Source organism: Streptomyces sp. NPDC087901 (assembly GCF_044742205.1).
Lineage (GTDB): Bacteria > Actinomycetota > Actinomycetes > Streptomycetales > Streptomycetaceae > Streptomyces.
On the sequence record NZ_JBIUUC010000007.1, the window covers coordinates 169,056 to 225,326 of the forward strand.

Consider the following 56,271-nt stretch of genomic DNA (forward strand, 5'->3'; position numbering starts at 1 on the left):
CGGCGCAGAACTCCGGGTCGGCCAGCGCTGTGGCGATCGGCTCGGCCTCTGCGCTGTTGGTGCCCGCCGCGGGCAGGCGCTGCGCCTGCACTGCGATCAGCGTCCCGCTGTCCTCGGCGAACAAGGCGGCGCCGGACATGCCGAGCCAGGGGTCCGGCATGCCTCGCGCCGGTTCGCGGGGTGGGGTGGTGGTGAACGTGAGATCCAGCAGTCCGGACTTCATGTTCGAGCCGAGCTGGACGAATCCGGTGACCTGTTTGCTCTCACGTCGTCGCAACCCCTCCCGGCCCTCCGCCTCGGGCCGCAGAGCGAAGGCGGGGAACCCGACCGAGGCGAACGGGACGCTGCCCGCACCGTCCGGCAGCCGCCCGAAGACGGCGGCCGGAACCCGGTCCGGCACAGGCTCGTCGAGGTGGAGCAGCGCAAGATCCTGCGTCGGGCTCCGCCACAGCCGCGTGGCGGGGTACTGGTCGTCACGTCCCCCGAGGAGGACGGAGCAGACGACGTCCTCCGCCTCGTCGCCGACAAGGTGGTCCGCTGTGAGAACGAGACGGGACGCGATGCGGTAACCGGACCCGTACTCGGCCTTGTCGCTGCGTCTGACCAGGACCTCGGCCACCCGGGCCTTGTCGACAGGACTCATTCAGCGCTCAGTTCGTCGCCAGGAGACCCGAAACATCGTCACTGGTCCGGACCAGCTCGCCCGTGTCCGTCTCAGCTGTCAGGCTGATCTTGACCGTGTGGGTCTGCGCCGACTTCGCACTGCCCTTGCCGCCGAGCGAGACCACCCAGAACCGCACTCCCGCGCTGGCCTCGGCGGACTTCTCCACGGCGACCTGGAGCTCAAGGTCAATGGAGTCGATACGGAACTTGACGTCCTGGCTGTGCGCTTCGAGCCGCGCGCGGTTGATCTCCGACCGCAGGGATGCGAGCAGGTCGGCGAGTTCGATGTCCATGGGGCCCCCGAGACGAACGAGCGGAAGACGAAGTGTTGCAGAAAGCCGGTGTGGTGTCCCCGGCTTGTGCGATCCGTTCCGTTCCGGTCCGGCTCCCGTTCGATCCGCTCGCTGCGGCGGAGAACCCCTGAGATTCGGCCGCGTGCCGAAGCCAACGAGGACGGAACCGTGCCCCACCGCAGACGTGTTGTGGGTGAATGACGGCAGGGTCATGCCGCCTGGAGGATTTCGCAGGAGCAGTGGCGGAATTCCAGGCCGAGTTCGCGGTCCACGGCTGCGCTCGAACGCGTGGCGGCTTCGGCGACCTTCTCCCAGGAGCCGTACTTCATGTAGAGCTGGTCCGCTGTCGGGCCGAGCGGGTTGCCGTACTTCTTCTGGTTGCGTGCCTCCAGCTCCGCGACCTGTTCCGGGGTCATGCCGGCGCGGACGACGTCCTTGGCGTCGTTGCGCATCTGGACCAGAGTGCGGGCGATGTCCTCCTCCGAGCGCCCTTCTGCGCGCATGGCGCACTCCGTGCGTTCCATGTCCTCAAGAAGGTCGTGGTAGCGCATCCGCTGGTCGCGGGCGGTCTCGCGCTCCGCCGGAGTCTCGCTACGGATCAGGCACACGACCGGCTCCGGGCTGGTGCAGTCGCCGTGGTCCGGGGCCGCCTGGGAGACAGGGGCGACGACGACCGAACCGCAGCCGGCGAACGCCCGGCACGGCTGCGCCACGTGCGCGGCGGCGGAGGCGGACTGAAGGGGAAGGAGGACGGCTTGGGCGACCAGCAACGTGGGAACCACGCGGCGGGCCAGCGAACGCACACTGATCAGTGACATGCGCTCATCGTTCGGCAGGCCACGACGAGACCGAGGCATGGCGAGGCCGAAGTACTCCTGGCGGGCGGCCGACTCCACTCCGCCGAGTGAAGCGAGGACCAGCGACCCCGGGGGAGATGCGCTGCCACGGCGCAACCCGTCCGGAACCGCGGACCTCCGGCACGGCACCGCAAGGGCGCGGTGCCGATCGGAGCCGCGGACCTCCGGCACGGCACCGCAAGGGCGCGGTGCCGATCGGAGCCGCGGACCTCCGGCACGGCACCGCAAGGGCACGGTGCCGACCGGTGGACAGGGGGGCGGGGGACCGACTCGTCCCGTTCAGATGACTCCGAGGAGTCCGTTGCCGCCGAGGAGGGTGCTGTCCTTCTGCGGGAAGCCGACGGACGAGGCGGTGATCATGATGCTGCCCTTGCCGGTGGGCCCGACGGCGGCGCCCGGGAGGACCCAGACGGCGCCGGTGGCGTTGTTCTCCTCTGCGGCGCTGACGAAGAGTTCCGGCCTGCCGTCCTTGTTGATGTCGCCGACGGCCACGGTGGTGCCGAACGAGTCATCGGCCTCGTCGGCTCCGGGGATGCCGGCGGAGTCCTGGGTGAAGGCGTAGGCGCCGCCGCCCAGGGCCCCGGTGCGGCGGCCGGGGATGACCGTCACCTGCCCGGCGTTCCGCTGGAGCGTGTCCTCCTGCGGCGCGCCGACCACGATGTCCGCCAGCCCGTCACGGTTCAGGTCGGCCACCGCGAGGGCGCCGCCGAAGTTGTCCCCCTTCTCGCTCGCACCGGGAACACCTGAGGTGTTCTGGGTCAGCTGCACCGGCTTTCCGTCCCGCGCGATGCCGTGCGCCGAGCCGTACCAGAGGAGCACCCGGCCCCCGAGCGCACCGTTGGCTCCGGCGTTGTCCGGCTCGTCCGGGTCTCCGACCACGAGATCGGCGTACCCGTCGCCGTTGACGTCCCCGGTGGCCGCGATCAGGCCGTTGCCCGTCTGCTGCGCGCCGCCGTAGGCAGGGTCGACGTACACCTCGCCGCCGCTCAGCCCGCTCATCCGGACGGTGACGGCCACCTCGTCCGGGGAGCCGTCGTGGCCGAAATCGCCCAGCGCGACGCTTCCCACGGAAGCGGTGTCCCGGTTCTCCACGGCCTGGCCGTAGGTGCCGCTGCGGCTGAAGGGCCCGGTGAAGCGCATCGCCCCCTCGTACCCGGCGACGAGCACCTCGGTCTTCGCGCCGGGGCCGGTGCTGAGCGCTGCGACGTCGAGGCCGTAGTACCTGCCGACCGTGGTCGCCGGCAGGTACGTGCCGGCTGTCAGCCCCTTCGTGCCGCCCCACAGGACCGTCACCGTGCCGGCGTCCTGGCCCTGCGTGGTGTCCTCGTACGGGGCGGAGACCACCAGGTCCGCATAGCCGTCCCGGTTCAGGTCCGCCGTCGCGGACGCGGCACCGAAGCCGTCGTTCGCCTCGGCCGCACCCGGTACCCCCGCGGTGTTCTGCGTGATGGTCGCCCGCCGGGACGTCGACAGCCCCGACTTCGATCCGTAGAGCACGACCACGGCACCGGCTCCCTGCTTACCGGCCACGGTCGCCCCGGGCGCGGGCAGCACGGCGTCGCGGTACCCGTCACCGTTGAAGTCACCAGGCACCGCCCCGTGCACGGCCGCCGCAGGCGTCGCCGACAGCAGCGGAGCGCCCAAGACGACGGCGACCAGAAGCGCCCCTGTTCTCCAACCGCCTGGCAGGCCCTGTCTGTTCAGCATGATCGGGATCCCCTCCCCCTCGACGCACCTGGCGTGCGCCGCAGTGAGGGCATCGTACGAGGAGCCACGATGGGCTGCCCCGGGCGGCCGTACCGGTGCCGAAGCCGCCCGCTGACCTACGGACTACGTGGCCTGTCGGCCGTGGATGTCAGACGGGGCGGGGAGCGATGCTCACCGCCCGGTAGTCGTATCCGTCCTGCTTGAAGCCGGGTGCTTCCCAGGTGAGATCGACCTGTTGCCCTGGTGACAGTGTGCGAAAGCCGGGCGCCTGAATGTCGGCGTAGTGGCCGAAGCACCCTCCGGGAGTCTCGGGCGAGTCGAGGACACCCCAACCCTCCTCGTCACTCCACTCACGCACGGTCGCAGTCACGACCGCGGCGACCTTACGGGTCGCTCTCTGACGACTCATTCAACTCTCCCCTCATCTCATGCTTTCCCCGTCGCTACACAGGATTTGAACCTGTGGCCTCATCCTTATCAGGTCGATCAATGGGCACCCTGTACTACCGCGGATCCTGACCCGCACTGCGCCAACCTGCGGTCTGAGGCCGACAGGGTTCGCCAAGGATCGGACGTGTTGGTGTCAGCTGCTGATGTCATCGCCGGACGGCGCTCTGGACGCGCTCTCGCTCGTCTCTTCTGCCCGTGATCGTGCAAAGGGCCAGTTCGAGAGGATCAAGCCTCCGAACTGGCCCTTGGTGCTGTGCCCTCGGCAGGATTCGAACCTGCGACACCCGCTTTAGGAGAGCGGTGCTCTATCCCCTGAGCTACGAAGGCGGGGATCCGTCGGAAAACGTGTCCGAAAGTCTGCCGGGACGGGCGGACGCTCAGGTTTGCTCAGCGACAGGTCGCGGCGGCGGCCCGTGAGGGCGCAGCCACCGCGGTCAGTGTAGCGGGTGGTGCCTGATCCGAGGGCGGGGAGATGTGCGTACCGGCTCGGGCCGCGAGCGTGTGGATGATCTTGGTGTGGGGGGTGGCTCGGGCCGAAGCGGGAGTGCCGGGCCTCGCTGTCCTGGCAGCAGGCCTTCAGGCGGCTTCGGCGGCTTCGGCGGCCAGGGCGGCCGCCCGTTCCGGATCCCCGCCGGCGCGGGCGAGCAGGGCGTCGGCGTTCCACGTCAACCCGTCGTGTCCGGCGGTGCTGAGCACCAGCGTCAGGTTCGTCTCGAAGCGCGACGTGTACAGCGCCCAGTCCGCCGCCGGCAGCAGGGCGTGGACCGCCTCCAGCAGGGCCCACGCCGCGGCGTCGCGCTGCTCCCTTGCGGCCGGGTCGCAGGCCTGGAGGGCTTCCTGGACACCGGGATCCGCCGGGTCGTACGAGCGCAGCGACGGCAGCAGTCGCGGATCGGCCAGTACCGCTGCCGCGTTGAACGTCTGCACGTATGCGGTCGGCTCTTCGAGCAGCGCGGCGAGCAGCGGAACAGCACGCGGATCCCGGCGTACGGCCAGACCGCGTACGGCCTCCTCGCGCGTCTCGGGGTCCTCGTCGTCGAGGCGGCGCCACAGGGCCGACCTGATGTCCGGTCCGTCCACCTCGGCCAGCTGCCCCAGCGCAAAGGTGGCCCGCTCGCGCACAAATGCCTCGCGGTCGCGGGTCAGCGGGATCAGGGCCGCCAGTGCGGGGTCGTCCGGCTGCCCGGACATGGCCGCGGGCAGCTCGCCCGCGGCCTCGGCGCGGAGGTCGGGGTCCCCATGGCCTGCCTGAGCGATGAGGGCAGCGATCCCGTCCGCGTTCATGCCCTCATTCTCCGGCAGTCCTGTTGGCTTCCGGGGCGGCGGACGGATTCCCCGGAACCGCATCAAGGCGCGGGCGTCAGCGACGCGGCCTCCCAGCCGAACCCGTCCGGGTCGGTGAATGCGCCGGTGCCGCCCACGAGCGCGAGCCGGTGTGCGCCGGTGCCGTCGACAGGCACGCCGACGTCCTTGGCGAGCGCGCGGCGCCCGTACAGGGCCAGCTTGACGGGGCTGCCCTGGGTGTCGAACTCGACGTACTTGCTGCCGAAACTCTTGGCCACGGTCAGCCCGCGCTCGACGTAGAAGCGCTTGCTGGCGGTCACGCTCGCAGTGCCCAGCAGGAGCACCATCTGGTCGATCTGCCCGGTGGCCGGGGCGGTGTCCTTCTTCGCCGATGTGGCGATCTTCCAGATCGTTCCGTCCGGGGCCTGTACGACGCCGCCGTAGCCCCAGAACGACTTGGTGGCGGGCTTCAGCGACGTGGCGCCGGCGTCGAGGGCGGCGTCGACGAGGCCGCGGACGTCGGCCGGCTGGGGCACCGTGAGCGACAGCGAGAACCCGCGGAATCCGCTGGTGGGCGCATCCGAGGAGCGCAGGCCTACCCGGGTGCCCAGGCCGAGGGCGGTGTAGAAGGTGTGGGCGGCCGCGGTGTCGGCCACCTCGAGGGTGAGGGCTTCGATGGAGGTCATGTGCTTCACGTTATTTGCGGGCCTGCCGCGGGTGCTTCTTGATTCCTGACCGGTTCGGCGACCGAGTCGCTGGGCCACCGGGCCGTTGGGCGACCGAGTCGCTGGGCCACCGGGCCGTTGGGCGACCGAGTCGCTGGGCCACCGGGCCGTTGGGCGACCGGGCAGTCGGGGTGCCCGGCAGTCGGGGCGCCGGGCAGCCGCTCGGCGCTTGCCGCTTCTTCGGCGGTCAGCCGGTGACGGTGAACGCGAGCGAGGTCAGAGTGCGTTCGCTGCGTGCTTTGAGCTGCTGGGCGGTGCTGTGCAACCGGTGCGCCTCGGCCAGCGGGAGCGAGATCGCGATGGTCGAGGGGATGGCGCCGACGGTGATGGGCACGGCGGCGCAGACCACGCCCATCGCGTACTCCTCGGTCTCCTGCACGGGCTCGCCCCTGCGGGCACGGGCCAGTCTGCTGAGGACGGTTTCGGGCTCCGCCACCGTGTTCCGGGCCAGGGGAAAGGGCGGATGGCGGTCCAGGTGTTTCCGGCGGGAGGCCTCGTCGAGCTGGCCCAGGAGGCACTGGCCGATGGCGTGGGCGTGGGCCGATGCGCCGAAGGGCGCGCTCTCTTCGACCTTCGCGTGGGAGGGCCCGTCCACGGCGTGCGTGAGCCGTATCTCGCCGTCCACGTAGAGCGCGTGGTAGACGGCGGCGTCCAGGTCGTGGGCCACCTCGGTCAGCCAGCGCGAGGGGTCCGAGCCGGCTTCGGCCGGGCGGACGAGGTTGAGCGTGGCGTCCCCGGGCACGTACAGGCCCTGGTCCCGACGCAGGTAGCCCTCGTGCACAAGGGTGCGCAGCAGGTGGTACGTCGTGCTCAGCGGCAGTTGGGCACGGCGGGCCAGTTGCTTCGCTGTGGCACCGTGCGGATGGTCCGCCGCCGCTTCCAGGAGCCGCAGGGCACGCTGCACGGAGCCGATCAGGGTGGGGGAGGCTGCGGGGGGCGGCGGCACGGACGCTCCGGATTGTCGCTCGGTATCGGAGATGGACACCGCGTCCTCGGAAACCTGCGGAAACCTGCGGACACCTGTGCTTGCGCCTCGGTGCGCGTCTTGCGACCACTGCTCACCCCGGGGTTCTTTCGCATTTTGTCCTGGATCGGGCCGTTGAGGGAAGTTGGCCTGTACCTGGAGTCCGCGCGGCTTCGGGTGCGACCGTTCGCGCTGTGACGTGAGTCACTCGTGCTTGATCGGTACTTGAAGGGCGGCCGATCGGGATTGCCGTCAATGTGTTGCGTCATACGGGGCGTGCCGCCCGATGCCGTACTCAGAAAGGTTGTCCGTGCCGCATTCCGATCCGACCCCAGCCGTATCTCCCTCCTCCGGGCCCGCCGCGGCGAAGGGCGACGTACCGGCGGCGGCTCGTGTGCATGCCGCGCTGACGGGTCCCGGCGGTCCGTTCGCTGTCGTGCGGGAGGAGGACGGGCCGCAGGCGGGCTCGCTCGTGTACGCGGACGGGCCCAGGACGCTCCGTGAGTTCGTGGAGACCACATGGGCGTTCGGGGACCAGCCGTTCCTGATCACGGAGGGGCGCAGCTGTTCGTACGGCGAGTTCTTCGCCGCCGCGTCCGCTCTGGCATGCCGGCTGAGTGAGGGGTACGGGCTCCGCCCGGGCGACCGTGCGGTGGTCGCGATGCGCAACCGGCCGGAGTGGCAGATCGCGTTCTGGGCCGCCCAGCTGGCCGGGCTGGTCGCCGTCCCGCTGAACGCCCGGTGGACGGAGGAGGAGTTCACCCACGCGTTCGACGACTGCGGGCCACGGGTGCTGCTGGTCGACGGGGAGCGGCTGCCGCCGGTCGCGGAATGGGCCCGGAGGGCCGGGGTGCGCGTGATCGTCTTCGGCGGTGACGGCGGCGGTGACGGCGGCGATGACGACGGCGGTGACGGTGACGGCGGCGATGACGGCGACAACGGCCACCGCCCCGCTCACGAGGTCCGCGCCGGGGGGCTTGCCGAGGGCGGCAGCCGGTACGCGGAGGGCGTCGAGCGGTACGAGGACCTGCCGGCGCCCGATCCGTTCGCCGCGCCGCCCGAGGTCGAGATCCGGCCCGAGGACGACGCGACGATCATCTACACCCCGGGCATCACCGGCAGGCCCAAGGGTGCCGTCGCCACGCAACTCGCCCAGGCGGGTGCCGCGCGCAACCCGCGCTTCCACGCGGCCGCCTCCGCGCTCGGCCGGGGAGTCATCCCGGGGCAGGGACCCGCGCCCGTCACGCTGCTGACGTTCCCGTTCTCCCACGTGGCCGCCTTCGCGGGCCTCTGTGCCGCGATGTCGGTGGGCGGCGTCGTCGTTCTGATGCGCGAGTGGGACGCGGAGGAGGCGCTGCGGCTGATCCGGGAGCACCACGTCACGCAGTTCTCCGGGGCGCCGACGAGCGCCTTGCAGCTGCTTGCCGCGGCTGCCCGGACGGGAGACGGGCTGGAGAGCCTCCAGGTGCTCGACACCGGTGGGGCCGCGGCACCACGGGACCTGGTCGCGCAGTTGACCGCCCGCTACGGGGAGCGGATCGAGCCGCGCAACGGCTACGGGCTGACCGAGACCGGCGGCGGCGTCATGGTGGACTTCGGCGCCGAGTGCCGGCTCCACCCGGGCAGCGTGGGGCGGCCGACGCCGAGTACCGAGGTGCGGATCGCCGGCCCGGCGGGCGAGGCGCTGCCCGACGGGGAGACCGGCGAGCTGTGGCTCCGTGGGCAGGCACTGTTCCGTGGCTACTGGCAGGACGAGGAGGCCACGGCGCAGGCGTTCACCGGCGGCTGGTTCCGTACCGGAGACCTGGCGGTGGTCCGGGAGGGCCGGGTCGATGCCGTCGACCGGAGCGAGGACATGGCCGGTCGCGGTAGCGAGAACGTGTGCTGAGCCGAGGTCGAGCCGCTGCTGGACCACCACCCCGACCGGGTCACCTGGGCCGCCCGATTACCCGGGCCACCCCGACCGCCCCCACATGGGCGCCGCGATCCTCCGACTCTGCGCCCGTGCCGGCAGCCGCGCGAAGCGCGCGTGGTCAGAGGCGAGTGATGCGTACGCGGTAGTAGCCCTTGGTGTCCTTGTCGAGCACCGAGATGCGGACCCCGTTGGCCCGGTCGGTGAAGGTCTGGCCGGGCTGGAACGGGGCGTCGGAGAGTTCGGCGTGCACATTGGGCAGCCGGGTGCAGCCGCTGCTGTCCCTGGTGCTGTCGGTGACGGACACGGGGCCCTGGCCGGTGTCGACGTCCGAGCTCACCTTGTAGATCAGTACGCCCGGCCGGCACACGTCCTGGTCGTTTCCGGCCTGGGTCCGTACCTCCACCGCGTAGCCGGATTCCGCGGTCAGCGGTACGAACGCCAGCTTCGTGCCGCCGTGGGTGGCCAGCGGTTCCAGGACGTGGTCGCTGGTGCCGGGCTGGGAGGCGCAGCTGATCTGGTTGTTGTCCAGCCAGCCGAGCTTCCATTTGTGCCAGCCCAGCAGGTCGTTGTTGGCGCCCCAGTCCTCCGACATGATGTCCCAGTGCCCGACCGAGCCCCCGCCCTCCATCGTGTAGAGGTCGGGCAGGCCGAAGATATGGCCGTTCTCGTGCGGCAGGACTCGGTAGCCGGTCTGGGGGTACGAGCCCGAGCCGTCGTCCTGGCGGCTGTAGACGAAGGACGTGTTGGAGAGCGGGACGCCGTCCGCGTACGGGGCGTCGTCGTTGCCCGAGAAGGTCACGGACAGCACGGTGTCCAGGGCGGAGGGCCCGGCGTTCGGAGTGACCAGGATGTTGATCAGGTCGTATGCGGTGAAGTCCACCTTCGGGTCGGCGGCGGCGACGATGTCCTGGACGAGGTGGCGGTAGCCCGGTTCGTACGGTGATCCGCGTTCGATCCCGTACCCCGAGAACGGCAGCGGCATCCGCAGCCAGGACTTCACCGGCGCTTCGGGCACATAGGTGAGCCGTCCGTAGGAACTGGTGCGGAACCAGTCCGTGGTCTGGGGGAAGAACTCCGCCAGCCGGTCCATGGCCGGTTCCTTCCCCGGCGCGTCAGGGAAGTCGATCATCAGGTTCAGTGCGTGCACCTGGCCGGTGGAACGGGCGTAGCCCGGCTGCGTGGGCATGCCCTCCGACATCTGTACCCCCATGGTCGCCGATATCCGGCACGGGCCGAGACCGGCCGACCGGGCGGTGGTCAGCGGTCCGGCGGAGGCCCGGCTGGGCAGGGGGAGGGTGCTGCTGGCCGAGGCCAGTGCCGCGATGACCAGGGCCGTTGCCGCGCCGAGGGCTACCGGGTGACGGTGCTTGCGTATCCGGTGGCGGGGCTTCTGCATAGAGGCGCCTTCGGGTCCGCGGCAGTCGGCCGACCCCGACTGCGCTCTGTCGATCAGCCTCGGCCGGGCGGTGCGGCGCCGCGCGTTGGGTGCGCCGATCGGTGGGTTTTTTTCCCAGTCCGAAGAGTGTGACGCGGGTCACAATGGAGTCGGAAATAACCGGGGATCATTTCCCCGTTTGCATCGGTGTCCCTGCGAAACGGGGAAGCGGTCCCCGGTTAACCGGATGGGTCGCCGGAGTTACCAACGCAGGAACGGCACGAGCTCGGGCGGGCACAAGCCCCAGGCAGGTACCCGCCGGAGCAGCAGAACCCGTAGTCGGACGACCGTCCGGAAGATCATCCGGAGGTCATCAAGCCGGAAGACCAGCCGGAAGACCAGCCGGAAGACCAGCCGGAGACCAGGAAGAGAAGGAGCGCCGCCGTGGACACCGTCGCCCGCACCGCAGCCGGAACCGCGCAGCCGCGTACGCCCCGCCCGCGGGCCGACGCGCTGCGCAACCGGGAGCGGATCGTGACGGCCGCGCGCGAGATGTTCGTCGAGTTCGGGCCGGACGTGCCGCTCGACGAGGTCGCCCGCCGCGCGGGCGTCGGCAACGCCACCCTCTACCGGAACTTCCCCGACCGGGCCGCACTGACCCATGAGGTCGTCCTCGCGGTCACCTCCCGAACCACCGACCGTGCCGAGGAGGCCGCGAGGGAGGAGCCCGACGCCTTCGTCGCGCTCAGCCGCTTCGTGCACGCGGCGGCCGACGAACGGATCGGGGCGCTGTGCCCCATGCTGGCCGGCGGCTTCGACAAGGACCATCCCGAACTGCTCGCCGAGCTCCGGCGCCTCGAAGAGGCCGTCGAGGGGCTCGTCGCGCGCGCCATGTCCGTGGGGCGCCTGCGTACCGACATCGCCGTCGGAGACGTACTGGTCGCCCTCTCCCAGCTCACCCGGCCGCTGCCCGGCATCGCCTGCCCGAACATCGACCGGTTCACCCACCGCCACATCCAGCTGTTCCTGGACGGACTGGAGGCCCCGGCCCGGTCCGTACTCCCCGGGACGGCGGCGACCTTGGAGGACCTGCGGCGGCGGACCTGACCAGCGCACCGGGCTCCTGAACCGGACGCCCGGCCGCGTGTCCGCCACGCCTCGACCACCTTCTCCCTGACCAGAGCCCGACCCTCGCTTCCGTTCGGCCCTCACCGAACGCACGGTTAACGACCTCGCGCGCTCTCGCGCGCCCTTAGGTGGCTACTCCCATGTCAAAAACAGCTGATATCCGACTCCCGGACCCCAGTCGCTGGAAGGCGCTGGCGTTCATCGCACTCGCGCAGTTGATGGTCGTGCTCGACGCCACCATCGTGAACATCGCGCTCCCGCACGCCCAGACCGACCTCGGCATCACCGATGCCAACAAGCAGTGGGTCATCACGGCCTACGCCCTCGCCTTCGGCGGACTGCTGCTCTTCGGTGGCCGGATCGCCGACCTCTGGGGCCGTAAGCGCACCTTCGTCGTCGGTCTGATCGGCTTCGCGCTGGCCTCCGCACTCGGCGGCGCTGCGCAGAACCAGGGCATGCTGTTCGGCTCCCGTGCGCTCCAGGGCGTGTTCGGCGCGCTGCTCGCCCCGGCGGCCCTCTCGCTGCTCGCGGTGATGTTCACCGATGCCAAGGAGCGCGCCAAGGCGTTCGGCATCTACGGTGCGATCGCCGGTGGCGGTGGCGCCGTCGGTCTGATCCTCGGCGGTCTGCTCACCCAGACGCTGAACTGGCGCTGGACGTTCTTCGTCAACATCCCGTTCGCGATCGTCGCCGCGGCCGGTGCGTACTTCGTGATCCGCGAGCCGGCCGGCAGCCGTAACCGTTCCTCGCTCGACATCCCCGGCGTCGTCCTGTCCGCGCTGGGTCTGGTCTCGCTGGTGTACGGATTCACCCGCGCCGAGTCCAGCGGCTGGTCGGACTCGCTGACCATCGGGACGTTCGTCGCCTCCGGCGTGCTGCTGCTGGCGTTCGTCCTGACCGAGTCCAAGGTCAAGTCCCCGCTGCTCCCGCTGCGCGTCGTGATGGACCGCAACCGCGGTGGCGTCTACCTCTCGCTGGGTCTGGCCATCATCGCGATGTTCGGCCTGTTCCTGTTCCTCACGTACTACCTGCAGGTCGTCAAGGGCTACTCGCCGATCAGGACCGGCTTCGCCTTCATGCCGATGATCGTGGGCATGATCGCCGGCTCGACGCAGATCGGCGCCCGGCTGATGACGCGGGTCCCGGCCCGCATGCTGATGGCTCCCGGCTTCCTGACCGCCGGTGTCGGCATGCTGCTGCTCACGCAGCTGGAGATCGACTCGTCCTACGCGGCGGTCATCCTGCCGGGGCAGCTCCTGCTGGGTCTCGGCATGGGTACGGCGTTCATGCCCGCCATGTCGCTGGCCACGCACGGCATCGAGCCGCGTGACGCGGGTGTCGCCTCCGCGATGGTCAACACCTCGCAGCAGGTCGGTGGTGCGATCGGTACGGCGCTGCTCAACACCATCGCCGCCTCGGCCGCCACGGCGTACGCCACCTCGCACGCCGCGCTCGGTGCCACCGACCCGGAGCTGCTGAAGCTCCAGTCGATGGTGCACGGCTTCACCGGCGCCATCTGGTGGGCCGTCGGCATCCTGGTGGTGGCCGCCGCGATCGCGGGGACCTTCATCAACGCCGGCCGTCCGTCGGTCACCACGACGTCCGGGGGCACCGGTTCCGGTGACGCCGCGGGTGTCGAGGACGAGTTCAAGGTGCCGGTCGTCGCGCACTGACCGCTCGCGCGCGGCGTGCCGTGACACGGTGTGAAGCGAACTCTGCCCCGGTTCCGTTCGACGGAACCGGGGCAGAGGTGCGTGCTTGCGGGGGCGTGGCGCGGTCAGCGGAGCCAGGGGAGGTCGGCGTCGGTGCCCTCCGGCTGGAGGCCGGTCGCCATGACCTGCATGATCTCGCCGAGCGTGTGCACCTGCTCGGGGGTGAGCCGGTCGAACATCGCCTGACGTACGGCGCTGACGTGGCCCGGGGCCGAGCGGCGGAGCATCTCGTAGCCCTCCTCGGTGAGGACCGCGTTCTGGCCGCGCTTGTCGGACGGACAGTCCTCGCGGCGCACCCAGCCGCTCTTCTCCAGCCGGGCGACGGCGTGCGAGAGGCGGGACCGGGTGATCTTGGCGTCCTTGGCCAGTTCGGTCATCCGCATCTGGTGGCGGGGCGCCTGGGAGAGCTGGACGAGCAGTCCGTAATAGATGTGCGGCATGCCGGCATCGCGCTGCAACTGGCGGTCGAGGTGATCCTCCAGGAGCGTGGTGGCGTGCAGATACGCACGCCAGACGCTCTGTTCTTCTTCGCTGAGCCAGCGCGGCCCACCGGTGGATGCCGTGGTCATGTACTCCACTGTACGACCTTTTCTTGAAAGTTGAACTAGATAGAGCTAAGGTCTCCAAGGGTAGGAACTTGAAGATTAAAGAACTGTTCCTGTTGAAGGCCCCGTAGAAGACTTACCTTGAGCAGCAGTGGATGGGGAGTGTCATGACAGTCACCGCGGAGCGCATGCCCGCCCTCTATCTCTCCCACGGCGCACCGCCGCTGGCCGACGACCCGGTCTGGCCCGGCGAGCTCGCGGCCTGGTCCGCCGGGCTGCCCCGGCCCACCGCCGTCCTCATGGTCTCCGCCCATTGGGAGGAGGCACCGCTCGCGCTCGGCGCCACCGAGATGATCCCGCTGGTCTACGACTTCTGGGGCTTCCCTGAGCACTACTACCAGGTGCGGTACGCCGCGCCGGGTGCCCCGAAGCTGGCCGAGAGCGTCCGGAAGCTGCTGCGTGGCGCCGGTACGCCGGTCCAGGACATCCCGGACCGGGGCCTCGACCACGGGGCCTATGTCCCGCTGGTGGAGATGTTCCCGGCGGCCGACATTCCGGTGCTGCAGATCTCCATGCCCACCCTGGACCCGCAGAAGCTGATGGACATCGGGCGCAAGCTCGCGCCGCTGCGCGACGAGGGCGTCCTGATCGTCGGCAGCGGCTTCTTCACCCACAACCTGGCCGCGCTGCGCCATGCGGGTGGCGGCGTGCCCGGCTGGTCGGCGGAGTTCGACGACTGGGGACACCGCGCGCTCCAGGCGCGGGACATCGACGCGCTGCTGGACTTCGAGCACAAGTCCCCGGCCGGCCGGCTGGCCCATCCGCGCACCGAGCACTTCGCCCCGCTCTTCGTCACGCTCGGGGCCGCGGAGCAGGAGCTCGACCAGGGGCGCAGCGTGATCGAAGGCTTCTGGATGGGTCTGGCCAAGCGCTCGGTGCAGTTCGGCTGAGGCGAAGGGACGGGCCTGCCGCCCCGGGCCGGCCCCGGGGCGGAGACCCGGGGCCGAGGTCAGAACGCCGGCGGGTTCAGCTCGACCGAGCGGAGCGCGGCGGCCCGTGCGGTCGCGTCGCCGGTGTCCAGTGCGGTGTCGGTGAACTTGATGGTGTGGTCGTCGCCGTGGGCTGCCGCCCGCGCGAAGACCTTCTCGGCGGACAGCCTGCCCGGTAACCGGCTGAGGTCCCGGACGGGGCGGGCTGCGGCCCTAGGTCTGCGGCCCCAGGTGTTTCTCGTACCAGGCCACGTCCCAGTACCGGTCGAACTTCCGGCCGACCTCCGAGTACGTACCGATGTGGCGGAAGCCGAAGCGTTCGTGCAGCCGGACCGAGGACTCGTTGGGCTGGGTGATGCCCGCGTACGCGCGACGCAGGTCCTCGCCGGCGAGGGCCTCGAAGAGCGCCGCGTAGAGGAGGGTGCCGATGCCTCGGCCCGTGGCGCCGGGGGAGCAGTAGGCGCTCACCTCGACGGACGTGGAGTACGCCGCCTTGGGGCGGAACGCGCTGCTGGTGGCGTAGCCCAGGATCCGAGGGCCTCCGCTCGGTTCGTCGACATTACGGACATCCTGAGCAACCAGAAGCCGGTGCGGGCCGTCTTCAGGGTGAGAGCGCAACCAGGGGAGGCGCTGCTCGGGAGTGAACGGGGCTGTGTCGAATGTGAGGGCGGTCTCACGTACGTAATGGTTGTAGATGTCCGTGAGAGGCCCCAGATCGCCCTCGTTCCCTGGTCTGACCTGCACTTCTGTGTCCGGCTGTGTCATGTGCCCTCCCTGGTGGCGCGACAGGGTACTGCATGATCTCGAAAATGAATGCCGGTCATGGGAATTCTGTCCGGATTCCAGTCGTTGTTTCCATCGGATGCAGGGCACCCGAAAAGGTGTCGCGACCTACTTAGCAAGGGAGCACGCATGGCAACCCGTGCCGTCGCCCGTCGTTCGTCCGCCACCGGCGGGACCAAGCGGGCAGGCAGTGTTCGCGCCGTGGGCGGGGAGATCGCCGATCGCGACCTGGTCGGCATGTACCTGGACGAGATCGCGCGCACGCCGCTGCTCGATGCCGCCAAGGAGGTCGAGCTGTCGCAGACCCTGGAAGCGGGCGTCTTCGCGCAGCAGGTCCTCGACGGTGCGGTGGAGAGCAAAGCCGGCGGGGCCTCGCGCGAGGAGCTGGAGGCGCTGGTCGCCGAGGGCGAGCGCGCCAAGGACATATTCATCCGTTCCAACCTCCGGCTTGTCGTTGCCGTGGCCCGCCGCTATCCGCGAGCCGGTCTGCCCCTGCTCGACCTGATCCAGGAGGGCAACGCCGGACTGGTGCGCGCGGTCGAGAAGTTCGACTACGCCAAGGGCTTCAAGTTCTCCACGTATGCGACGTGGTGGATCCGGCAGGCCATCACCCGTTCAATAGCCGACCAGTCGCGCACGATCCGGCTCCCCGTCCACCTGGTGGAGGAGCTCGGCCGGATCCGCCGTGTCCAGCGCGAATTCAACCGCGAGAACGGGCGCGACCCGGAGCACTCGGAGATCGCCGCCGAGCTGGACTCGACCACGTCGCGGGTCAGCGACGTCCTGGACTGGGCCCGCGACCCGGTCAGTCTGAACATGTCGGTGGACGACGACGGCGACACGCAGTTCGGTGACCTCCTGGAGGACACCTCCGCCGTTTCGCCCGAGCAGTCCGTGATGACACTGCTGCGCAGCGAGGAGCTGGAGGAGCTGATCGGCAAGCTCGACAACCGCACCGCGTCGATCATCCGTATGCGTTACGGCATCGAGGACGGCCGTGAGCGGACCCTGACCGAGGTGGGCAAGCAGCACGGGCTCACTCGCGAGCGGATCCGCCAGATAGAGAAGCACGCGCTGCTCGAACTGAAGCGAATGGCTCACGACACGGGTTTTGACGCTGCGGCATGAGCTCGCGTCCAGTAACCTCCGAATTGGGCCGCTTCACATCGGTGGCCCCCTAGAGCTGAGTCCCGGCGCCCACCCCCCCCTGGCGCCGGGGCTCATCCTTTTTTCCGGCGCCTGCCGGTGTATCCCGGCTCTTCCCGGCTCTTCCCGGCGTCTTCCGGTGTCTTCCGGCGCGTTTCCGGGTGTCTTTCCCGGCGGTCCTTTCCGGTAGCGCGAAGGGTTCTACGAGGCGGGCGTCGCCCGGGATGCCGCCGCGCGGGTGAGCCGGCTGCCCAGGTCGCTCAGGTACGTCACCAGCTGCGGCGGCTGGTGCGCGGTGAACTCGCAGTCCACCAGTGCGAGGCGCAACGCCACCCATTCCAGTGAGTCGGTCAGCACCGCCCGCAGCCGGCAGCCGTGCTCGCCGGTCTGCTCCAGCGGGCCGATCGAGGCGGGCAGCCGCGATGCCACGAACTCGGCGGGCGCCGCGAAGCTCACGTCGACCGCGAGCTCCGGCTGCCTGCGTGCCATGGAACTGCTGAGGAACTCCGCCGCGTCGCCGGTCGGTAGCTCGCGGGGCGTGAAACGGGCGCCCGTCGGATACGGATCACTCACCCGGTCTACCCGGAAGGTGCGCCAGTCCTCCCGCTCCAGGTCGTACGCGACGAGATACCAGCGCCACCCGGTGCTCACCAGGCGGTACGGCTCCACCTGCCGTCTCGTCTCGGCCCCGTCCCCCGCCCGGTACGCGAACCGCAGCCGCTCCCGGCCGGTGACCGCCGACGCCATCACGGTCAGCGTCTGCGGGTCGATCGTCGAGCCGTCCCCGCGGGCCAGCGGCATCGTCGCGTTCTGCAGGGTGGAGACCCGGTGGCGCAGCCGTGAGGGCAGCACCTGTTCCAGCTTGGCCAGCGCCCGTACGGAGGCCTCGTCGACGCCCTCGATGGCGTGACCGGCCCCGGCCCGCAGCCCCACCGCGATGGCCACCGCCTCCTCGTCGTCCAGAAGGAGCGGCGGCATCGCCGTGCCGGCCACGAGTCGGTAGCCGCCGACCGAGCCGCGTGAGGCCTCGACGGGATAGCCCAGGTCGCGCAGGCGGTCGATGTCGCGGCGGATGGTGCGGGCGCTGACGTCGAGCCGGTCGGCGAGTTCACTGCCCGGCCACTCGCGCGGCGTCTGGAGCAGTGACAGCAAGTTCAGCAGTCGTGCCGGGGTGTCGGTCATGTCACCCAGGATGCCCGCCCATTGGGTCACGACCTGACCTAATGAACGTTTAACTTCCTCATATGACTTCTTCCGCATCCCTGCCGTCGTCGGCGGCCGCCCCCGCGGTGCCCCCGGCCCCGTCGGACCGCCGCCGGTGGTTCGCCCTGGCCATCGTGATGACAGCCGCCTTCATGGACCTGGTCGACGTCACGATCGTCAACATCGCCATCCCGAGCATCAAGGAGGACACCGGCGCCTCCTTCAGCTCGATCCAGTGGATCACCGCCGGGTACGCCCTGGCCTTCGCCGCCGGTCTGATCACCGGTGGCCGGCTCGGTGACATCTACGGTCGCAAGCGGCTCTTCCTGATCGGGATCGGCGGCTTCACCGTGGCCTCCGCGCTCTGCGGATTCGCCGCGAACCCGGAGATGCTGGTCGCCTCCCGCATTCTCCAGGGCGGCACGGCCGCGCTGATGGTGCCGCAGGTGCTGTCGATCGTGCACGCCACCTTCCCGGCCCACGAGCGCGGCAAGGTCTTCGGCCTCTTCGGTGCGATCGTCGGCCTCGGCGCCGTGTCCGGTCCGCTGCTGGGCGCGCTGCTCACCGAGTGGAACATCGCCGGTCTCGAATGGCGTCCGATCTTCCTGATCAACCTGCCGGTCGGCATCGCGGGCCTGATCCTGGGCCGCAAGTTCATCTCCGAGTCCAAGGCTCCGAAGGCGCTCCGCCTCGACATGGTCGGCGTGGTGCTGGTGACGCTGGCGATGCTCATGCTCATCTACCCGCTGACCCGCGGCGAGGAGCTGGGCTGGCCGCTCTGGGGCTACCTGTCGATGGCCGGCAGCATCGTCGTCTTCGCCGGCCTCGTGCTGTTCGAGCGGGCGAAGGCGCGCCGGGACGGCTCGCCGCTGGTCGAGCTGTCGCTGTTCCGGGTCAAGAGCTTCGCCGCGGGCATCGCCGTGCAGCTGACCTTCGGAATCGGCCTCGGGATCTTCTTCCTGGTCTGGACGCTGTACATGCAGGAAGGGCTCGGCTGGAGTGCGCTGCGGGCCGGTACGACCGGCATCCCGTTCTCGGTCTCCGTCTCGTTCGCCGCCGGCATCTCCGTGCAGAAGCTGGTGCCGCGCTTCGGCCGCAAGGTGCTCCAGGCGGGGGCGCTGCTCATGATCGCCGGTCTGTTGCTCTACATCTGGGAGTCCGACCGCTACGGCATGGAGATCACGTCCTGGCAGATGGCACTCCCGCTGGTGGTCATGGGGGCCGGCATGGGGCTGATCGTGGCCCCGCTTGCCGACGCGGTGCTGTCCGAGGTGCCCAAGGAGCACTCCGGATCGGCTTCCGGACTGTTCAACACCGTGCAGCAGATGGGCAATGCGCTGGGTCTGGCTCTGGTCTCGGTCATCTTCTTCGGGGCGATGGGCGACAGGCTGACGCCGCCGGAGATCGGTCCGGCGTTCGCCGACGCCTTCGAGCAGTCGCTGTGGTGGGTCGCGGGCGTGCTCGCGGTGATCTTCCTGGTGATGTTCGCGCTGCCGGCCCGGCCCAAGCAGCACGTGGAGGGCGGCGACGAGAGTGCTGACGAGAGCGGCGACTCCTTCGACGAGCCTGCCAAGGAGCCGGTGCTGACGCACTGAGCCGCCGCGACGCGGAAGCGGAAGACGGAAGAAGCGACGGTGCCCGCACCCCGGCCGGGGTGCGGGCACCGTCGTGTCCGGGGCCGTGCCGGGCAGTGCGTCAGCAGATGCGGGTACGGCTTTCCATCGCGCCGCGCGCCGCGGCCTCGTCGCCGTACACCTCGCACATGTGACGGCCGTCCGGTGTCGCCGTGTGCTCGACCTCCCACAGGCTCGTCTCTCTGCCGTCGAGAAGCAGGAAGGCGTGCTCGTACAGCGTGAATCCGGCGTCCCGTCCGTCCACCTGGCACTGCCGCCCGAAGACCTGGGTGATGTGGTGGGCGAAGGCCGACCGCAGCAGGCGCGCCGTCGCCGTGCCCGGCACATCCCGGTTCTCCGCCCGGCGCAGCACCCGGCGGGCGTGGTCCGCCGAGTTGTCCGGGGCGTACATCCGGGGGAGCGGGGCCGGTGGCGCCGCCATCAAAGCGTCGAGGATCTCCAGGTCGGCCTGCGGCCCGTCGTGCCCGAAGGCAGGGCCGTCGCAGAAGCCGCCGGTCAGCCGGGCCGCCGCGACGTGGGCGTCGGCCTCGTCGTCGTACAGCTCGTACAGCTCGTGCTGCCGGGGGTCGGGCAGCGCGTCGAATCCCGGCTCCGCGGCGTCGCGCGGGCCGCAGTGCACCAGCTCCCACAGGGCGAGCGGTGAGCCGTCGGCCAGCAGATACGTGTGCCGATAGGTCTCGCGGTGCAGGGAGGAACTGTGGTGAGAGGAGTGCAGGGAGCTGCTGTGGGCGAGCGCGGTGCCGAGCCGCTCGATCGTACTGTCGGGCAGGTCGAACGAGTTGAGAGCTCGTCGCAGGAGTCGCTCGAGGTGCTGCTCGGTTGTCTCGTACGGATCGCTCAAGGTGCTGTCTCCAGGCCGTCGCCGCGTGTGACTTGATGCGTGCTCAACGTAGTCCCTGGGTCTGACATCGTGACCGGGGTTGAGAAAAACGTACGGTGCACGCAGAAGGTTCCTGTTCCTCGCCCGAACTTCCCTACGCCGATGGCGAGTCGACTCCGTGCACCCTGTTGTCCGGTGACGGTGCCGTTTGCTGCGGTGTGCCGTAGAGATCGCGGTACGCGAGGTATGTGACGCCGCCGTCACGGCCGTTGACGCCTGTGGCGGCCCGAACGGCCTTCACGATGGCCCGGGTCACGGCCTCCGCGCCCGCCGCCAGCAGGTCGTTGAGTGCGAACGGGTTCGCCGCATCCAGTGATCGCCCGCCGGTGGCCAGGGCGAAAACGGTGTCCCCGTCGGTCATCAGATGTACGGGCCGGATGGCGCGCGCCAGCCCGTCGTGCGCCGTCCCCGCGAGCTTCTGTGCCTGTGCGCGGCCGAGTTCGGCGTCCGTCGCGACGACGGCGAGCGTGGTGTTGAGCGGGGGGCGTGTGTTCGCGTCGTGCGCCTGCGCCAGGCGCCGTTGCGCCTCCTGGTGGATCTCCGGCGCGGGCGCGACGGCCGGCTCGGCGCCGCCGTACTCCCCGTACAGCACGCCGGTGCGCGGATCGAGCACGGAACCCGCCGCGTTCACCACGGCCAGCGCGGCCACGGTGATCCCGGACGGCAGCAGGACGCTCGCCGTGCCCACCCCGCCCTTCAGCTGCCCGGCGACCGCGCCCGTGCCCGCCCCGACGCAGCCCTCGGCGACCGCGGCGCCCGGCTCCGCGCGCGCCGCGTCCTCCACCGCCGCCCGGCCGGTCGAGGCATCCGGCCGGGCCCGCCAGTCGCCGCCCCGCCCCAGGTCGAAGACGCAGGCCGCGGGGACCACCGGAACCACCTGGGCCGGATCGGCGCCGACCCGCACGCCGCGCCCCTGCTCCTCCAGCCAGGCCATCACGCCTGACGCCGCGTCGAGGCCGTACGCGCTGCCGCCGGTGAGGACCACGGCGTCGATGCGCTGCACCAGATTGCGCGGGTCCAGCGCGTCCGTCTCCCGGGTGCCCGGGCCCCCGCCGCGTACGTCGACGGCGGCGACCGCGCCGCCCTCGGGCGCGAGGATCACGGTGGTGCCGCTGAGCGCCCCCTCGCCCGCCACCCGCGCATGCCCGACGCGGATCCCGGCGACATCGGTCAGCGCGTCCCGCCGGCGGGGTGACGGCGAGGGCGGCGATGTGGGGGCTGGGGTGTCCTGGCCGGTCATCCGGTGCTCCTCGTGTGCGGGTGGCTGACGGTGCTGGGCGAGCCGTGCCCCGTGAACGTACCCGCCGGACGACAGGGGAAGCGGGACGCGCCGAAGCGCTTGTGAGTGCGTTCACAAGCGAACGATGGGCTGGGCGCCGAGTAAGCCGTTCACCCTGCACGACACCCCGTCAACCGCCGCCGGTCCGGTGCCCGCCGCCCGCGAGGTTCTTCGCCTCGGCGGGCTGCATGCCGAGTGAGTCGAACGTCGAACTCGTCGCCCGGATGCGGCCGAACCATGACGCGCTCACCCGTAGAGCCATAAAACAGGACTAATATCCCCATATGGCCCTACGGTGGCGGGGTGACCGAGCCACCAGAAGCCTCTGCCGCAGCCGCGCAGCCCGCCCCCGGTGCCAGCACCGGTTCCCCCGGCGCGGCCGCCGGCCCGCCGTCCTCCGGCGGGTCCGCCCGCTCCGGCGCCGCCGTCCCCCGGTCCGTCACCGCGCGCGCGACGGCGGCCGGTGTGATCGTCTCCCTCCTGCTGATCGTGGCCATCGTGCTGGGAAGCAGGTTCCTGGAGAACTTCGACTCCGCGCTTCTGCCGTACGCCGTGGCCACGGTCTTCCTCGCTTTCGGCGTCGCCTACCGCTACACGGTCTGGGTCTCCGCCCCGGGCGCCCGACGGCTGTTCAAGAAGGGCTGGGGGAGCCTGTTCTCGGCCGAGAACTTCCGTAAGGCACCCACCGCCCTACCGAAGATGATCGCCACCTACCTGGGCTTCCAGAAGTTCCTCGGCGCCCGCTCCCACGCCCGCTGGGCCGCCCATCAGCTGATCTTCTGGGGGTGCATCCTCGCCTCCCTGATCACCTTCCCGCTGACGTGGGGCTGGTTCACCTTCACCTCGAACAGCGGCTCCGGGCCCGGCTACGAGATGCGCATCTGGGGCTTCAAGATCGTCGGCTTCGACTCCCTGGACATCCTCGGCTGGCTGATGTTCCACGGCCTGGACATCGCCGCCGTCCTCGTCATCCCCGGAGCCTCCTACTTCCTGTGGCGCCGGATGAAGGACCGCGGCGCCATCACCGGCCAGCGGTTCGGCTACGACCTGGTGCCGCTCATCGCGCTGATCGTCATCTCGGTGACGGGGCTGCTCCTCACCTTCTCGTCGATCTTCCTGCACGGCGGCGGATACGAGTTCCTGGCGATCCTCCACATGGTCTCGGTGGTCTTCACCCTCATCTACATCCCGTTCGGGAAGTTCTTCCACATCGTCCAGCGCCCCGCCGCCGTCGGCATGCAGCTGTTCAAGTACACCGGCCGGCAGGACCAGGAGGTCTTCAGCTGCCGGCGCTGCGAAGAACCGATCGACACCGCCCCGTACGTCGAGAACCTCCGCGGCACCATGCGCGACCTCAGCCTCGACTTCGACCAGTGGGCCGAGTACTGCCCGCGCTGCAAGCGGGTGCTGCGCGGCAGCGCCTATCTCTCCCAGGTGAAGAAGGGCTTCAAGTGACCGCGGATCCGCGAGCAGCCGACACCCGTGCGGTCGTCCCCCTCGACCCCTCCCTCGCCCCGCCCGGCACCCGCGCATTCCGGGACGCCGGTGGCATCCCCGCCGACCAGTGGCACGCCGACCAGAACGGGGAGACGCTCGTCCCCACCCACTGCTGCTTCTGCGGGGTGCAGTGCGGGATGTATCTGCGCGTCGACCGCGGCGGCAAGGTCTTCGGCGTCGAACCCCGCAACCACGACATCAACCGGATGCGCCTGTGCCCCAAGGGCATCAACGCGTACCAGCAGGTCAACCACCCGGACCGGCTCACCGCCCCGCTCATGCGCCGCTCCCGCGACGAGGAGTTCCGGGAGGTCTCCTGGGACGAGGCTCTCGACTTCACCGTCGCCGAGATCAAGCGCATCCAGCAGACCTACGGCAACGACGCCTTCGGGCTGCTCGGCGGCGCGAGCCTCTTCTCCGAGAAGACCTACCTGGTCGGCAAATTCGCCCGGGTCGCCCTCAAGACCCGGCACGTCGACTACAACGGCCGGCTCTGCATGGTCAGCGCGGCGGGCGCCAACAAGCTCGCCTTCGGCATCGACCGGGCCGGCAACCCCTTCTCCGACATCCTGCTCACCGACTGCCTCCTGATCGCGGGCTCCAACGTCGGCGAGTGCTTCCCCGTGATGACCCAGTACGTGTGGGGCGCCCGGGACCGCGGCGCCAGCCTGATCGTCATCGACCCGCGCGAGACGGCCATCGCCAGGACCGCCGACATCCATGTCGCGCTCAAACCCGGGACCGACTCGGCGTTCTTCAACTCCGTGCTCAACGTCGTCATCGAGGAAGGCCTCACCGACGAGTCCTACCTCGCCGCCCACGCCACCGGCTGGGAGGAGGTGAAGGCCAAGGTGGCCGAGTACCCGCCGTCCCGGGCCGCCGAGATCTGCGGCATCCCCGCGGAACAGATCGTCCAGGTCGCCCGCACCTTCGCCCGCGCCCCCAAGGCCATGGCCTGGCACGCCCGAGGCATCGAGCACCACTCGCAGGGCGTCGAGAACTGCCTCAGCGTGATCAACCTCTGCACCGCCACCGGACACATCGGCAAGCCCGGCGCCGGCTACGGCACCATCACCGGGCAGGGCAACGGGCAGGGCGGCCGCGAGCACGGCCAGAAGTCCGACCTCCTGCCGGGCGGCCGCTCGATCCTGAACGAGGAGCACCGCCGGCAGATCTGCGAGATCTGGGGCATCGAGGAGTCCGAACTCCCTTCCGCCGGAACCTCGATGATGGAAATGGTCTGGCAGATGCAGCGCCGCGAGATCCGCGGACTGATCGGCATCTGCAACAACCCCTTCGTCTCCCTGCCCAACTACAAGGTGGTCAAGGAGGGTTACGACACCGCTGAGTTCCACGCTCAATTCGACTTCTTCCTTTCCGAGACCGCGGCCAACGCGCATGTCGTCTTCCCCGTCACCACCTGGGCCGAGGACGACGGTGTGATGGCCAACGCCGAGGCCCGGGTGGTCAAGCACAACAAGGCCCAGGACCCGCCCCCCGGCGTGCGGACCGACACCTGGGTGATGTGCGAACTGGCCAGACGTCTCGGCGCGGGCGACAAATTCGCCTTCGCCGATTCCCGCGAGGTCTTCGACGAACTGCGGATCGCCTCCGCCGGAACCGTCAACGACTACTACGGCATCACCTACGAACGGCTGGAGGAGACCGGCGGAATCGCCTGGCCCTGCCCCTCCACCGACCACCCCGGCACCCCCCGGCTCTTCGAGGACGGCAGGACCTACCACCCCGACGGCAAGATCCATATGCAGGTCGTCGAATGGCACCTGCCGATGGACCCGTACGACGACGACCACCCCATGTCCCTCACCACCGGTCGCACCGTCGCGCACTTCCTCTCCGGCAACCAGACCCGCCGCCTGGGCGCCCTCGTCGAACAGACCCCGCGCCCCTGGGCCGAGATCCACCCCTCCCACGGCTTCCGCAACGGCGAACCGGTCCGCGTCGTCACCCGGCGCGGCAGCGAGGTCTTCCCCGCCCTGGTCACCGAGGCGATCCGCCCCGACACCGTCTTCATCCCGTACCACTGGCCGGTCCCCACCGCCGCCAACGCGCTGACCATCGACGCTCTGGACCCCCGCTCCAAGATCCCCGAGTACAAGGTCTGCGCCTGCCGCATCGAGCACGCCGAGAAGATCGACGAGGTTCCCGCACCCCCGGTCGCACCTGGCCATGTCGCCTACCCGGAGACCCAGGTCTCCCGCACCGACCCGCTGCCGCCCACCTCCCCGCAGGGCCGTGGCACCTCGGAAAGGAGCTGATGCCCGCATGATGGGCAGAACGATCTTCATCGACCCGGGACGCTGCATCGGCTGCCAGGCCTGTGTCTCCGCCTGCCGGGAATGCGACTCCCACCGCGGCAAGTCGATGATCCACCTCGACTACACCGACGAGGGCCAGTCCGTCGCCTCCCTTCCCACGGTCTGCATGCACTGCGAGGACCCCGTCGCGCCCTGTGCCGAGGTCTGCCCCGCCGACGCGATCCTGGTGACCGCGGACGGGGTGGTGCAGCAGGCGGACACCACCCGCTGCATCGGCTGCGCCAACTGCGTCAACGCCTGCCCCTTCGGTGTGCCGAAGATCGACCTCCAGGCGAAGCTGCAGATGAAGTGCAACCTCTGCTACGACCGCACCGCCTACGGTCTCGCCCCCATGTGCGCCACCGTCTGCCCGACCGGAGCGCTCTTCTACGGAACCGTCGAGGAGCTCCAGGCCGAGCGCCCCGGGGTCCAGGTCGCCGACACCTTCGTCTTCGGCGAGACGGAGGTCCGCACCGGCGTGGCCATGGTCGTCCCCGCCGACAAGGTCCAGTGGCCGGTGCCGGGCGGCCTGCCCGTCGTGGAGATCAACGGGAAGGACGTCCGCCGATGAGCGTCACCGAACAGCCGCCCCCCGGGGATTCGCGACAGCCGCCCTCCGGGGACCCGCGCGAGGCCCTGCACGACCGGATCGCGGCGGACTCCCTCACCACCCGCCGCGACTACCTCCGCATCGTGGCCACCGTCTCCGGCGGTCTCGCGGTCGGCGGTCTCGGCGTCGCGGGTGGCATGCTCCCGCGCCACGGCGACCCCGAGGACGACAAGGCGCCCGCGCCGAAGAGGGTCGGCTCCCAACTGCTGCCCGGGGAGTCCATCGCCTTCAGCTACCCGGACGAGGAGGACAAGGCGGTCGCCGTCCGGCTCAATGACGGCACCCTTGTCGGCTACTCGGCGATCTGCACCCACCTGGCCTGTGCCGTGCTCTGGCAGAAGGACCGGGGCTCCGAGGGCGAGCTGTACTGCCCCTGTCACGAGGGTGTCTTCGACGCCCGCACCGGCGAGGTCACGGCCGGACCGCCGCCCCGCGGACTGCCCAAGGTGGTCCTCACCGAGCAGACGGACGGCAGTATCTGGGCGGTCGGGACCACCCGTTCCGGCGAGAGCATCGAGAAGGGGCTGTGCCGCCAGCTCGGCGACGACCGCCCGGACCTCGCCTCCCGGATCGGCTGCCCCGGAGTCCGCACGGGCGCCGAGGCCCCCGGCATCTCCCGTACCGAGGCCACCGAGCCCCCGATCTCCGGCAGGCGGACATGAGCGACGCCCAGCAGCCCACCGGTCCGCACTACCCGGAGTACCACCCGGGCAGCGCACGGCCCGAACTCAACCGGCCCGTCCATGAGCGCTACCCGCAGATCCGGCCCACCAGCGGCTACGGCGACCCCCGCGTCCGCCACACCGGGCCGGGGCCGGGAGCGGGCAGCGACCAGGAACCGGAGCGGTCCTCGAAACTGACGGCACGGCTGACCCTGGCCATGACCGTCGTCATCGGGCAGCTCTGGGGACTCACGGTCGTCATCGACGAATGGATGGAGGGCAACACCGGTACCGCCTGGTGGGGGGCCGGATTCCTCTGCCTGTCGTTCCTCGTCGTACTCGGACTCTGGTGGCTCGACCCCAAGGACCGCTGAGCGGCGTCCCGGGAGGCTGGCCGCCGGGAGCCCCGGCTTCGCGCGGTGCGCTTCGGTGCGCCTTCGCTCCCCGCAGGGCGGCCGTACCCTGGAGGCATGAGTACCGCCCCCGCCCCCGGACCGCGCGATTCGAAGCCGAGCTCGCCGGACCGGCCGAAGCCCAAGCCGGCACTGATCTTCGACGATCCGCTGGACCAGCAGTCCGCGGACGATACGGACCGGGGGTGGGGTGAGCGGGCCCCCTCCGGTGGCAGCGCCGCCGACCTGGCCCGTTTCCTCGACGAGAAGCCGCCCCACCACGTCTGAGCCAGCCTCCACCACGTCTGAGCCCGCCCCACCACGTCTGAGCCAGCCCCCGCCCGGTCCCGCGGTTCTACTCCTGGCGGCCCCGCCCGGGGTCCTCGCCGTGGTTCCCTTCCACCGGGCCGCCGCTGCCGCCGCTCCGCTGTGCGACCAGTGCGTCGCGGATCTCCTTCAGGACCTCCAGCTCGCTCACCTCCATCGTCTCCTGCACGCCTTCCTTCGCCGCCTGCATGGCGGCCCGCCTGGCGAGGTACTTCGCCATCGGCAGCACCATCAGGAAGTAGACGACGGCAGCGGTGATCAGGAAGCTGAGGGTGGCGCTGAGCACCGAACCCCACAGGATCCGGATGCCCTCGGTCGCCTCGCCCGTCCGCGGGTCCGTATGGCAGGGGCCCTTGAGGCAGGAGCTGTAGCTCTCCAGGTCCTTGGTGCCGAACGCACCGACGAGCGGATTGATCACGCCCCTGACGATGGCGTTCACGATGTTCGTGAACGCGGCGCCGATGACGACGGCGACCGCCAGATCGATCACGTTGCCGCGCATCAGGAAGGCCTTGAAGCCGTCCAGGAGACTGACCTTCTTCTTCTCGCTCACGCGTGAGCCGTCCTTTGTATGTGCCGTAAGGGGAGCGAACTGTTCCGCAACCTACGGCAGTACAAGGGGAATCCACCCCATTCACGGTTGATGCCCGGTGACGTGATGGTTCGTCAGTACGAATCAACACAGGATCACCGCAAACCCGGCCGAGATTCCCGCACCGGCCAGCGCCGTGGCCGTCGCCCGCGGTACGGACAGCACGATCAGCGCCCCGCTCTCCGCGGAACCCTCGGTGGACGCAGGGACCTGGGTCACCCGCGCACCTTTCGCCAGCACCCGGGAGCCGCCCCCGGCGCCTTCGGACGCGATCACGTCGACGCGGTCTCCCGGCCGCAGCAGCCGGACGGTTTCCGCATCGGCGATCCGGACGGGCGCGGACATCAGACGAACCGGCGGCGACGCCCGCCGATGCGCCGTCCCGGCCGCGTGCGCCGCACCGCTGCCGGCACCGCCCGCGCCGCTGCCCCCGCCGCCGGCTTCGCCTCCGCCGAGCCCCGAAGCGGCCAGCGCGGCAGCCGTCAGGGCCAGCCCCGCACCCATCGCCCGCCGCTGTCGCCACACCGCGCGCCGCAGCCGGTGTCCACTGCCCCCGCGCACCCGCAACGGGGGGAAGGGCGGCACCCCGCAGGGTGGCGGCGCGGGGGCGGGCAGGGGTGGAGATGCGGATGGGGAGATTGCTGAGGGCTGCGAGGGCGTGGAGGGAGGGCCGTACGGGGACATGCCAAACACCGCCTGCGTCGAGGGAGTTCAGGGACGGGATGAATCGGACGGGGTGAATCGGATCGTGAGGTCCGGCCGAAGGGAAACGGCCGAACAGCCCTCACGATCCACCACCCGTGCGATTCCCGCTGAGCCCTGTGGACGGGCCACCCGATGTGGAAAACTCCCTCACCCGTGCGAGGGCGAAGTACCTGCTTTAGGCGCTTGGCGAGCTTGAGGTGCTTGAGGTGCTTGGCGAGGTTGGCGTGGTAGAGGAGCTTGAAGGCTCGAATGGAGAGCCGCCGGGACTAGCTCCCTACGGCAGCTCGATACCCGTCTCGATCCCGTCCAGCGCATGCGCGCACAGACAATTCCGGTCCGCCTCCGCGGGCAGCGCGGCCACCGCGTCGAAGAGGACCGTACGCAGCCGGTCGACATTGGCCGCGAACACCTTGAGCACCTCCTCGTGGGAGACGCCCTCGCCGGCCTCCGCGCCCGCGTCCAGGTCCGTCACCAGCGTCATCGTCGTGTAGCAGAGGCCCAGCTCCCGGGCGAGCACGGCTTCGGGGTGCCCGGTCATCCCGACCACCGACCAGCCCATCGCCGCGTGCCAGCGCGATTCGGCCCTCGTGGAGAAGCGCGGCCCCTCGACGACCACGAGCGTGCCGCCGTCCACCGCTTCCCAGTCCCGTCCGCGGGCCGCCGCGAGAGCGACCTTGCGGCCCTCGGGGCAGTAGGGGTCCGCGAAACCCAGATGCACCACGTTCGGTGCCGCTCCGTCCGCCCGGGTCTCCCCGTCGTAGAACGTCTGGACGCGCGTCTTCGTACGGTCCACCAGTTGGTCCGGTACGAGCAGCGTCCCCGGTCCGTACTCCGGCCGCAGCCCGCCCACCGCGCAGGGGCCGAGCACCTGACGCACGCCGACCGAGCGCAGCGCCCACAGGTTGGCGCGGTAGTTGATGCGGTGCGGCGGCACATGGTGGCCGCGTCCGTGACGGGGGAGGAAGGCGACCTTGCGGCCGCCGATCTCGCCGAGGAACACGGAGTCGCTCGGCGCTCCGTAAGGGGTCTCCACGCGCACTTCGGTGACGTCCTCCAGGAAGGAGTACAGCCCCGAACCGCCGATCACACCGATCTCTGCGTTCACCATGCGGTCACAGTAGGCGTTCACCCCGCGGCCGACACGGCCGGGCGGAAAAGGCCCGGCGATGCGGCCGGGCGGAAGGGGGCGTCACCAAGGCCCGGGGGTGCGGCCGGGCGGCAAACGCCGAGGACCCCGCCGAGCGGATCGGCGGGGTCCCGGTGAAGCCAGGTGAAACGGTCGGGCAGGCGGCTCAGGCGGCCGACGAACCGCTCGACGAGGACGACGAAGAAGACGGGGACGACGAAGAAGACGCCGTGGAGGAGCTGGACGAACCGGCGGAGGACGTCGACGAAGAGGACGACGACTTCGCGTCCGATCCCGTCGAGGACGAGGATCCGGCTGCCTTCGCAGCGGCCGGGGCCGGCGTGCTGCTCGACGACGAACCGCGGCTGTCGTTCCGGTAGAAACCGGATCCCTTGAAGACGATGCCGACCGCCGAGAACACCTTCTTCAGGCGTCCATCGCAGCTCGGGCACACCGTGAGGGCGTCATCGGTGAACTTCTGCACCGCTTCGAGGCCCTCGCCACACTCGGTGCACTGGTACTGGTAAGTCGGCACTTGTTCCTCCTGGCACTCTGACTCGATGAGTGCTAACGACGCTCCATAGTGACTTATTCCGCTGGATCAGTCCACCGTGACCGGCTCGCGGTGACCGATCCCACGTGCCACGGTCCGCCCCGAGGCCCTCGGGAGAAGCCGTGAACGCAGCGCCACCAACGTCACCAGCGCCAGCACCGTGCCCACCAGCGGCACCAGGAATCCGGTGCTCGCGCCATGAGCATCGGCCAGCCGCCCGGCCACGGTCACCGCGCCCGCCTGGCCGAGCGCGACCGCGCCCGTCAGCCAGGTGAAGGCCTCGGTCCGTGCCGATCCGGGGACCAGCGCATCGACCAGGGTGTAGCCGCTGATCAGGGCCGGTGCGATGGAGAGTCCGACCAGCAGCCCGAGCCCGGCCAGCAGCGGCACGGAGTGCACGGCCCAGAGGCCCGACGCGGTGAGTGTCAGGGCCGCGTATCCGGCGATCAGCCGGCGCCGCGGCCCGGTCTTCCAGGCGATGGCGCCGCAGGCGATGCCGGCCAGCATGTTGCCGGCCGCGAAGATCCCGTACAGCAGACCGTTCGCACCGGGGCTGCCGATCTCCTCGGCGAACGCGGTCAGCGATACCTGCATCCCGCCGAAGACCGCGCCGATCCCGAGGAAGGCCACCGCGAGCACGCGTACGCCGGGTACGGACAGCGCGGAGGCGTGCGGCTGGGACCCCGCGGACCCGGTGCCGCGCACGGCCGGCTGGGTGGCGCGCTGCGCGGCGAAGAACAGGCCGCCGAACAGGGTCAGGGCAGCTTCGGCGATCAGCCCCGCCGCCGGGTGCACTCCGGTGCAAAGCGCGGTGGCGAGGACCGGACCGATGACGAACGTGAACTCGTCCGTCACCGATTCGAAGGCCGCCGCCGTCGACATGAGCGGCGAGGCCTCCCGGCCCGGCGCCGCCCCGAGCACGGCCGCCCAGCGGGCGCGCACCATCGGGCCGATCTGCGGGATGGAGGCACCCGTGGGAACGGCTGCGGCGAACAGCGCCCACATCGGGGCGTCCGCCAGCGCGAGCGCGGTCAGGGCAGCGACGGACGCCGCGTGCACGAGGACGCCCGGAAGCAGCACGGCACGCTGGCCGAAGCGGTCGGCGAGCTTGCCGGTCTGCGGTGCGAACAGGGCCATGGAGACGCCGGTCACGGCGGCGACGGCGCCCGCGCTGCCGTAGGAGCCGGTGGTGTGCTGGACCAGCAGGACGATGCCGATGGTCAGCATCGCGAAGGGCTGCCGTGCGGCGAAGCCCGGCAGGAGGAAGGTCCACGCACCGGGGGTGCGCAGCAACTGCCCGTATCCGGGGCGGTCGGAGACCGTGGACACCACGGTCCATGCCTTTCTGCCGCCTGGTGGCCGTGCTCCTGCGAGGTGGGCCGGCACGTGGGTGCGGACCCGGTCAGGAGCTGCCGAGAGCTGTCCTCTTCGCGCGGAACTGCGGTAGATGCCGGGCGCTCGCAGCAAGGGCGGAGGACGCCACGACCGCCATACGGTCGCGCCAGCTCTGCATCAGGCAGAGTTGGTGGATCAAATAGGTCGATCTGGGTTTCCTTGATGGTACAGGCAAAGGTCCTGATCCACCTGTGATTGTGCGCAAGGCAACCTCTCTCACCTGCGGACACGGGGTGTGTCCGCAGGCCCTCAGTGGTGCGCCCTGGTATCCCGGGCAGCCCGGTCCTCGTGCTTCCTGGCGTCGTCCGTTCTGCCCAGCTTCTTCACTGCCTTGAGCGCGTTGGCCACGTTCGGTCCGGTGAGGGTCTCGTCGGCGGCGTTCCCGCCGGTCCCCAGCCAGCCGGCCAGCTTGCCGCCCTCGCCGATCGCGCGCAGCCGGGCCTCGGTGGCGTCGCGCACCGGGTCGGTCGTCACGACCAGCAGTTCGTCGCCGCGGCGCAGCACGGTCGAGGGTGCGGGCACGAAGCTCTTGCCTTCCCGGACGACCAGCGTCACCGCCGCTCCCGCGGGCAGGCGCAGTTCACCGACCTCGACGCCGTGCATCCTCGACTTCGCGGGGATGTCCACCGAGAGGAGATGTCCGCGCAGCCGCTCCAGCGGGGCCGACTCGATGCCCAGGTCGGCCGTCTCGGACGGGTCGTCGGCGATCTTGAGGGCCTTCGCGAGCCAGGGCAGGGTCGGTCCCTGGATGAGGGTGTAGACGACGACGAGTACGAACACGATGTTGAAGACCCGGGTGGAGCCCTCGATCCCGGACACCATGGGAATGGTCGCCAGGATGATGGGCACGGCGCCGCGCAGCCCGGCCCAGGACATGAGGGCCTTCTCCTGCCAGGGCAATCGGAAGGGCGCCAGCGAGATGAAGACCTCCAGTGGCCGGGCCACCACGGTCAGCACCAGTCCCACGACGACGGCGGGCCAGAAGTCGTCGATCAGGTCGTGCGGGGTGACCAGGAGGCCGAGCAGGACGAACATCCCGATCTGGGCCAGCCAGCCCAGTCCGTCGGCGAAGCCTCGGGTGGCGGGCCAGTGCGGCAGCTTGGCGTTGCCGAGAATCATCGCGGCGAGGTAGACGGCGAGGAATCCGCTTCCGTGCAGCATCGCGCCGGCCGCGTACGCGGACACAGCGATCGCCATCACCGCGATCGGGTAGAGGCCCGAGGCGGGCAGGGCCACATGACGCAGGCCGTACGAGCCGAGCCAGCCGACAGCGATGCCCACGGCTGCGCCGATGGCCAGTTCCAGGGCTATCTCGCCGACCAGTACGTACCAGCTGTCGACCGGGCCCACGGTCGAGAAGGCCACCACCAGGATCACCACAGGGGCGTCGTTGAAGCCGGACTCGGCCTCCAGGACGCCGGTGATCCGGGCGGGCAGTGGCACCTTGCGCAGTACGGAGAAGACCGCGGCGGCGTCCGTGGAGGAGACGACCGCACCGATGATCAGCGCCTGCCGCCATTCCAGACCGACCAGATAGTGCGCTCCGGCCGCGGTCACGCCGACGCTCACGCCGACGCCGACGAGGGAGAGGACGACGGCTGCGGGCAGCGCGGGTTTGATCTCTTTCCACTTCGTGCCGAGGCCGCCCTCGGCGAGGATCACGACGAGGGCGGCATAGCCGATCACCTGCGTCAGTTCCGCATTGTCGAACTTGACGTCGAAGAACCCGTCCTGCCCCATGGCGATCCCGATGCCGAGGTACAGGAGCAGGCTGGGGAGCCCGCTGCGGGACGAGATGCGTACCGCCGCCACCGCGACGAGCAGGACGAGTGAGCAGACGAGCAGGAGTTCGTTGAGCGCGTGGACAGTCAGTGGCCGGTCCTTCCCTGCGTACGCCTGCCGGATCGTCTTCCGGTGGCCGGTTACTTCGTTACCTTACCTAATCTTTAACGTTTTCTTGATGCGTTCGAGCATTCGTGCGATCGCTACACAATTCGAACCATCCCGATACCGCGTCGGATCTGCCGCGACGCTGCGCCTATGGTTGCTCCTGCACTCCCAGGACCACCCTGCCCCTCGAAGGACAGCGATGCCCGCCAACACAACCGCCTCTTCCGGCTCCACCGGTACCGCCGGCGGTGGGCCGCGCAAGAAGAAGGGGCGACGCGCCCGCCTGATCTTGATCGTCCTGGTGCTGGCGCTTGTCGCGGGTGTCGGTTACGGAACGTACTGGTCCGTATCCACTGTGCGCGCGTCGTATCCCCAGACGAACGGGACGGCCCAGCTCGCCGGACTCGACAGCAACGTCGAGGTGAAACGCGACAGCTACGGGATCCCGCAGATCTACGCGGACTCCGACGCCGACCTGTTCCGCGCCCAGGGCTTCGTCCAGGCGCAGGACCGCTTCTGGGAGATGGACGTCCGCCGTCACATGACGGCCGGCCGGCTCTCCGAGATGTTCGGCTCCGGCCAGGTCGAGACGGACTCCTTCCTGCGCACGCTGGGCTGGCGCAAGGTCGCACAGGAGGAGTACGACACCGTCCTGTCGGACGAGACCAAGAAGAACCTCCAGGCGTACGCGGAAGGCGTGAACGCCTACCTCAAGGACCGCGACGGCAAGGACATCTCCGTCGAGTACGCGGCCCTCGGCTTCACCAACGACTACAAGCCCGCCGAGTGGACCCCGGTCGACTCGGTCGCCTGGCTGAAGGCCATGGCCTGGGACCTGCGCGGCAACATGCAGGACGAGATCGACCGTTCGCTGATGACCAGCCGGCTCGACGCGAAGCAGATCGAGGACCTGTACCCGCCCTACCCGTACGACAAGCACAAGCCGATCGTCAGCGAGGGCGGGATCTCCCCGGCCACCGGGAAGTTCGACCCGCAGGCCACACCGTCCGACGGCATCGGCTCGGCGACCGCCGATGGCGCCACCCAGGGCCTCACCGTCCAGCTCGGCGCGCTCTCCGACACCCTCGACGAGATCCCCGCACTGCTGGGCCCCAACGGCACCGGCATCGGGTCGAACTCCTGGGTGGTCTCGGGGCAGTACACGACCACCGGCAAGCCGCTGCTCGCCAACGACCCGCACCTGGCGCCGCAGCTGCCCTCGCTCTGGTACCAGATGGGGCTGCACTGCCGCGCCGTCTCGGCGACCTGCAAGTACGACACCGCCGGCTACACCTTCTCCGGCATGCCCGGCGTGATCATCGGCCACAACCAGGACGTCGCCTGGGGCTTCACCAACCTGGGTGCCGACGTCACCGACCTCTTCCTGGAGAAGGTCTCGGGCGACGGCTACCTGTACGACGGCAAGGTGAAGCCCTTCACCGTCCGCGAGGAGACCATCAAGGTCGCGGGCGGCAGCAGCCGGCACATCACCGTCCGCGAGACCAACAACGGCCCGCTGGTCTCCGACCGCAGCGGCGAGCTGGAGAAGGTCGGCCAGAAGGCCCCCGTCAGCAATGCCGCCCCCGACCGGGCGGACGGCTACGGGGTGGCGCTGAAGTGGACCGCGCTGGAACCCGGCAAGTCCATGGACGCCGTCTTCGAGCTGAACCGGGCCAAGGACTTCGCCACCTTCCGTACGGCGGCCGAGCACTTCGAGGTTCCCTCGCAGAACCTCATCTACGCCGACACCAAGGGCAACATCGGCTACCAGGCGCCGGGGAAGATCCCGGTCCGCACGTCCGGTGACGGCACGATGCCCAGCCCCGGCTGGTCGTCGGCGTACGGCTGGAAGAAGGACCCGATCCCCTTCGGCGAGCTGCCGTACGAGTACAACCCGAAGCGCGGCTACATCGTCACCGCCAACCAGGCCGTGATCGACGAGGACAAGTACCCGTACATGCTCACCAAGGACTGGGGCTACGGCAGCCGCAGCCAGCGGATCAACGACCTCGTCGAGTCGAAGATCAAGGGCGGCGGGAAGATCTCGACCGAAGACATGCAGAAGATGCAGATGGACAACACCAGCGAGATCGCCGCGCTGCTGGTGCCCGAGCTGATGAAGATCAACATCTCGGACAAGGACGTCCGCGAGGCGCAGAAGCTGCTGGAGGGCTGGGACTACACCCAGGAGGCCGACTCGGCGGCCGCCGCGTACTTCAACGCGGTCTGGCGCAACATCCTCAAGCTCTCCTTCGGCGACAAGCTGCCCAAGGAGATGAGGGTCGAGGGCGAGTGCCTGAACGTGCCCCCGGCCAAGAGCTCGGGTCCGCTCGACGAGCAGGACAAGCTGGTACGGGAATGCGGTCAGCGCGACGCCGACTCCGCGCAGCCGGACGGCGGCGACCGCTGGTACCAGGTCGTCGCGAACCTCATGGACAAGCCGGACAGCGACTGGTGGAAGGCGCCGGCGAACCGCAAGGACAAGGCGACCGAGAACCGCGAGGAGCTCTTCGCCCGTGCCATGGAGGACGCCCGCTGGGAGCTGACGGCCAAGCTCGGCAAGGACATCACCACCTGGAACTGGGGCCGGCTGCACCAGCTGACCCTGAAGAACCAGACCCTCGGTACGGAGGGCCCCGGACTGCTCCAGCGGGTGCTCAACCGAGGCCCCTGGAACCTCGGCGGCGGCGAGGCCGCGGTGAACGCCACCGGCTGGAACGCGGCAGGCGGCTACGAGGTCGTCTGGGTCCCGTCGATGCGGATGGTCGTCAACGTGGGGGACTGGGACAAGTCCCGCTGGATCAACCTCACCGGCGCCTCCGGGCACGCGTTCAGCGCGCACTACACCGACCAGACCGACAAGTGGGTCAACGGTGAACTGCTCGACTGGTCCTTCGGGACGAACGCGGTGTCCGCGGCGACCACGGACACGCTGACACTGAAGCCGTAGAGGCGGGCCCGCGGACCTTCGGAGGCTGCCTCCGGAGCGCCGCGGGCCGGCCGCTGTCCGCGGACCTCAGCCGTCGCCGAAGCGCCGCGGGCCGGCCGGTGTCACCACGGCGTCCACGGGGTGGTCGTGCGGTTCCTCCGGGACCCGCGCGGTCACCTCGGCGTCGTACAGCAGGACGATCAGCGCGGGATGCGCCCCGGCGGCCGAGAGACGCGCCAGCACCCGGTCGTAGCTGCCGCCGCCGCGGCCGAGCCGCATCCCGCGCCCGTCCACGGCGAGGCCCGGAAGCAGCACCACGTCCGCGTCCAGGACGGCGTCGGGGCCGAGCCGCGCCCCGTCGGGCTCCAGGAGCCCGCGCCCGGCCTTCCTGAGGCCGTCCGCTCCCTCGTACGGCGCCCAGTCCAGGTCGTTGTCCGCGAGGAGCACCGGCAGCAGGACGCGTACGCCCCGCGCGCGCAGCGCGTCCAGCAGGGCGCGGGTGCCCGGTTCGCTCCCCACCGAGACATACGCGGCGACCGTACGGGCCCCGGCGACCTCCGGGAGTTCGAGTGCGCGACGGGCCAGAACCGCGGCGGCCCGTTCTACGTCCTCATGGGTCAGAAGGCGTCGCGCGGCGAGCAGTTCACGCCGCAGCAGGCTCTTTGCGGACATGTCGGTGTTCAACGGGGCACCCATAGATCTCTCGTACCGGCATATTTGAGTACAAAGTTAACCGGAGGCTCATCTTCCGCCCATGTGCGCCGGTTAGGGTTCTGCGCATGACCCAGTCGAACCTCAGGATCAGCAAGGCCGTCATCCCGGCGGCGGGCCTCGGTACCCGCTTCCTGCCGGCCACCAAAGCCACTCCGAAGGAGATGCTGCCTGTCGTCGACAAGCCTGCCATCCAGTACGTCGTCGAGGAGGCCGTCGCCGCCGGACTCTCCGACGTCCTGATGATCACCGGTCGCAACAAGCGTCCCCTGGAGGACCACTTCGACCGCAATTACGAGCTGGAGTCGGCACTGACCCGCAAGGGCGACGCCGAACGGCTCCGCAGGGTCCAGGAGTCCAGTGACCTCGCCACCATGCACTACGTCCGCCAGGGCGACCCGAGAGGGCTCGGCCACGCGGTGCTGTGCGCGGCTCCGCACGTCGGCGACCAGCCGTTCGCGGTCCTCCTCGGCGACGACCTGATCGACCCGCGCGACCCGCTGCTGGCACGCATGGTGGAGATCCAGGAGCGCGAGGGCGGCAGCGTCATCGCGCTCATGGAGGTCGCGCCCGAACTGATCCACCAGTACGGCTGCGCGGCCGTCCAGCCGACGGCCGAGGGCGACGTGGTGCGGATCACCGGCCTGGTCGAGAAGCCCGAGCCGGCCGAGGCGCCCAGCAATCTCGCCATCATCGGCCGCTACGTCCTGGACCCCGCGGTCTTCGACATACTGCGCAGGACCGAGCCGGGCCGCGGCAACGAGATCCAGCTGACGGACGCCCTCCAGCTCCTGGCCGAGGACGAGAAGGCCGGCGGCCCGGTGCACGGCGTGGTCTTCAAGGGCCGCCGCTATGACACCGGTGACCGGAGTGATTACCTCCGTGCCATTGTCAGACTCGCGTGCGAACGTGAAGACCTGGGTCCGGAGTTCCGGACCTGGCTCCGCAGTTACGTCACCGAGGAGATGTAGCACCTTGAGCAGCACGATCTGGTCGGTGGACGAGCACCTGGAAGACATCCTCGCCACGGTGAGGCCGCTCGAACCCATCGAGCTGCAACTGCCCGAGGCCCAGGGCTGCGTCCTGGTCGAGGACGTCGTGGTGGAGATCGCCCTGCCGCCCTTCGACAACAGCTCGATGGACGGCTACGCGGTCCGCGTAGCCGATGTGGCGGGCGCCACCGAGGAGTTCCCCGCCGTCCTCACCGTCATCGGTGACGTCGCGGCGGGCGACGCCGGCCTCCTCGGCGACCAGCGCGTGGGACCGGGCGAGGCCGCCCGCATCATGACGGGGGCCCCGCTCCCGGCCGGTGCCGAGGCGGTGGTCCCGGTCGAGTGGACCGACGGCGGTACGGGCGGCGGGCCCGCCGCCACGATGCGCGCCCACAGCGACGCCCCCGAGGGCGCGCGCGGCGAGGTCCGGGTCCACCGCCCGGCCGAGGCCCGCGCCCACGTCCGGGCCCGTGGCAGCGACGTGCGGCCGGGCGACATGGCGCTGCGCGCCGGCTCGGTGGTGGGACCGCCCCAGATCGGCCTGCTCGCCGCGATCGGCCGCTCGACGGTGAAGGTGCGGCCGCGCCCCCGCGTCGTCGTCATCTCCACCGGCAGCGAACTGGTCCAGCCCGGCGAGGAACTGACCGGCGGACAGATCTACGACTCGAACAGCTTCGCGCTGACGGCCGCCGCGCGCGACGCCGGAGCGATCGCCTACCGGGTCGGCGCCGTCTCCGACGATGCCCAGACGCTCCGGGCCACGATCGAGGACCAGCTGATCCGGGCCGACATCGTCGTCACCACCGGCGGTGTCAGCGTGGGCGCGTACGACGTCGTCAAGGAGGCCCTGTCCCCGACCGGTGACGAGGACGAGCCGGGCGGCGGAGTCGACTTCCGCAAGCTCGCCATGCAGCCCGGCAAGCCGCAGGGCTTCGGCTCCATCGGCCCGGACCACACCCCGCTGCTGGCACTGCCGGGCAACCCGGTCTCCAGTTACGTCTCCTTCGAACTGTTCGTACGGCCCGCGATCCGCACCCTGATGGGCCTGCCGGACGTGAACCGCCCGACCGCCAGGGCGTCGCTGGTCACGGACAAGGCCCTGTCATCACCGGCCGGCCGACGGCAGTTCCTGCGCGGGACGTACGACGCGGAGGCGGGCACCGTCACCCCTGTCGGCGGTTCCGGATCGCATCTGATCGCCGCTCTCGCCCAGGCGGACGCGCTGATCGTGCTGCCCGAGGACGTCACCTCCGCCGAGCCCGGCGCGGACACCGAGGTGATCCTGCTCCGCTGAACGGCGCCCGGTGGCGGTACGGTGTCTGCCGCTGTGCCTTCCGGGGACACCCCCCGGACCCCGGGCCTGCACCCCGGTGCAGCACCAGGGGCAACCGGCGCCCTACCGCTAGGCGGAGTTAGTTGAGTACGCAGAACAGGCTGACGCACATCGACGAGGCGGGCGCCGCCCGCATGGTCGACGTCTCCGCGAAGGACGTCACCGCGCGCGTCGCCCGCGCCAGCGGCCGGGTCCTCGTCTCGCCGCGCGTCATCGAGCTGCTCCGGGGCGAGGGGGTCCCCAAGGGCGACGCCCTCGCCACCGCGCGCATCGCCGGGATCATGGGCGCCAAGCGCACCCCGGACCTGATCCCCCTCTGCCACCCCCTTGCCGTCTCCGGCGTCACGGTCGACCTCGGCGTGGCCGACGACGCGGTGGAGATCACGGCCACCGTGAAGACGACGGACCGCACGGGCGTCGAGATGGAGGCCCTGACCGCGGTGTCGGTTGCCGCGCTCACTGTCATCGACATGATCAAGGCCGTCGACAAGTCCGCGGTCATCACGGACATCCGGGTCGAGGCGAAGTCGGGCGGCAAGTCCGGCGACTACCGGCGCACCGCGCCCGGCGGGGCGGACGCATGAGCACCCCGCAGGCACCTTCCGCCGGTTACCGCGCCCTCGTCGTGACCGCGTCGAACAGGGCCTCCGCCGGGGTCTACGCCGACAAGGGCGGACCGCTGATCGCCGAGGCGCTGGCCGGGCTCGGCTTCACCGTCGACGGGCCGCAGGTCGTTCCCGACGGCGACCCGGTCGAGCAGGCCCTGCGGGCCGGGGTGGCCGCCGCGTACGACGTCATCGTGACCACCGGCGGTACGGGCATCTCGCCCACCGACCGCACCCCCGAGGCCACCCGCCGCATCCTGGACCACGAGATCCCCGGCATCCCCGAGGCGATCCGCGCCGAGGGCCGGGACAAGGTCCCCACGGCCGCGCTCTCGCGCGGTCTGGCAGGTGTGGCCGGCCGTACGCTCGTCGTCAACCTGCCCGGCTCCACCGGCGGGGTGCGTGACGGGCTCGAGGTCCTGAGACGACTCCTGGTGCACGCCGTCGAGCAGCTCCGCGGCGGCGATCACCCCCGACCGGGGAGCCCGAGCTGAACGTCCCGACCTGGCCGGTGATCCTGGTGGACGGTGATGTCACCCTCCGGCCGATAAAGGCGCGTGACCAGCGCATGTGGCGCGAGGTCAACCGGCGCAACCGGGACTGGCTGCGCCCCTGGGAGGCGACGGTGCCACCGCCCGCCCCCGGCGGCCCGGTGGCCCAGCGCCCCACGTACCGGCAGATGGTCCGTCATCTGCGCGCCGAGGCCAACGCCGGCCGGATGCTGCCGTTCGCCATCGAGTACGAGGGCCGGCTGGTCGGTCAGCTGACCGTGGCCGGGATCACCTGGGGTTCGATGTGCTCGGGCCACGTCGGCTACTGGGTGGACCAGGAGGTCGCGGGCCGTGGCGTGATGCCGACTGCGGTCGCCCTCGCCGTCGACCATTGTTTCCGCGCGGTCGGACTGCACCGGATAGAGGTGTGCATTCGCCCGGAGAACGGGCCCAGCCGTCGGGTCGTGGAGAAACTCGGATTCCGCGAGGAAGGGCTGAGGCCCCGCTATCTGCACATCGACGGCGCCTGGCGGGACCATCTGATCTACGCGCTCACCGCGGAAGAGGTGCCGGACGGGCTGCTCCGGAGGTGGCACCGAGCGCGTGCGGAGCGTTCTGAGCGGCCGGAACATCCTGAGCGGCCCGAGCATCCTGAGCGCCGCGCGAAATGAAATATATGTTCGAAATTGATCGGGCGGCGACTGTAAACGAACGTACAAACGTCGCCTGTTGATCCGAACAATCACAAAAAAAGTCCGTGATATCAGCCAGATCGTGCGACACACCGCGCCAATTGGCGGATGCCTCCACGCAAACCCCTCTACGGTGTGAGATGTGAGCAGCAGCGGCCTGATCTACGCAGTCATTGTCGGGGCCTGGGCCGCCTACTTGGTACCGATGTGGCTCCGCAGGCAGGACGAGCTCAATGAGGCCCGTCCGACGGAACGCTTCAGCACCGCCATCCGGCTGCTGTCCGGACGGGCGGCGATGGAGCGCCGGTACGCCAAGGAACTGCGGGAGCGCACCGACGAGGAGGCGGCGCCCGACGCCGACCCGGACTCAGTCACGGACCGAATGGATTCCGCCGACGTCCGGGCCTTTTCCGCGCCCCCGGCGCACACCGAGGCCCGGGTGCACGACCCGGCTCGTGCGCCGGAGCACTCCGCCCAGCAACGCGCGGCGCAGAAGCGCCCGGCCCGCGAGCGGCCCGCGTCCTCCTCCGATTCCTCCGTCCCCGTGCCCGCCCGGCGTCCGCGCCCCGGCGGAATCGACGCGGAACGCGCCCGGCGGGCGCAGCGCCTGCAGGTCCTCGCGCGCCGTCGGCGCACCACCGTCGTCCTCTTCCTCGGGTTCACGCTCGGCGCGGTCGTCGCCGCTGTCGGCGGCCTCCGTCTGCTCTGGGCCCCCGCGGTTCCCGCGGTGCTGCTGAGCACGTACATCGTGCATCTGCGGGCCCAGGAGCGGCGCAGGTTCGCCTTCACCATGGACCGGCGCCGGGCAGAGGTCGCGGCGCAGCGGCTCCGCGAGAGCCGCCCCCGCCGCCACCAGCCGGCCGCGACGGCCCCCGCCGAGTCCGACGAGGACCCCGAAGCCCGCCACCCCACCCCGGAGCCCACCCCCACGGTCTCCCCGCAGGAGGCGGGCCGCCGCGCGCTGGTCGAGCAGACGGACCACGCGGAGTGGGTCGACCAGCAGCGTGAGCGGGGCCGGGTCCAGGGCGACAGCTGGGAGCCCGTCCCGGTCCCGCTGCCGACCTACGTCACCGCCCCGGTCGCCCCGCGCGCCACGGGCGGCATCGAGGTCGGCAACCCGGAGACGTGGAGCGCGGCCCGTTCCAGCACCGCCGAACCCACCCAGCCGGCTGCCACGCAGCAGGCGGCGCCCCCGGTGGATCCGGCGCCCCGCCAGCGCTCCGCCCAGTCCCGCCGCGCCCGCGAGCGGGGCCGGACGCCGCTCTTCGACCAGTACGACGAGGACGACCGCCCCCGCGCGGCCAACGAGTGAGACGCCCGCCCCGCCCGCTGCGGCAGCGACTCGGCTGACCAGCGCGGAACGGATTTCCGAGCACCCCGGTCGGGGTGCTAAAGTTTCACTCGTTGCAAGGGCCTGTGGCGCAGTCTGGTAGCGCACCTCGTTCGCATCGAGGGGGTCTGGGGTTCAAATCCCCACAGGTCCACCGCAGCTCAGAGCCCCTGCCGGGGAAACCCGGCAGGGGCTCTTTGGCGTTACCGGGGCTGTTCGGCGCCCAGTTCGGTGGCGATGACGATCTCGTCCCCCGTCGGTGACCGGCCCGAAGGGCATCGCGCCGAGCGCGAGGACGCTCACCGCGCGTCGGGTGGCGGGAGCGGGATCTGTGCCGATGCTGCGGTACCTCATGACGTTCCCCTCCGGTTTCGGTTTCGGTCACCGTCGTCCGGTGGCCGCAGATGGGAGTGTGCTTGTTGAAGTGCACTTCAACGCAGGAGCGTTGGCAGGAAAACAGCTGACGGGGCCTGATCGCCGTCGCCTAGGCTGAAAGCGGCTACCCGAATGTGAAGTACTCCGCCCCGAGGAGCGACCTGTGACGGCAGGCATACCCGAGCCCGAGCCCCGGATCGACACCAGCAAGCCTCACCCCGCCCGCGTCTACGACTGGTTCCTGGGCGGCAAGGAGAACTACCCGGTGGACCAGCAGTTCGCGCGGACGCTGCCGGAGGAGACGCGCGGGAACGCCGCGCGGAACCGGGCGTTCATGCACCGGGCCTCCGCCTGGCTGGCGCGCAGCGGGATCGACCAGTTCCTGGACATCGGCACCGGCATCCCCACGGAGCCCAATCTCCACCAGATCGTCCAGGCGATCACGCCGACGGCCCGGATCGTGTACGCGGACAACGACCCGATCGTCCTGCGTCACGCGGAGGCGCTCCTCGTCAGCACGCCGGAAGGCGCCACCGGCTACCTTCACGCCGATGTGCGGGAGCCGGAGGCGATCCTCGGAAGAGCAAGGGAGATGCTGGACTTCGAGCGGCCCGTCGCCCTGTCGCTGATCGCGCTGATGCACTTCCTGCCGGACGACCAGGACCCGTACGGCATCACCCGCACCCTGGTCGACGCGCTGCCCACCGGCAGTTATCTGGTCCTCTCGCACGGCACCGCCGATCAGCACCCGGAGCTGAAGCAGGAGACCGAGTCGGCGTACAGGAAGGGCGCCATCGCGCTGCGGATGCGTACGCGCTCCGAGGTCGAGCCGTTCTTCGAGGGGCTGGAGCTCGTCGGTCCGGGACTCGTCCCCGCGACCGAGTGGTTCCTGGAGGAGCCGGCGCCGGTCGTCGAGCGCAGTGGCTTCTACGTGGGCGTCGGGCGCGTGGTCCGATGAGCAGCCGGTTCACGGCGCAGGACGGCACCCTGCTCGCGTACGACGACCAGGGGCCGGGCGGGGAACTGCCGCCCGTCGTCCTCGTCCACGGACATCCGTTCAACCGGACCATGTGGCAGCCGCAGATCACCGCGCTCGTCGGGGCCGGATACCGGGTGATCGTGTCCGACCTGCGCGGGTACGGGGAAAGCGGCGTCGTCACGGGCCGCACGCTGCTCGCGGACTTCGCCGACGACATCGCCGCGCTGCTCGACCACCTGGGCATCGCGCGGGCCGTCGTGGGCGGGGTGTCCATGGGCGGGCAGATCGCCATGGAGTTCCACCGCGCGTACCCGGGCCGGGTGACGGCGCTGGTCCTGGCCGACACGTCCCCGGTCGCCGAGACCGAGGACGGCAAGGCGTTCCGCAACCGCCTCGCCGACCGGCTGCTCGCCGAGGGGATGGGCGGGTACGCGGACGAGGTGATCGACAAGATGCTGGCCCCGTACAACGTCACCGCCCTGCCCGCAGTCGCCGCTCAGGTGCGGGGGATGATGCGGAGCACCGATCCTGAGGGGGCGGCGGCCGCGCTGCGGGGCCGGGCCGAGCGGCCCGACTACCGTGACTCGCTCGCCGGGGCCGGGGTGCCGGTCCTCGTCGTTGTCGGCGCGGACGACGTCTACACGCCGGTCGCGGAGGCCCGGGTCCTGCGCGGGCTGATCCCGGATGCGGAACTGGTCGTGATCGAGGGGGCCGGTCACCTGCCCGGTCTGGAGCGGCCGGAGGCGTTCAGCGACGCGGTGGTGCGGTTTCTGGCAGGGGTGAAGAGCGCTTAGGGCTTGAGCGGCTTCGCGAAGCACCGGCTGCTCTCGTACGTCCGGTAGTGGCCGAACTTCTCGCAGGACTCGTAGCCGCTGGAGAGGTACAGCGCGATGGCCTCGGGCTGCTGATCGCCGGTCTCCAGCACCATGCGGGTGCGGCCCGCGGCACGGGCGTCGGCCTCCAGGGCGGCCAGGATGCGGCGGGCCAGGCCCTGACCGCGGCCCTCGGATATCACGAACATCCGCTTGAGCTCGGCGTCACCGTCCGAGTAGCCCTCGGCGTTGCGCTCCTGCGAGCGCCAGCCGCCAGTGGCGACGGGGCGGTCCGACGCGTCGTAGGCGAGCAGGTACAGCCCGTGCGGCGGGTCGAACATCGTGGCGTCCAGCGGTGTGATGTCGCCCTCGTCGCCGTAGCGCTCGGCGTACTCGAGCTGCACGAGATCGTTGAGTTTGACGGCGTCGGGGTGATCGTAAGGGCGTGGCCGGATAATCATGCGGCATATCGTACATGTATGCGGGCCGTGGGGTCGGTATCGTGCCGGAATGCTCACTGTGACCTCCGTGAATGTAAACGGTCTCCGCGCCGCCGCGAAAAAGGGCTTCGTCGAGTGGCTGGCGCAGACCGACGCCGATGTGATCTGCCTCCAGGAGGTGCGGGCCGAGCCGGAGCAGCTGCCCGACGAGGTGCGTGACCCCGAGGGCTGGCACACCGTCCACGCGCCGGCCGCCGCCAAGGGCCGGGCCGGGGTCTCGCTCTACTCCCGCCGGGCGCCGGAGCGCGTACAGATCGGCTTCGGCGGCTTCGGTGACGAGGGGAGCGAGGAGTTCGACGCGAGCGGCCGGTACGTCGAGATCGACCTGCCGGGCGTCACGGTCGCGAGCCTGTATCTGCCCTCCGGCGAGGTCGGCACGGAGAAGCAGGACGAGAAGGAACGCTTCATGGCGGCCTTCCTGCCCTACCTCGTCGGCCTCAAGGCGCGGGCCGCCGCAGAGGGTCGCGAGGTCGTGGTGTGCGGCGACTGGAACATCGCCCACCAGGAGGCCGACCTGAAGAACTGGAAGGCCAACAAGAAGAACTCCGGATTCCTCCCCGAGGAGCGGGAGTGGCTGACCCGGGTCTTCGGTGAGGCCGCGTACGTCGACGTCGTGCGCGCCCTGCACCCGGACGTGGAGGGGCCGTACTCGTGGTGGTCCTACCGCGGGCGCGCCTTCGACAACGACGCCGGATGGCGCATCGACTACCAGGTGGCGACCCCGGGACTGGCCGCACGCGCCGTGAAGGCATTGGTCGAGCGCGCCGCCACGCACGCGGAGCGGTGGAGCGACCATGCGCCGGTGACAGTGGTGTACGAGCGGTAGGGCGTAGGGGCTGCTGCTCGTACCGTGGCGTACGAGCGGCAGCCCCTACGGCTACGCCGACGGCGGCTGCGCCTCCGCGTCGCGGCGCAGGCGCCGGTCCAGGGCCATGGAGAGTTCCGCGTCCACCACCGCGCGGGCCAGCGGCCGCAGTTGGGGTGGTTCGGCCTCCGTGCTGTGGGCGCGCAGGGTCGCCACGAACAGGTCGGCCAGGGCGTCCGCGTGCTCGCGGACGCGGCGGCCGGAGGCGAGTACCTCGGCGAGAGGGACCCCTTCGCGGACGAGCTCGGCCGACACCTCCAGCAGGCGGCGGCTGATGTGCACGATCTCGTCGCCGTCCGTGCCGAGGTAGCCCAGCTCCATGGCCGCCGCCAGGTTCTCCGGCGTGGACTCGCCCTCGAAGTAGTCCGCGAGCTGTTCGGGCGTGAGTCGGACCGGGGTCTCCTCGGTCGGTTCGCCCAGGCCCAGCACCTCGGCGACGTCGCGGCCGCTCTCGAAGGTGCGGGCCAGGTCGGCGATTCCGGTGAGGGTGTGGCCGCGCTCCAGCAGGCCGGCGATGGTGCGCAGGCGGGCCAGGTGGTGGTCGTCGTACCAGGCGATGCGGCCCTCGCGCCGAGGTGGTGAGATCAGGCCGCGTTCCCGGTAGAAGCGCACGGTCCGGACGGGGATGCCTGCCTCCTTGGCCAGCTCCTCCATGCGGTACTCACGGTGCGCGCTTCCTTCTTCCACACCCGCACCCTACCGGCCTCCCCCGCGAGGGGAGGGCGCATGTTGTACCCCCGGTAACTTTCCCTCGCCGCACCCCTACCCATCGGTATGAAGCTGCTCTACTCTCCCAACAATGCCAGTGATTGCTGGCAGAGTCGTGTGACGTACCGCGGGAGGCGGCAGCATGGCCCAGCACGAGCATGTACGAGTGGCGGTGATCGGATCCGGGTTCGGGGGTCTTGGAGCCGCTGTCCGGCTGCGCCGCGAAGGCATCACCGATTTCGTGATCCTGGAACGGGCCGACTCGGTCGGTGGCACCTGGCGCGACAACAGCTATCCCGGATGCGCCTGCGACGTACCGTCCCACCTCTACTCGTTCTCGTTCGCACCCAACCCCGAGTGGCCGCGCACCTTTTCCGGGCAGGAGCACATCCGCGCCTACCTGGAGCAGGTCGCGGACACCTTCGGGTTGCGCCCGCACCTCAGGCTGAACCACGAGGTGAAGATGATGCGTTGGGACAACGACGAGCTGAACTGGGTCATCGAGAGCGCGAACGGCACGACGGTCGTCGCGGACGTCGTCGTCTCCGCGACCGGCCCGCTCTCCGACCCGAAGATGCCCGACATCCCCGGCCTCGCCGACTTCCCCGGCAAGGTCTTCCACTCCGCCCGCTGGGACCACGACGCCGACCTGAACGGAAAGCGTGTCGCGATGATCGGCACCGGGGCCTCCGCGATCCAGATCGTGCCGGCGATCCAGCCGAAGGTGGGCAAACTGACGCTTTTCCAGCGCACCCCGCCGTGGGTCATGCCGCGCATGGACCGCGTCATCAGCGGAGCCGAACGCTGGCTGCACCGCACGCTCCCCTTCACCGGTACCGCACGTCGCGGAATGCTGTGGGGCATACGGGAGTTGCAGGTCAGCGCCTTCACCAAGCACCCGGACCAGTTGGGCCTGGTCGAGCGGATAGCCAAGTCCAACATGGCGCGGTCGATCAAGGACCCGGCGCTCCGGGCCAAGCTGACCCCCTCGTACCGCATCGGCTGCAAGCGCATCCTGCTCTCCAGCGCCTACTACCCGGCGCTCGCCCAGCCCAACGTGGACGTGGTCGCCTCCGGTCTGAGCGAGGTGCGCGGCTCCACGGTCGTTGCGTCCGACGGTACGGAGACCGAGGTCGACGCGATCATCTTCGGCACCGGCTTCCACGTCACCGACATGCCGATCGCCGAGCGGGTGGTGGGTGCGGACGGCATCACGCTCGCCGAGGCATGGAAGGACGGCATGCAGGCACTGCGCGGCGCGAGTGCGGCCGGCTTCCCCAACTGGATGACGATCATCGGCCCCAACACGGGGCTCGGCAACTCCTCGATGATCCTCATGATCGAGGCCCAGCTGAACTACATGGCCGACTACATGCGCCAGTTGAACGTGCTGGGCGGCCGCGTCGCACTCGACGCGCGCCCCTCGTCAGTCGGTGCGTGGAACCGGCGCGTGCAGGAGCGCATGAAGCGCACCGTCTGGAACACCGGCGGCTGCGACAGCTGGTACCTGGACGCCAACGGCCGCAACACCACGGTCTGGCCCGGCACCACCGCCGAGTTCCGCAAGGTGACACGAGAGGTCGACATCGCGGAGTACGAGGTCGTACGGGTCCCCGCGCAGCGCGACGCGAAGAGGGCCGTCGCTGTCACCGAGGAGGTGGCGGGATGAGCCGACCGCTGCGCGGCGCGCACCCCAGGCCGGTGCCCGTACGGGAACTGATGGCCGTCTCCGCAGACGGCTCCCGTATCCATGTCGAGGTACACGGACAGGACAGCGCCCCCACGGTGGTCCTGTCCCACGGCTGGACCTGCAACACCCACTTCTGGGACGCCCAGATACGCGACCTCGCCGTGGACCACCGGGTCATCGCCTACGACCAGCGCGGCCACGGCACCTCGCCGTCGGTGGGGCGTCAGGGGTACAGCACCGACGCACTGGCCGACGACCTCGAAGCGGTGCTCGCCGCCACCCTCGCACCGGGGGAGAAGGCCGTACTGGCCGGGCACTCCATGGGCGGCATGACGATCATGTCCGCCTCACGGCGGGCCGGACTGCGCGAACACGCGGCCGCGGCCCTGCTGTGCAGCACAGGCAGCTCCCGGCTGATCGCGGAGTCGCTCGTCGTGCCGATGCGGCCCGGCGCCGTGCGGACCCGGATGACGCGTGCCATCCTCGGGGCGCGGGCGCCGCTCGGACCGGTCACATCCCTCTCCCGGCGGATCCTCAAGTACGGGACCATGGGACCGGGTTCGGCCCCGGACCGGGTCGACGCCTGCGCGCGGATCGTGCACGCATGCCCGCGGGCGGCCCGGGTCGCCTGGGGGCATGTGCTCGCGGACCTGGACCTCGACGAGGGCGTACGGGAGCTGAGGGTGCCCACCGCGGTGATCGCGGGTACGGACGACCGGCTGACGCCGCCCGTCCACGCCCGGACGATCGCGGCGGCGCTGCCCGACTGCCTCGGGCTGACCGAGCTGACAGGTATGGGCCACATGACGCCGGTCGAGGCGCCGGAGATCGTCACGACGAAGATCCGTGAACTGGTTACCGCGTACCTCCCGTTGCGGGGTACGACCGATGACGAAGGCAAGGCCGAGAGCAAGGAGGAGGTCGCATGAGCGGCAGGCACGGTCTCGAAGGTCAGGTCGTCGTAGTTACGGGCGCGGCGCGCGGCGTGGGTGAGCTGCTGGCGCGCAAGCTCTCGGCGCGCGGGGCGAAGCTGGCCCTGGTCGGCCTGGAGCCGGACGAGCTGAAGAAGGTCTCCGAGCGGCTGCACGGGGACAGCGACCACTGGCACGCGGACGTCACCGACCACGAGGCGATGGCGCGGGTCGCGCAGGAGGTCAAGGAGCGCTTCGGGAAGATCGACATCGTCGTCGCCAACGCGGGCGTCGCCTCGGGCGGACCGTTCGTCGACTCCGACCCGGTGGCCTGGCGGCGGGTCATCGAGGTCAACCTGATCGGCGGCGCGGTCACCGGCCGGGCGTTCCTGCCGATCCTGATGGAGAGCCGCGGCTACTTCCTCCAGATCGCCTCGCTCGCCGCGATCACCCCCGCGCCCATGATGACCGCGTACTGCGCGTCCAAGTCGGGCGTCGAGGCGTTCGCGCACAGCCTGCGGGCGGAGGTCGGCTACCGGGGCGTGAAGGTCGGCGTCGGCTACCTCTCCTGGACCGACACGGACATGGTGCGCGGCGCGGACGAGGACGACGTGATGCGGGAGCTGCGCCAGCGGCTGCCGTGGCCGTCGAACCGCACGTATCCGCTCGGCCCGGCCGTCGACCGCATCGTGGCCGGCATCGAGCGGCGCTCCCCGCATGTGTACGCCCAGTGGTGGCTGCGCGGGATGCAGTCCGTGCGGGGCTATCTGCCGTCACTGATCGGTGTGGTCGGCCAGCGGGAGATGAAGCGGTTCGGGTCACGTCTGGAGGGTGTCGGCAAGGGGCTCGTGGGCGCCGGTGGAGCGGCTGACCAGGACGAACGGGCGTCGCGGCCGGCGCCGAATACGCAGCGTAAGTGATCGAAATGCGTTGAATGTCCCGTCGTGTAACTCTGGTCGAGGCCCCACAGGGGCCACCCCCACGCACCCCCACATAGGAGTGAACAGCATGGGCATCGCCGACCAGTTCAAGGACAAGGCGCAGGAGCTTGCCGACCAGGGTCAGAAGAAGATGAAGGGCGGCAAGGGCGAAGACCAGCGTCAGGGTCAGCGCCAGGGCCAGGGCCAGGGCCAGGGCCAGCGGCAGGGCCAGGGTCAGGACCGTCGTCAGGACGCGTCCGACCGGGCCCGCCAGGCGTCCGAGCAGGGTCGCGACCGCGCCCAGGGTGCGGCGGACGACGTGCGGGAGCGCTTCGACCACTGACGCATGTACGACTGACGCGTTCTTCGCGTCGCATGGTGAGGGGCGCGCCCGGTTCTTTGGGTCGCGCCCCTTTCCGTGTGCGGATGCAGCGTGCTGCGGGGCGGCATGGGGCGGCATGCGAGATGGCGCGCGGGGCGGCACACATCACGTCATGCAGCACGGCAGGCAGGCAGGCAGGACGGCAGGCAGGACGGCAGGCAGGACGGCAGGCAGGACGGCAGGCAGGACGGTCAGGCGGCGCTCCAGCGCTGGTTGTCACGGCCGTTGCATTCCCAGAGCACGATCTGGGTACCGCTCGCGCCCCCGAAGAGATCCAGGCATTTGCCGGTGGACGCGGACGTCAGCGCTGTACCGGAAAGGCGGATGCGCTGGACGGAAGACCCGTCGCAGGTGGCCAGGACGACCGGGGTCCGGTCCTCGGTTCCGGTGACGGCCGCGCAGAGGCCGCCCTGCCGCAGAGTGCCGTCCGGCTCGGGACTCCAGGACTGGCTGACCGAACCCGCGCAGGCGGATGCCACGAGTTGCGACCCCGAGCCTGCGCCCGTCAGGCACTTGCCCGAGGCTTCGACCGCCAGAGCGCCGCCGCTGACCGTGGTTGAGCCGCTGGGGTTGCCGCTGCCCGGTTTCGCGGCGCTGTCCGTTCCGGGGTCGTCTGCGGCCGACGAGGAGCCGGACCCCGGGGAGGCGGTGCTGTTGCCCCGGCCGGGCGTGCCCGGGGCACTCTTGCTCGATGACGAAGAGGGGGTGGCGGACGGGGTGACGGAGGGGGATGCCGTCGGATCCGCTGTCGGAACTCCTGGCAGTAACGACTGGCCCCCGACTCCCATGTCCTCGCCGTCGGACCGTACGGGCCCTTCGGCGAGCGCATCGGCCTGGCGGCTGGAGTCGCCGGAGCCTCCGCCGGCCATAAGGGCCGCGCCCGTGACGACAGCCGCGACTGCCACGCCGGCGGCCGTAGCCAGGACCCACCTCCGTCGCAGGAACGCCCAGCGACGGGGGGAAGCGGTCGGTGATATCTCATGAGTCGGCTCCGACGCTGCGGAGGATTGCGGGAGACCGGGCTCCGCGACGCCCTGCGCCGGTGCGCTCTCGGCGTTCTCGGCGCGCTGCGCCGCGATGGCGCGAGCGAGTGCGGCACGGGCCGAATCCAGATTCAACGCATCGTTGCTACGAACGGGCCTGGCCGGCCGTGAGCTGTCGGGTCTGGTGACGTTTCGTTTCGGCAGCTCTGGCATTCGGTTGTGCTCCTTGAATATGAGGTCGAGCCCTGAGGAGTGCTCGGGAACGAAAGGGCGACCAACGGTGCATGCCTCCCCCTGATGCGGCAGGCGGTTCGAATGGCGCTGTCCCGGCGGACTGAGGCCCTCGGGGCGCGTGAGGAGGAGCGCAGTGGATCAATCCCCATCTAATCGCTCCACGACCTGCCGAAGAAAGGCGAACACGCCGCTTGGAAGACGGTGAGTTGGCGGGAGGGGTTCGCGATGAGTCGTACGGAATTCGACCGGGCCCGATGTCGTTGGGAGGATCGGGATCGTCATACCGATACGTCGGCCGTTCGGGTGGCGGGCGCCGAAGCCCCGGTAGTTGTGCCGGGCCTCGACCAAGGGCCCTTGTTCGCCCCGCCGTTCAGCAGGGGCAGTGAGGGGGCCTCGCCCGCGCGGCCTCATCGACCGGCCGGTCCTGGGGCCGTGGATATCCAGGCCGGTGGAGGGCCGGGCTGTCCGCAGGGCACTCGTGAACATCCACCGGCGAAGCCGCGTCGGCATGTCGCTCTCATGCCGGGATGACGCTGACGGGCGATCGAAGTGGGAGTTGCCGCAGGCGGGAGTCAGGGCCTGATGGACGGTACTGAGCCCGGGACCCGATGGGCAGTACTGAGCCGAGCCCGGGACCCGACGGGCAGTACTGAGCCCAGGACCCGACGGGCAGCACTCCGGTCACCCGTAACGGTCCGCCCCCGCCACGTGGTGCATGTACTGCGGGTACTACCGGGTTCCCTGCCTGGCTTCCCGCCGGGTTTCCCCATTTCGGGGGCCGCCGGTATGCCCCTTCGCGACGGACTGATCGGCGTCCGTTTCAGCGATCGGCCGCGCGCGCTCGGCCGCCTCTCCCGCCGGCTTCCCCCGTCGCGGCCAACTCCTTCGCCGCCGGCAGACCCAGCGCCGAACGGCATCAGCAACCCCATCGATCAGGAAGCGCGACGCCCCGACGCTTCCACGCCGACGCGGAGCCCGCCCCTGACCAGCAGAAACTCAACAGGCATGACCGGAAGGGCAGGGGCGGGCGACGGCGGAGACCGCTGCTGCCCCTGACCTCTGAGTCAGAGGTCGCCCTGAAGGTAGGCGCGCGCCGCGGTCATGACTTCCTTGAAGTGTTCTCCGGCGATCGCCTCAAGCGGCGAATCGTCGTCGAGTTGGGGATTCATCCCGATCATCCAGGCCCGAGCGGTGTGGAGGTTCTCGGCACTCTCGATGAACTTGAAGATCTGGTAGGCGGTGCGCAGGCGCATCTCGGAGTCGAAGCGCGGGGCGTTCTGCTCCCTGCACCACTTTCCGACCTGCTTGGGGTCTTCGATGCCTGCGATGAAGGCGACGACGCGCTGGCTGAAGGCGTCCTGCAGGAAGCGGGCGATGCCTGCGATGGACTGCTCCGTCATGTCGCGGAGTGCGCGGGCTTCGGCCGTGGTCTCTCGCTGAGTTTGCATGGTCTCCTCGTTTCCTCGTCGCTCGCCGGTGAGGCGTCAGCGGAGGATGGGTGCGCTGAATGCGCGAAGGCCGAGCGCGGGCGCGATTCGCTGCCGCTCGTCAGCCATGTCTGTGGGGTGCTTGCGGCGGGTGGGCAAGTGGTATTGCCGCGGCCGTGCTGTGCACCACTACAGGCGGGAGGAGGTGATCGGGGTGCAGGGGCGAGCGGATCGCTCTGCCTCTGCGGATGCGCGCAGCACTCGCTAAAGGTAAGTGACTGGTGATCAACATCGATTCCCCCCTGTGGTGTTGAGTCAATGGTACCCGTTTACACGCAACTTACTCCATAGATTTCCCCCCTTGGAAGGGTGGTAAATCCTCCCTCTTGTTGCCGGTCGGGCCTGTGAGCTGCATGTTTTCCGATACGTTCGCTAGGGTGCGCTCACAGGTCCTGTGCCGTGCGAATCACCCAGGCATCAGATCGGGGGACATTTCGCACGGCCAGTCGGTCGATCGTGCCGTGTTCACCAGACGGTGAGTCCGTACTCGCGTGCCACTTCCTGTAGTTCGACGGACTCGGCGAGGATCGGACGGCGTTCGGCCTCGGTGTAGTCGGTACCGCTCAGGACCGCCCAGCAGCGGCGTCCGCCGAACCCGGACCGGTAGACGATGCCCTGGGCCAGTTGGTGGCCCTCGGCGTTGCGCTGGGCGACGGTCCAGGCTGCGATCTGACGGGCGACGCGGCGGTCCTTGCCGTGGATGTGGTCGTCGGTCAGTTCCCCTTCGACCCCCCATTCGCTGAACTCGTGCCGGAGCTCGCGTGCGAGTACCTCGCGGGTGATGTCCGCGTCCACGTCGAGGAACCGGGCCTCCGCCGCGAGCTTCAGCCGGACCAGTATGTGGGCGTCGCGCCAGCCGGACGCCAGGTGGCCGATCCTCATGTGACCGGGCTTGTGGGGTTCGTCGGCGAGGAGGCTCCGCATCTCCGGGCGGACGCGGAAGTAGGCGAGCGCTTCGGCGTAGCAGCCGGTCGGTTCGGAGGCGCAGTACAGCATGCCGTAGGTGAAGAGACTGAAGCGGCCGGCCGAGGAGCCCCCGAGAGTTTCGGGCTCGACGCGGTTGAACTTCAGCGGTGCGGCCGACTTGCCCAGGCGCCATACGCCCCGGTCGGGGGCGCGGGCGAGTACGACCGGGGGGACGGAGACGGTCATGCCTGCTGCCCCCGTCCGGCGGGGTCGGTCCCTCGTCTCCCCGTTCGTCCGTCGATCGCGTGGGGGCGGGGCAGGGGGTGTGGCCGGGGCAGGTGCAGGGGGTCGGCGGTGCGAACTAAGACAGCGGTCATGGGTCCTCGACAAGGCTCTTCGGCGGTCATGGGGCGTGGGCCGGTGGCGGGTTCGGGCGGGCCTGTCCGGCCGCCGACGCGGCTGATCATTGTCGCGCAGGTGAGTGTCGCGCGGCGGCCCGCTCGCCGACGCCGAACGGGCGCAAAGGCGTCGCGCCGGAGCGCGCAGAGGGCGCATCCGGCCTCACAGGCGGTCGTGATGAATACGGAAGATCATGGTGCCGGCTTCTCCCGTCGCCAGGAGGACCGTGGAGGGCTCGCCGGGTTGCTGGGGGGCCGTGCGCAGCGCATGGACGCGATAGCCGGTGACGATCTGCAGGAGATGCCGGCCGGCCGCCGGATCCCACAGATGAATGCTGGTGCTGCCGGCCGTGGCGAAGGCGACACGCTGTCCCTGGACCGGGAAGGCCGTCACCGCGTTCAACTCGCCGTCACCCGGGTCGAACTCGCGCAGGGCTTCGGCAGCGCTATCCGGCTCCCAGAATTTGAGTGTGCCGTTCTGCCCGGCGGTGACGAGTCGCAGGCCCGCCGCACCACGCCCGGGAGCGAAGGCGACATCGTTGACGATGTTCTGGCCGCACCGGATCGTGCGGCCGTACTGGGTGAGATCCGCCGTTTCCCAGATCCGGAGGTTGCCGTCGCTGCCGCCGGACGCGAGAAGGGAACCGGCTCCCGTGCTCCTGGTGGCCAGGCACCGCACGCTGAACTTGTGGTCCTTGCGAATCGCGACGGGTTCAGAGGTGTCGAGGTCCCACAGGCGTACGGATCCGTCGGCGCTCGCGCTCGCCAGCCGGGAGGACGGCCCAGGGCCCTCGACGGCCACGAGCGCGAGGGCAGGGGAGTAGTGGCCGTGCAGCGTTGCCACCGGTGCCGAATCCCCGGCGGCGGAGGCATCGAACAGGGCGATGCTGTTGTCGCTGCGAGCGGCTGCCAGCAGCACGTGGTCACGCCGCCTCACCCAGGCGAGCGCGGTGACCTGCTCGTCGTCGATGACGGGGTGTTTCTCGCCGGTGCCGATGTCCCACGCCAGGGTTCTGCTCCCTTCGGTGACCGCGAGGCGATGGGGTGGCCCGGGGGACAGCGCGCTGGCGGTGACCGGGGTCCAGGCAGCTCGGCCGTGCTGGAACGTGGCACCGTCCAGGGGCCAGTTCCGGACGGTGCGATCGGCTCCGGCCGTGATGAGGCGGGCGCCCGGCCGTTCGGTGAACGCGGAGAGCGCGGTGACCGGGGCGGAGTGCGCCTGAATCGACTCGCCGAGGGGTGCCAGCGGCTCCAGGGGCTCCAGCGGTTCGGTCCGCCACAGACACACGGTGCCGTCCGCCCCGGCACTGACAAGCACCTGCCGGTCCTCGGCCTCGACCAGCGCCAGCGCCGTCACGGCGCCCTCGGACGTCGCGACGGTGCTGCTGACGATGGCCCGTCCCGGAACGGTCACATCGTGGACGGACAGGGTGCCGTGG

General features: G+C 70.3%; 52 protein-coding genes, 2 tRNA genes and 1 pseudogene (2 of these 55 running past the window's edge). 27 read left to right on the plus strand and 28 right to left on the minus strand.

All coding sequences use genetic code 11. From position 1 onward, the window contains the following. The 9 genes from ACIOEW_RS22795 to ACIOEW_RS22835 all read right to left on the minus strand — a co-directional run. Positions 1-643 carry the start of a trypsin-like peptidase domain-containing protein gene (locus tag ACIOEW_RS22795; RefSeq protein WP_401965432.1) on the minus strand. It extends 3,089 nt beyond the left edge of the window, so the window shows 643 of its 3,732 coding nt (coding positions 1-643); it begins with the start codon at positions 641-643; the stop codon falls past the left edge of the window. 7 nt (positions 644-650) lie between these two features. Next, positions 651-956, minus strand: coding sequence for a trypco2 family protein (locus ACIOEW_RS22800; RefSeq protein ID WP_362542293.1), 306 nt, complete (start codon positions 954-956; stop codon positions 651-653). 209 nt (positions 957-1,165) lie between these two features. Then, positions 1,166-1,774, minus strand: coding sequence for a hypothetical protein (locus tag ACIOEW_RS22805; RefSeq protein ID WP_401965435.1), 609 nt, complete (start codon positions 1,772-1,774; stop codon positions 1,166-1,168). Between the two features lie 318 nt (positions 1,775-2,092). Beyond that, positions 2,093-3,520, minus strand: coding sequence for an FG-GAP repeat protein (locus ACIOEW_RS22810; RefSeq protein WP_362542298.1), 1,428 nt, complete (start codon positions 3,518-3,520; stop codon positions 2,093-2,095). Between the two features lie 148 nt (positions 3,521-3,668). Next, entirely contained in the window at positions 3,669-3,929 is a 261-nt protein-coding gene (locus ACIOEW_RS22815; RefSeq protein ID WP_362542301.1) for a cold shock domain-containing protein, read from the minus strand. Between the two features lie 295 nt (positions 3,930-4,224). After that, positions 4,225-4,297: transfer RNA gene (locus ACIOEW_RS22820), tRNA-Arg, on the minus strand. 249 nt (positions 4,298-4,546) lie between these two features. Further along, positions 4,547-5,254 carry a HEAT repeat domain-containing protein gene (locus ACIOEW_RS22825; RefSeq protein WP_401965439.1) on the minus strand — a complete coding sequence of 236 codons (708 nt, stop codon included), beginning with the start codon at positions 5,252-5,254 and terminating at the stop codon, positions 4,547-4,549. Between the two features lie 62 nt (positions 5,255-5,316). Further along, positions 5,317-5,940 carry a glyoxalase gene (locus ACIOEW_RS22830; protein ID WP_401965442.1) on the minus strand — a complete coding sequence of 208 codons (624 nt, stop codon included), beginning with the start codon at positions 5,938-5,940 and terminating at the stop codon, positions 5,317-5,319. Positions 5,941-6,166: 226 nt separating this feature from the next. Next, the gene (locus tag ACIOEW_RS22835) at positions 6,167-6,925 is read right to left on the minus strand and encodes an IclR family transcriptional regulator (protein ID WP_401965445.1); all 759 of its coding nucleotides are present in this window, start codon (positions 6,923-6,925) and stop codon (positions 6,167-6,169) included. A gap of 304 nt (positions 6,926-7,229) precedes the next feature. Here ACIOEW_RS22835 and ACIOEW_RS22840 point away from each other — a divergent pair. Further along, positions 7,230-8,828, plus strand: a pseudogene (locus ACIOEW_RS22840) (class I adenylate-forming enzyme family protein); the annotation flags it as partial. 148 nt (positions 8,829-8,976) lie between these two features. Here ACIOEW_RS22840 and ACIOEW_RS22845 read toward each other — a convergent pair. Further along, a complete protein-coding gene (locus ACIOEW_RS22845; protein WP_401965446.1) occupies positions 8,977-10,254 on the minus strand; it encodes a M6 family metalloprotease domain-containing protein in 1,278 nt (425 codons plus the stop codon). Between the two features lie 423 nt (positions 10,255-10,677). On the opposite strand from ACIOEW_RS22845, the gene ACIOEW_RS22850 reads away from it, so the two are divergent. Together ACIOEW_RS22850 and ACIOEW_RS22855 are read left to right on the plus strand one after the other, a co-directional pair. Further along, positions 10,678-11,340, plus strand: a complete 663-nt coding sequence (locus tag ACIOEW_RS22850; protein WP_362542400.1) for a TetR/AcrR family transcriptional regulator — start codon at positions 10,678-10,680, stop codon at positions 11,338-11,340. A gap of 161 nt (positions 11,341-11,501) precedes the next feature. Continuing rightward, complete coding sequence (locus tag ACIOEW_RS22855) at positions 11,502-13,034, plus strand: MFS transporter (RefSeq protein WP_362542403.1); 1,533 nt, start codon at positions 11,502-11,504, stop codon at positions 13,032-13,034. Positions 13,035-13,138: 104 nt separating this feature from the next. Here the strand turns inward: ACIOEW_RS22855 and ACIOEW_RS22860 are convergent, their stop codons facing one another. Beyond that, positions 13,139-13,651 (minus strand): MarR family transcriptional regulator, encoded by a 513-nt coding sequence (locus tag ACIOEW_RS22860; RefSeq protein ID WP_362542406.1) that lies wholly within the window; start codon positions 13,649-13,651, stop codon positions 13,139-13,141. A gap of 134 nt (positions 13,652-13,785) precedes the next feature. On the opposite strand from ACIOEW_RS22860, the gene ACIOEW_RS22865 reads away from it, so the two are divergent. Then, entirely contained in the window at positions 13,786-14,568 is a 783-nt protein-coding gene (locus ACIOEW_RS22865) for a dioxygenase (protein WP_401965451.1), read from the plus strand. 252 nt (positions 14,569-14,820) lie between these two features. Here the strand turns inward: ACIOEW_RS22865 and ACIOEW_RS22870 are convergent, their stop codons facing one another. After that, positions 14,821-15,372, minus strand: coding sequence for a GNAT family N-acetyltransferase (locus ACIOEW_RS22870; protein ID WP_401965454.1), 552 nt, complete (start codon positions 15,370-15,372; stop codon positions 14,821-14,823). 147 nt (positions 15,373-15,519) lie between these two features. On the opposite strand from ACIOEW_RS22870, the gene ACIOEW_RS22875 reads away from it, so the two are divergent. Further along, on the plus strand, positions 15,520-16,518 hold the full coding sequence (locus ACIOEW_RS22875) for a sigma-70 family RNA polymerase sigma factor (RefSeq protein WP_362542415.1): 999 nt from the start codon (positions 15,520-15,522) through the stop codon (positions 16,516-16,518). A gap of 219 nt (positions 16,519-16,737) precedes the next feature. Here ACIOEW_RS22875 and ACIOEW_RS22880 read toward each other — a convergent pair whose 3' ends face one another. Further along, positions 16,738-17,718 (minus strand): transcriptional regulator, encoded by a 981-nt coding sequence (locus tag ACIOEW_RS22880; RefSeq protein WP_362542418.1) that lies wholly within the window; start codon positions 17,716-17,718, stop codon positions 16,738-16,740. 62 nt (positions 17,719-17,780) lie between these two features. Here ACIOEW_RS22880 and ACIOEW_RS22885 point away from each other — a divergent pair, with 62 nt between their 5' ends. Further along, positions 17,781-19,334 carry an MFS transporter gene (locus ACIOEW_RS22885; protein ID WP_401965458.1) on the plus strand — a complete coding sequence of 518 codons (1,554 nt, stop codon included), beginning with the start codon at positions 17,781-17,783 and terminating at the stop codon, positions 19,332-19,334. Positions 19,335-19,434: 100 nt separating this feature from the next. Here ACIOEW_RS22885 and ACIOEW_RS22890 read toward each other — a convergent pair whose 3' ends face one another. Beyond that, the gene (locus ACIOEW_RS22890) at positions 19,435-20,214 is read right to left on the minus strand and encodes a DUF6227 family protein (RefSeq protein WP_401965461.1); all 780 of its coding nucleotides are present in this window, start codon (positions 20,212-20,214) and stop codon (positions 19,435-19,437) included. A 133-nt stretch (positions 20,215-20,347) separates the two neighbouring features. Beyond that, a complete protein-coding gene (locus ACIOEW_RS22895; protein WP_401965463.1) occupies positions 20,348-21,493 on the minus strand; it encodes a P1 family peptidase in 1,146 nt (381 codons plus the stop codon). Positions 21,494-21,835: 342 nt separating this feature from the next. On the opposite strand from ACIOEW_RS22895, the gene ACIOEW_RS22900 reads away from it, so the two are divergent. The 6 genes from ACIOEW_RS22900 (at position 21,836) to ACIOEW_RS22925 (ending at position 27,299) form a co-directional block, all read left to right on the plus strand. Beyond that, positions 21,836-22,987, plus strand: coding sequence for an MFS transporter (locus ACIOEW_RS22900; RefSeq protein ID WP_401965466.1), 1,152 nt, complete (start codon positions 21,836-21,838; stop codon positions 22,985-22,987). Continuing rightward, positions 22,984-25,308 carry a molybdopterin oxidoreductase family protein gene (locus ACIOEW_RS22905; RefSeq protein WP_362542431.1) on the plus strand — a complete coding sequence of 775 codons (2,325 nt, stop codon included), beginning with the start codon at positions 22,984-22,986 and terminating at the stop codon, positions 25,306-25,308. Before ACIOEW_RS22900 ends, ACIOEW_RS22905 begins: the two co-directional genes overlap by 4 nt. 7 nt (positions 25,309-25,315) lie before the next feature. Continuing rightward, positions 25,316-25,918, plus strand: coding sequence for a 4Fe-4S dicluster domain-containing protein (locus ACIOEW_RS22910; RefSeq protein ID WP_362542433.1), 603 nt, complete (start codon positions 25,316-25,318; stop codon positions 25,916-25,918). Next, complete coding sequence (locus tag ACIOEW_RS22915; RefSeq protein ID WP_401965470.1) at positions 25,915-26,619, plus strand: ubiquinol-cytochrome c reductase iron-sulfur subunit; 705 nt, start codon at positions 25,915-25,917, stop codon at positions 26,617-26,619. The genes ACIOEW_RS22910 and ACIOEW_RS22915 overlap by 4 nt, the downstream gene beginning before the upstream one ends. Continuing rightward, positions 26,616-26,993 carry a hypothetical protein gene (locus tag ACIOEW_RS22920; RefSeq protein ID WP_350992272.1) on the plus strand — a complete coding sequence of 126 codons (378 nt, stop codon included), beginning with the start codon at positions 26,616-26,618 and terminating at the stop codon, positions 26,991-26,993. Before ACIOEW_RS22915 ends, ACIOEW_RS22920 begins: the two co-directional genes overlap by 4 nt. A gap of 96 nt (positions 26,994-27,089) precedes the next feature. Next, complete coding sequence (locus ACIOEW_RS22925; RefSeq protein ID WP_306070423.1) at positions 27,090-27,299, plus strand: hypothetical protein; 210 nt, start codon at positions 27,090-27,092, stop codon at positions 27,297-27,299. 67 nt (positions 27,300-27,366) lie between these two features. Here the strand turns inward: ACIOEW_RS22925 and ACIOEW_RS22930 are convergent, their stop codons facing one another. The 6 genes from ACIOEW_RS22930 to ACIOEW_RS22955 all read right to left on the minus strand — a co-directional run bounded on the left by ACIOEW_RS22930 (position 27,367) and on the right by ACIOEW_RS22955 (position 33,521). Beyond that, entirely contained in the window at positions 27,367-27,891 is a 525-nt protein-coding gene (locus ACIOEW_RS22930) for an MscL family protein (protein ID WP_362542437.1), read from the minus strand. A gap of 123 nt (positions 27,892-28,014) precedes the next feature. Beyond that, a complete protein-coding gene (locus ACIOEW_RS22935) occupies positions 28,015-28,614 on the minus strand; it encodes a hypothetical protein (protein ID WP_401965475.1) in 600 nt (199 codons plus the stop codon). A gap of 295 nt (positions 28,615-28,909) precedes the next feature. Continuing rightward, positions 28,910-29,743, minus strand: coding sequence for an S-methyl-5'-thioadenosine phosphorylase (locus tag ACIOEW_RS22940; RefSeq protein WP_362542443.1), 834 nt, complete (start codon positions 29,741-29,743; stop codon positions 28,910-28,912). A 184-nt stretch (positions 29,744-29,927) separates the two neighbouring features. Further along, positions 29,928-30,296, minus strand: coding sequence for an FmdB family zinc ribbon protein (locus ACIOEW_RS22945; protein ID WP_362542446.1), 369 nt, complete (start codon positions 30,294-30,296; stop codon positions 29,928-29,930). A 66-nt stretch (positions 30,297-30,362) separates the two neighbouring features. Next, positions 30,363-31,646 (minus strand): MFS transporter, encoded by a 1,284-nt coding sequence (locus tag ACIOEW_RS22950; RefSeq protein WP_401965477.1) that lies wholly within the window; start codon positions 31,644-31,646, stop codon positions 30,363-30,365. A gap of 312 nt (positions 31,647-31,958) precedes the next feature. Further along, complete coding sequence (locus ACIOEW_RS22955; protein WP_401965480.1) at positions 31,959-33,521, minus strand: potassium/proton antiporter; 1,563 nt, start codon at positions 33,519-33,521, stop codon at positions 31,959-31,961. Between the two features lie 277 nt (positions 33,522-33,798). Between ACIOEW_RS22955 and ACIOEW_RS22960 the strand changes: the two genes are divergently transcribed. Next, complete coding sequence (locus ACIOEW_RS22960) at positions 33,799-36,549, plus strand: penicillin acylase family protein (protein WP_401965482.1); 2,751 nt, start codon at positions 33,799-33,801, stop codon at positions 36,547-36,549. 66 nt (positions 36,550-36,615) lie between these two features. Here ACIOEW_RS22960 and ACIOEW_RS22965 read toward each other — a convergent pair whose 3' ends face one another. Beyond that, a complete protein-coding gene (locus ACIOEW_RS22965) occupies positions 36,616-37,200 on the minus strand; it encodes a 5-formyltetrahydrofolate cyclo-ligase (RefSeq protein ID WP_401965485.1) in 585 nt (194 codons plus the stop codon). A gap of 107 nt (positions 37,201-37,307) precedes the next feature. Between ACIOEW_RS22965 and galU the strand changes: the two genes are divergently transcribed. The 9 genes from galU to ACIOEW_RS23010 all read left to right on the plus strand — a co-directional run bounded on the left by galU (position 37,308) and on the right by ACIOEW_RS23010 (position 44,830). Next, positions 37,308-38,210 (plus strand): UTP--glucose-1-phosphate uridylyltransferase GalU, encoded by a 903-nt coding sequence (gene galU, locus ACIOEW_RS22970; RefSeq protein ID WP_362542457.1) that lies wholly within the window; start codon positions 37,308-37,310, stop codon positions 38,208-38,210. Positions 38,211-38,214: 4 nt separating this feature from the next. Beyond that, the gene (gene glp, locus ACIOEW_RS22975; protein WP_401965488.1) at positions 38,215-39,525 is read left to right on the plus strand and encodes a gephyrin-like molybdotransferase Glp; all 1,311 of its coding nucleotides are present in this window, start codon (positions 38,215-38,217) and stop codon (positions 39,523-39,525) included. A gap of 122 nt (positions 39,526-39,647) precedes the next feature. Further along, on the plus strand, positions 39,648-40,148 hold the full coding sequence (gene moaC / locus ACIOEW_RS22980; RefSeq protein WP_401965491.1) for a cyclic pyranopterin monophosphate synthase MoaC: 501 nt from the start codon (positions 39,648-39,650) through the stop codon (positions 40,146-40,148). Continuing rightward, positions 40,145-40,663 (plus strand): molybdenum cofactor biosynthesis protein B, encoded by a 519-nt coding sequence (locus ACIOEW_RS22985; RefSeq protein ID WP_401965494.1) that lies wholly within the window; start codon positions 40,145-40,147, stop codon positions 40,661-40,663. The genes moaC and ACIOEW_RS22985 overlap by 4 nt, the downstream gene beginning before the upstream one ends. Before the next feature lie 17 nt (positions 40,664-40,680). Next, positions 40,681-41,331 (plus strand): GNAT family N-acetyltransferase, encoded by a 651-nt coding sequence (locus ACIOEW_RS22990; RefSeq protein WP_401965497.1) that lies wholly within the window; start codon positions 40,681-40,683, stop codon positions 41,329-41,331. A 163-nt stretch (positions 41,332-41,494) separates the two neighbouring features. Further along, complete coding sequence (gene glpR / locus ACIOEW_RS22995; protein ID WP_401965500.1) at positions 41,495-42,664, plus strand: gephyrin-like molybdotransferase receptor GlpR; 1,170 nt, start codon at positions 41,495-41,497, stop codon at positions 42,662-42,664. Positions 42,665-42,762: 98 nt separating this feature from the next. Continuing rightward, positions 42,763-42,836, plus strand: a tRNA-Ala gene (locus ACIOEW_RS23000). A gap of 384 nt (positions 42,837-43,220) precedes the next feature. Then, positions 43,221-44,015 (plus strand): SAM-dependent methyltransferase, encoded by a 795-nt coding sequence (locus ACIOEW_RS23005; protein WP_362542475.1) that lies wholly within the window; start codon positions 43,221-43,223, stop codon positions 44,013-44,015. Next, entirely contained in the window at positions 44,012-44,830 is an 819-nt protein-coding gene (locus tag ACIOEW_RS23010; RefSeq protein ID WP_401965503.1) for an alpha/beta fold hydrolase, read from the plus strand. Before ACIOEW_RS23005 ends, ACIOEW_RS23010 begins: the two co-directional genes overlap by 4 nt. Here ACIOEW_RS23010 and ACIOEW_RS23015 read toward each other — a convergent pair. Next, the gene (locus tag ACIOEW_RS23015; RefSeq protein ID WP_401965506.1) at positions 44,827-45,309 is read right to left on the minus strand and encodes a GNAT family N-acetyltransferase; all 483 of its coding nucleotides are present in this window, start codon (positions 45,307-45,309) and stop codon (positions 44,827-44,829) included. The genes ACIOEW_RS23010 and ACIOEW_RS23015 overlap by 4 nt on opposite strands. A 49-nt stretch (positions 45,310-45,358) precedes the next feature. Here ACIOEW_RS23015 and ACIOEW_RS23020 point away from each other — a divergent pair, with 49 nt between their 5' ends. Continuing rightward, entirely contained in the window at positions 45,359-46,174 is an 816-nt protein-coding gene (locus ACIOEW_RS23020) for an exodeoxyribonuclease III (protein ID WP_401965509.1), read from the plus strand. 51 nt (positions 46,175-46,225) lie between these two features. On the opposite strand, the gene ACIOEW_RS23025 is transcribed toward ACIOEW_RS23020, so the two are convergent. After that, positions 46,226-46,867: a MerR family transcriptional regulator gene (locus tag ACIOEW_RS23025; RefSeq protein ID WP_362542957.1), complete on the minus strand. Its 642-nt coding sequence runs from the start codon at positions 46,865-46,867 to the stop codon at positions 46,226-46,228. A gap of 196 nt (positions 46,868-47,063) precedes the next feature. Here ACIOEW_RS23025 and ACIOEW_RS23030 point away from each other — a divergent pair, with 196 nt between their 5' ends. The 4 genes from ACIOEW_RS23030 to ACIOEW_RS23045 all read left to right on the plus strand — a co-directional run bounded on the left by ACIOEW_RS23030 (position 47,064) and on the right by ACIOEW_RS23045 (position 50,785). After that, positions 47,064-48,590 (plus strand): flavin-containing monooxygenase, encoded by a 1,527-nt coding sequence (locus tag ACIOEW_RS23030; RefSeq protein WP_401965512.1) that lies wholly within the window; start codon positions 47,064-47,066, stop codon positions 48,588-48,590. Further along, positions 48,587-49,540 carry an alpha/beta fold hydrolase gene (locus ACIOEW_RS23035; protein WP_401965514.1) on the plus strand — a complete coding sequence of 318 codons (954 nt, stop codon included), beginning with the start codon at positions 48,587-48,589 and terminating at the stop codon, positions 49,538-49,540. The genes ACIOEW_RS23030 and ACIOEW_RS23035 overlap by 4 nt, the downstream gene beginning before the upstream one ends. Beyond that, positions 49,537-50,442 carry an SDR family oxidoreductase gene (locus tag ACIOEW_RS23040; RefSeq protein WP_401965517.1) on the plus strand — a complete coding sequence of 302 codons (906 nt, stop codon included), beginning with the start codon at positions 49,537-49,539 and terminating at the stop codon, positions 50,440-50,442. Before ACIOEW_RS23035 ends, ACIOEW_RS23040 begins: the two co-directional genes overlap by 4 nt. Positions 50,443-50,530: 88 nt before the next feature. Next, positions 50,531-50,785, plus strand: a complete 255-nt coding sequence (locus ACIOEW_RS23045) for a hypothetical protein (RefSeq protein ID WP_401965520.1) — start codon at positions 50,531-50,533, stop codon at positions 50,783-50,785. Positions 50,786-51,015: 230 nt separating this feature from the next. Here the strand turns inward: ACIOEW_RS23045 and ACIOEW_RS23050 are convergent, their stop codons facing one another. The 4 genes from ACIOEW_RS23050 to ACIOEW_RS23065 all read right to left on the minus strand — a co-directional run. Beyond that, positions 51,016-51,729: an RICIN domain-containing protein gene (locus ACIOEW_RS23050; protein WP_401965523.1), complete on the minus strand. Its 714-nt coding sequence runs from the start codon at positions 51,727-51,729 to the stop codon at positions 51,016-51,018. 1,376 nt (positions 51,730-53,105) lie between these two features. Continuing rightward, positions 53,106-53,489 carry an XRE family transcriptional regulator gene (locus ACIOEW_RS23055; protein ID WP_350992206.1) on the minus strand — a complete coding sequence of 128 codons (384 nt, stop codon included), beginning with the start codon at positions 53,487-53,489 and terminating at the stop codon, positions 53,106-53,108. A 504-nt stretch (positions 53,490-53,993) separates the two neighbouring features. Continuing rightward, entirely contained in the window at positions 53,994-54,680 is a 687-nt protein-coding gene (locus ACIOEW_RS23060; protein WP_350992204.1) for an RES domain-containing protein, read from the minus strand. A 315-nt stretch (positions 54,681-54,995) separates the two neighbouring features. Next, positions 54,996-56,271 carry the 3' portion of a WD40 repeat domain-containing protein gene (locus ACIOEW_RS23065; protein WP_401965527.1) on the minus strand. The gene runs 1,055 nt beyond the window's last position, so the window shows 1,276 of its 2,331 coding nt (coding positions 1,056-2,331); its start codon lies beyond the right edge, outside the window; its stop codon occupies positions 54,996-54,998.

Coding starts and splice junctions, on each gene's coding strand:
- ACIOEW_RS22960 (WP_401965482.1), top strand. CDS start 33,799: ATGCCCGCCAACACAACCGCCTCTTCCGGCTCCACCGGTACCGCCGGC.
- ACIOEW_RS22855 (WP_362542403.1), top strand. CDS start 11,502: ATGTCAAAAACAGCTGATATCCGACTCCCGGACCCCAGTCGCTGGAAG.
- ACIOEW_RS23015 (WP_401965506.1), bottom strand. CDS start 45,309: ATGATTATCCGGCCACGCCCTTACGATCACCCCGACGCCGTCAAACTC.
- ACIOEW_RS23025 (WP_362542957.1), bottom strand. CDS start 46,867: ATGGAGGAGCTGGCCAAGGAGGCAGGCATCCCCGTCCGGACCGTGCGC.
- ACIOEW_RS22815 (WP_362542301.1), bottom strand. CDS start 3,929: ATGAGTCGTCAGAGAGCGACCCGTAAGGTCGCCGCGGTCGTGACTGCG.
- ACIOEW_RS23020 (WP_401965509.1), top strand. CDS start 45,359: ATGCTCACTGTGACCTCCGTGAATGTAAACGGTCTCCGCGCCGCCGCG.
- ACIOEW_RS22965 (WP_401965485.1), bottom strand. CDS start 37,200: ATGTCCGCAAAGAGCCTGCTGCGGCGTGAACTGCTCGCCGCGCGACGC.
- ACIOEW_RS22925 (WP_306070423.1), top strand. CDS start 27,090: ATGAGTACCGCCCCCGCCCCCGGACCGCGCGATTCGAAGCCGAGCTCG.
- ACIOEW_RS22895 (WP_401965463.1), bottom strand. CDS start 21,493: ATGACCGGCCAGGACACCCCAGCCCCCACATCGCCGCCCTCGCCGTCA.
- ACIOEW_RS23040 (WP_401965517.1), top strand. CDS start 49,537: ATGAGCGGCAGGCACGGTCTCGAAGGTCAGGTCGTCGTAGTTACGGGC.
- ACIOEW_RS22825 (WP_401965439.1), bottom strand. CDS start 5,254: ATGAACGCGGACGGGATCGCTGCCCTCATCGCTCAGGCAGGCCATGGG.
- ACIOEW_RS22910 (WP_362542433.1), top strand. CDS start 25,316: ATGATGGGCAGAACGATCTTCATCGACCCGGGACGCTGCATCGGCTGC.
- ACIOEW_RS23060 (WP_350992204.1), bottom strand. CDS start 54,680: ATGACCGTCTCCGTCCCCCCGGTCGTACTCGCCCGCGCCCCCGACCGG.
- ACIOEW_RS23030 (WP_401965512.1), top strand. CDS start 47,064: ATGGCCCAGCACGAGCATGTACGAGTGGCGGTGATCGGATCCGGGTTC.
- ACIOEW_RS23045 (WP_401965520.1), top strand. CDS start 50,531: ATGGGCATCGCCGACCAGTTCAAGGACAAGGCGCAGGAGCTTGCCGAC.
- ACIOEW_RS23055 (WP_350992206.1), bottom strand. CDS start 53,489: ATGCAAACTCAGCGAGAGACCACGGCCGAAGCCCGCGCACTCCGCGAC.
- ACIOEW_RS22830 (WP_401965442.1), bottom strand. CDS start 5,940: ATGACCTCCATCGAAGCCCTCACCCTCGAGGTGGCCGACACCGCGGCC.
- ACIOEW_RS22940 (WP_362542443.1), bottom strand. CDS start 29,743: ATGGTGAACGCAGAGATCGGTGTGATCGGCGGTTCGGGGCTGTACTCC.
- ACIOEW_RS22985 (WP_401965494.1), top strand. CDS start 40,145: ATGAGCACCCCGCAGGCACCTTCCGCCGGTTACCGCGCCCTCGTCGTG.
- ACIOEW_RS22880 (WP_362542418.1), bottom strand. CDS start 17,718: ATGACCGACACCCCGGCACGACTGCTGAACTTGCTGTCACTGCTCCAG.
- ACIOEW_RS22810 (WP_362542298.1), bottom strand. CDS start 3,520: ATGCTGAACAGACAGGGCCTGCCAGGCGGTTGGAGAACAGGGGCGCTT.
- galU (WP_362542457.1), top strand. CDS start 37,308: ATGACCCAGTCGAACCTCAGGATCAGCAAGGCCGTCATCCCGGCGGCG.
- ACIOEW_RS22935 (WP_401965475.1), bottom strand. CDS start 28,614: ATGTCCCCGTACGGCCCTCCCTCCACGCCCTCGCAGCCCTCAGCAATC.
- ACIOEW_RS22865 (WP_401965451.1), top strand. CDS start 13,786: ATGACAGTCACCGCGGAGCGCATGCCCGCCCTCTATCTCTCCCACGGC.
- ACIOEW_RS22885 (WP_401965458.1), top strand. CDS start 17,781: ATGACTTCTTCCGCATCCCTGCCGTCGTCGGCGGCCGCCCCCGCGGTG.
- ACIOEW_RS22800 (WP_362542293.1), bottom strand. CDS start 956: ATGGACATCGAACTCGCCGACCTGCTCGCATCCCTGCGGTCGGAGATC.
- ACIOEW_RS22805 (WP_401965435.1), bottom strand. CDS start 1,774: ATGTCACTGATCAGTGTGCGTTCGCTGGCCCGCCGCGTGGTTCCCACG.
- ACIOEW_RS22920 (WP_350992272.1), top strand. CDS start 26,616: ATGAGCGACGCCCAGCAGCCCACCGGTCCGCACTACCCGGAGTACCAC.
- ACIOEW_RS23010 (WP_401965503.1), top strand. CDS start 44,012: ATGAGCAGCCGGTTCACGGCGCAGGACGGCACCCTGCTCGCGTACGAC.
- ACIOEW_RS22915 (WP_401965470.1), top strand. CDS start 25,915: ATGAGCGTCACCGAACAGCCGCCCCCCGGGGATTCGCGACAGCCGCCC.
- ACIOEW_RS23035 (WP_401965514.1), top strand. CDS start 48,587: ATGAGCCGACCGCTGCGCGGCGCGCACCCCAGGCCGGTGCCCGTACGG.
- ACIOEW_RS22875 (WP_362542415.1), top strand. CDS start 15,520: ATGGCAACCCGTGCCGTCGCCCGTCGTTCGTCCGCCACCGGCGGGACC.
- ACIOEW_RS22845 (WP_401965446.1), bottom strand. CDS start 10,254: ATGCAGAAGCCCCGCCACCGGATACGCAAGCACCGTCACCCGGTAGCC.
- ACIOEW_RS22870 (WP_401965454.1), bottom strand. CDS start 15,372: ATGACACAGCCGGACACAGAAGTGCAGGTCAGACCAGGGAACGAGGGC.